Origin of the sequence: Nonomuraea fastidiosa, assembly GCF_042751225.1 — a bacterium.
GTDB lineage: Bacteria > Actinomycetota > Actinomycetes > Streptosporangiales > Streptosporangiaceae > Nonomuraea > Nonomuraea fastidiosa.
This window is the reverse complement of the sequence record NZ_CP170570.1, coordinates 5,853,789-5,910,457: the sequence shown is the minus strand read 5'-3', so window position 1 is coordinate 5,910,457 and position 56,669 is coordinate 5,853,789. Positions and strand designations below refer to the sequence as shown.

Sequence of the window (56,669 nt, the reverse complement as noted above, 5' to 3'; positions counted from 1 at the left end):
GGCACATGGAGGGGTGGGCGCTGTTCACGGCGGTGGCGGCGTTCATCGGCGGCTTCGTGGCGCTGGTGGTGCGCATGGGCGACGGGCCGCCCAACGACTCGGGCTGGGACGACGGCGCCCGCCTCTGAAGCCGGCCCGGGCCGGGACGACGGCGCCGCTTCCAGGCGGCGCCGACCCACTGGGGGTGCCGGCGTTTCGCGGGCGCGGGTCAGGACTTCTGCGTGCTCGTCTTGGGCACGAACGACTCCACCACGTCGGTGTACTGGTCGTCCGGGTCGACCGCGTGGCCGACCGCCCAGACCGTGCCCTTGTCCGCGACGTAGGTGACGGCCTGCAGGCGCACGCTGTCCCTGTCCTTCTGCGCGGCGCCCCTGATGATCGTGCAGGAGCCCTTCTCGCAGCGCAGCATGAACGGCACGTTGGCGTGCTCGGGGTCGTAGCCGGTCATCCAGTAGCGGCCCTTGCCGTCGCCGGTGACGCCGTAGAGCCGGGCCTCGGACGAGCCGGGCAGCCGCAGGCGGCTCCAGCGCTTGCCGTTCCAGATGAGGGCGAGCGGCGAGATGTCGCCGGGGCCGCGGTAGATGCCGCCCACGGCCACCGCCCGCTTGGGGCTGTCGACCTGGATGTCGCGCAGGTAGCCGCCGGGGATGGAGGGCAGCGTCATGGACTTCCACGAGCCGCCCGTGTAGTGGACGATCAGCGGCCTGGTGCCGGTGTCGCCGACCGCGAAGCCGCTGGAGACCGCGTAGAGCGCGCCCTTCTCCTTGGTCTGCTGCACGGTCCAGGTGCTGCCCTGGCCGGTGATGATGAGCCCGTTCTTCTCGCGGCTGCCGACCGCGACGACCCGCCCCGGCTTGGCGTCGATGCCGCCCAGCCAGTCGCCGGCGCGCAGCCCCGGCGGCCTGACCCTGTCGAACCCGTTGGTGTCGCCGTGGGCGAGGTACGGCAGCCCGTCGTGCCCGTCGCCGACCGCCCACACGTCGGATGCCGACGCGGCGGCCAGGCTGCGCAGGTTGCCCGCGGCCGTGGCGTCGCGGATGCCGATCTCGGACCACCTGCTGCCGTTCCAGTGGCGGATGGTGCCGCGGTTCTTCCAGACGTCCCAGATCTCCTGCTGGCCGACCGCCCACACGTCGTCGGGCGTGATCGCGAGCACGTCGGACAGCGAGCCGTCGGCCTGGAGGCGCACGCTGGTCGACTGCTGCCACGCTTCGGCGGCGGGCCGGGGATCGGCATGCGCGGCGGGCGTGACCTGCGTCAAGGCCACGGACGTCGCCAAGATCAGAGAGAGCGCACGCCGCTGAGAGCGACGGGTCATGTAGGAAATGCTACGGGCTTGCGCGCCGGTCTTGCCCGTTAGTGCCCAACTCTCAACTCCGCCACGACCGGGACATGGTCACTGGCCCGCACCGCGTCGGGGCCGGTCGCGGGCACGGCGCACGAGACGACCGGAGTGTCGCGCGCGGCGAACACCGCGTCGATCCGCAGGTGCGGGCCCCGCGCGGGGAAGGTGGGCCCGCCGCCCGCAGGGGCCTCGGCGTGGCAGTCGGCCAGCCGGGCGGCCAGGTGCCGCCAGGCCGGCTGGTGGTCCTGCTCGTTGAGGTCGCCGCCGAGCACGATGGAGGCGCCGTGGCGGGCGGCGACGTCCTCCATGAGCGCGGTGATCTCGGCGACGTGGCACGTCCTCGCCGTCTGGTCGAGGTCGAGGTGGAACGAGCCCACGGCCAGCCGCGCCCCGCCGCCGTCGCCCCGCACGGGCTCCACGACGGCCACGGCCAGCGCGCGCCGTTCCAGCCCGCGGAAGGCGCGCAGCGCGTGGTGCTCGGCGTGCAGCACGCGCACGCGCGGCCCGGTGAGCACGGCGACGCCGCCCACCCTGCCGTGGGTGGCGACGGTGAGCCCGGCCGAGGCCGCGAGCGCGGCCCTCCTGGCCCGCCAGCGGCCGAACCTCAGCGCCTCCTGCACGCACAGCACGTCGGCGCGCAGCGCGGCGATGACTCTGGTCAGCGCGGCCACGTCGTCGCGCAGCCCGTGCAGGTTGTACGTCGCGACCCGGATCGGGACCGTCACGGGACGGCCGGGGACCTCAGCGCCGCCTGGCCAGGTCGGCCGCGCCCACCACGCCCGCCGACGCGCCCAGCTCGGCGAGCCGGATCTCGGCGAGCGGCCGGTGTCCGCGCCCGGTGAGCCGCTCGGCGAACGCCTCCCTGGCCCTGTCCATGAACAGGTCGGCGGCCCTGGACACGCCGCCGCCGACGATGAAGCAGCCGGGGTCGAGGATGGCGGCGAGGTCGGCCATGCCCTGCCCGAGCCAGTCGGCCAGGCTGCGGAACGCCTCCAGCGAGACCTCGTCGCCGTGCCTGGCGGCCTCGGTGACCTCCTCGCCCTCGATCTTGCCCCCGGCCAGGCCGAGCAGCGTGGCGGCCCGCTCGGGGTGCTCCTCGGCCAGCTTCTTGGCCTCCTTGACCAGGGCGTTACCGCTGGCGTACTGCTCCCAGCAGCCGATGTTGCCGCAGCCGCACTCGCGCCCGCCCGGCTGCACCTGCATGTGGCCCAGCTCGGCGCCCATGCCCCAGCGGCCCCGGTAGAGCTTGCCGTCGAAGACGAGGCCGCCGCCGATGCCGGTGCCGAGCGTGATGCAGACCACGTGGGACTGGCCCCTGCCCGCGCCGAACCTGGTCTCGCCCCAGGCCATCGCGTTGGCGTCGTTCTCGACCACGACCGGCAGGCCGACCAGCCCGCTGATCTTCTTCTGCAGCGGCTCCTCGCGCCAGGCCAGGTTGGGCGCGAAGCGGATGACGGACCGGCTCTCGTCGACGAATCCGGCCGCGCCGACTCCCACCGCCTCGATGTCGCGGCCCTCGGACAGCTCGCGAACGACGTCGGCCACCGTCTCCGCCACCTTGTCGGGGCGGTCGGCGGCGGTGGGCCTGAGCGTGTGTTCGACGATCTCGCCGTTGTCGTCGACCACACCGGCGGCCACCTTCGTCCCGCCGATGTCGACACCGATCGTGAGCATTGCCGCGTGTCTCCCTATCCCAGATCTATATGTTGAACGTTGTCGCGATGACCGCGATCGTCGCGAGGCTCATCGCGCCGGTCACGTGGCCCGCGAGGCAGGCCTGCTCAGCGCGTCGAGCGCGCCGCGGAAGGCGGCGAACAGCTCACCGCCCGCGGCCACCAGGTGGCCGGCCACGTCGTTGCCCGACTCGCGCTGCGCCGCGATCGCCCGGCACACCGGGCAGGCCCGGCAGATGTACTCGTCGTGGGGCTCGGAGACGGCCTCCTCCCACACGTCGCGCTCCCTGCGGGACCGGCCGCCGACCGCGCCGCTCAGCGTGCCGGCGAAAGAGTCGAAGACGCTCTTGCCGACCTGGCGGGTGGCCCGCTCCTGAAGCGACTCGAACAGCTTGCGCGCCTCGTCGGCAACCGTACCGATGGGGTCCCGCTCTGCGCCGCCCCGGGTGTCCCTGCCGGTGTCACCGGCGGAGTCGCGGCCGGTGTCCCGATAAGGGTCTCTGCCGTTCCTGTCGCTGCTCTCGGTCATCCTGGTCCTCCAAGCTCGTGGGGTCGCTCATCCATTCAACTCATCAGGTCGCGGATTCGCTCCCTCGGCGGACCACGTGACGCGAAGCACACCGTCGCGCAGCGTCGCCCCGCTGATCTGCCTGCGGGCCAGCGCCGCCGGCAGCGCCAGGATCCTGCGGTACGGTCCCGCGGTGACGATCAGCTCGTCGCCCTTGCGGGCCAGGTCGACGTCGCCCCGGCCGGCGCCGGGCAGCGCGAGCTCCAGCTCGTCGGCGCTCATCCGCAGCGGCGGGCGTACGGAGTGGGGGGCGAAGGGGTCGGACGCGCCGTACATCGCGGCGCCCACCGCGGCGAGCGCGTCCTCGCCGACGGGCTCGGCGGGCAGGTAGGGCACGACGTGGATGGGCAGCGGCGCGAACGACTGCTCGGCCTCGGCCAGCAGCCGCGACTGCGCGGCCACCCAGCCGGTGCGCCACTCGTCGGCGTCCTCCCTGGGGAAGACCCGGTTGGCGATGGCGGCGTCGACGCGGTAGCCGTACAGGCTGAGCGAGGTCAGCGTGCGCCTGGCCTCGGCCAGCACCACCGACTCGGGGGTGAACACGAGCCGCACGGAGGCGTGGTCGCCGGTGAGCAGCTCGCGCACCTCCATCAGGCCGCGGTGGAAACGCTCGCCCGCGCTCATCACCTCGTCGTCCGGCGCGCTGACCCTGGCCACGCCGCGCACGAACGGCGCGGCCAGCCGCATCAGCCTGCGCCCGACCGGCATGAGGCGGTTGACGTGCCAGTCGAGCGCCTCGGGCAGCGCGAGCAGCCGCAGCGTCTCGGCCGTCGGCGCGCAGTCGACCACGATGACGTCCCAGCAGCCGTCGCGGGCGTGCCTGCGCAGCTCCAGCAGCGCGATCAGCTCCTCGGCGCCCGGCAGGACGGTGATCTCTTCGGAGGTGATCTCGTCGAGGCCCAGCTCGGCCAGCACGTTCCTGGCGTAGTCGCGCAGCTCGCCCCAGTGGCGTTCCATCGACTTCTGCGTGTCCACCTGGTGCAGGTGCAGGCCGGGCGCGATCTCGCCGGGCTCGGCCGCGAGCGCGTCGGCCAGCGAGTGCGCCGTGTCGGTGGAGACGATCAGCGTCTTCAGCCCGCGCCTGGCCGCCAGCGTGGCGGTCGCGGCCGCCGCCGTGGTCTTGCCGACGCCGCCCTTGCCGGTGAAGAGCAGAACCCGCGGATGCACCTCAGCGGCCTTCGACGCGCTTCTTCAGGCCCTTCAGCGCGGTGTCCACGATGACCTTCTCGGCCTTGCGCTTGATGAGCCCGATCATGGGAACGCTGAGGTCGACCGTCAGCTCGTACGTCACGTCGGTGCCACTGCCCGACTCGGAGAGCCGGTAACTTCCGCGCAGGTCGGAGACCATCTTCCCGGGCTCGACCACCTGCCAGCTCACGGCGTCGTCGCCCTGCCAGGTGTAGCCGAGGGTGTAGGTGTCGCTGATCGGCCCGGCGTCGAGCGTGAAGCGCACCGTGCTCGGGCGGCCGTCGTCGTCGCTGGTCAGGACCTCGGCGCTCTTGACCTGGCCGGCCCATTGGGGGTAGCTGGGGAAGTCGGCGATGACCGCCATGATGTCGGCGCGCGTCGCGCCGATCGTGGTGCTCGAAGTGGTCCGATCAGCCATGGCGACCACGTTAGTGCACAAACCACCGGTGACGGCGTAAGGCCGCAGATCACCATTCCAGGACGTACGGGACGCCCCGGCTGCGGAAGTGGCCGACGTTCACGCACTCGGTGCGGCCCACGCGGGCGCGCGCGTGAAGAGGATTGTGCACGTGGCCGAAGAGCGCGTAGCGCGGCTGCGTCCGCCTGATCGCCTCCAGCGTGGCCTCGCTGCCCCGCTCGAACCGCCGGGCCACCACGTCGTAGAGCAGCTCGGGCAGCGCGGGCGGGATGTGGCAGCACAGCACGTCCACCTCGCCGAGCGACTCGACCTTGGCGGCGTACTCCTCGTCGCTGATCTCGTACGGCGTGCGGTACTGCGTCTTCAGCCCGCCGCCGACGAACCCGAACCGCAGCCCGCCGATCTCCGCCACCTGCCCGTCGAGCACCTGGTGGCCGGGCCTGAGGTAGTCGGACCACAGGCGCGGCAGATCGACGTTGCCGTACGTGAGGTAGGCGGGGGTGGGCATGGCCTCGAAGAGCGCGGCGTACTGGGCGCGGACGTTGCGCTCGATGTGCTCGCGCGGGTCGCCGTCGAGCGTCGCCCACAGCCGCGCCGACATGGCCCTGGCCTCGTCGAACCGCTTGGCCGTGCGCAGCGCGATGAACTCCGCGGCCTTCTCGGCGCCGAACAGGTCGGCGAAGATGCCCTTGGCGTGGTCGTCGTAGTCGATGAACAGGATCAGGTCGCCCAGGCAGATGAGCGCGTCGGCCCCGTCACCCGCCCTGGCGAGCGCGTCCGCCCTGCCGTGGACGTCGCTGACGACGTGGACCCTCATGGGGAAGATCCTATGCGCGGGCACCGGCCGCCCGCCGCTCGCGCATCACCGCGGGACCGGCTCCGGCTTGCTAGCGTGTGTGAAAGACCCTTCATAACGCCTCAATGACAAAGCTACCGGCGCGTAACTTCAGACGGTAACGTCCAGGCGGAGCCCGAAGAGGAGTTGAGTTCGTGCGCGAGTACAGCGTCCCCGTCCTGGTCGATGTGCCTGTCGACGCCGGCCTGCCCGACACCGTCTTCCGGCGCGCCGAGCAGGAGCCGGGCGCCGTGGTCATGCGGCGCAAGACCGAGTCGGGCTGGCCCGCCGTCACCGCGGCCGAGTTCCGCGATCAGGTGGCCGAGCTGGCCAAGGGCCTCATCGCGGCGGGCATCGAGCACGGCGACCGGGTCGCGCTCATGTCGCGCACCCGCTACGAGTGGACGCTCATCGACTACGCCCTCTGGACGATCGGCGCGGTCACCGTACCGATCTACGAGACCTCCTCCGTCGAGCAGATCAGGTGGATCCTCGCCGACAGCGCGGCCAAGGCCGCGTTCGTCGAGCTCGACACGCACGAGCAGGCCGTCAAGGAGGCCGCGCCCGAGCTGAAGTCGCTGTGGCGGGTGGACGCCACGCTGGAGACCGGCGGCGTCACCGACGCCGACGTGACCGCGCGCAGGGAGCAGGTCACCTCCGCCGACCTGGCCACCGTCGTCTACACCTCCGGCACCACCGGGCGTCCCAAGGGCTGCCGGATCACTCACGACAACCTGCTGTTCACCGCGCGCAACGTGGTGCGCGGGCCGCTGGAGCCGCTGTTCGCGGGCAAGCAGCCGGCCGCGCTGCTGTTCCTGCCGCTCGCGCACATCTTCGCCCGCATCATCCAGGTGGCGCTCGTCGAGGCCGGCGCGATCATCGCCCACACGCCCAACATGAAGAACGTCGCCCCCGACCTGCAGAGCTTCCAGCCGACGTTTCTGCTGGGCGTGCCCCGGGTGTTCGAGAAGGTCTACAACGCCGCCGAGCAGAAGGCCATCACCGGCGGCAAGGGCAAGATCTTCGCCCGCGCCGCCGACGTCGCGGTGGCCTGGAGCAAGGCCGAGAGCTCGGGCGGCGCGCCGCTCGGGCTGCGGCTGCAGCGGGCGATCTTCGACAAGCTGGTGTACGGCAAGCTGCGCGCCGCCACCGGCGGCCGGCTCTCCGCGGCGATCAGCGGCGGCTCCGCGCTCGGCGACCGGCTCGGCCACTTCTTCCGCGGCGTCGGCATCGAGGTCTTCGAGGGGTACGGGCTCACCGAGACCACCGCGCCCGTCTCGGTCAACCTGCCGGGCGCCAACAAGATCGGCACCGTCGGCAAGCCGCTGCCCGGCGTCACCGTACGCATCGACGACAGCGGCGAGATCCTGGCCAAGGGCCGCAACGTCTTCCACGGCTACTGGAAGAACGAGGAGGCCACCGCCGAAGTGATCGACGCCGACGGCTGGTTCCACACCGGCGACGTGGGCGAGCTCGACGACGACGGCTACCTGCGCATCACCGGGCGGATGAAGGAGATCCTGGTGACGGCCGCCGGCAAGAACGTCGCCCCCGGGCCGCTCGAGGACGCGCTGCGCGCCCACCCGCTGATCTCGCAGGCCATGGTCATCGGCGACGGGCGGCCGTTCGTCGCCGCCCTCATCACCCTCGACCCCGAGGCCCTGCCGGACGGCGCCACCGTCTCCTCGCTGAAGTCCGACCCGGAGGTGCTGGCGCAGATCCAGGCGGCGGTGGACCGGGCGAACGCGCTGGTGTCGAAGGCCGAGCAGATCAAGAAGTTCGTCATCCTCGACGCGGACATCACGGAGGAGAGCGGCCACCTCACGCCCACACTCAAGGTCAAGCGGAACCTGGTGATGCGCGACTTCGCCAAGGAGATCGACGCCATCTACGACTCCCAGTCGTAGATGGCGCCCGGTGAGCGGGCCGTCGCCCGGCAACGCGCCTCGAGCCGGGAGCCCGGGGCCGCTCCGCGGAGCGATCGCAGTACCGGTGCATCGCCCTTCCACGGCCGGCTGGGCGCAGAGAGCCGCCCGCCCGAACGCCACCGCCGGCAACACGGCAGGTAGCGGGCGGCGGCGGATCTCGCAGCAGGCCGGATGGTCGATGGCGGGCGGCCGGAAGTGGTCAGCCGAGGGCTTCGCCGATGCCCTCCACGTCGCCGGGGCCGCCCTCGGGGCCGACCTCCTCGTGCTTGCCCGTCGCCGGGTCGTAGACGGTCACCGACTGCGGCGGAGTGTCCCTGGGGCGGCCGAAGACCAGTTCGGAGCCGTAGAAGGCGACCGGCCAGTCACCGCCGGGCAGGGTGGGCACGACCTGGTCGCCCGCGCCCCGCTCGTCGTCCGGAGACAGCACCGTCGCCGAGTCGCCCCAGGCCACCGCCAGGCGTCCGTCCGGGGAGACGGCCAGGGCCGACATCGGATGGCTGGACGCCGCGCAGGCCCGGCACCCGGTTTTCCTGATGGGGCCGGTCCGGTCGTTGATGTACGCCATGCCGCAGCGCGGCGCGGTGACCGCCCATCGGCCGCCGGGCAGGTGCGCCACTGCCGCGCCATACCCGCACTCCTCCGATTCTCCGTCGTACTTGACCGCGGCAAGCTTCTCCGCACGTACGTCGTCGATCACGGTGACGGCGCCCGTGCTCCGTGCGGACCTGAGCCGGCGCTGCCGCCCCGGGCCGTCCGCGCGCTCACGCGGCGCTCCCACGATCAGCCGCAGCCGCCCGTCCGGCAGCGGGCCGAGCGCCAGGGACTCGCCGAAGTTGTCGCCCTTCTCGCTGTTGCCCGGCACGCCGTCGGTGTCCTGGGTGATGCGGCGAGGAGCGGCCGCGCCGGAGAAGACGTACACGGCCCCGGCCTCGCCGGCGCCGTCGCGCTCCTTCTCCATGGGCGCTCCGACCGCGATCGTGCCGCCGTACGCGGCCACCGAGCTGCCGAACCTGGCGTTCTGCTGCGGCTCGGGCGAGACGATCTTGCGGTACGGGCGGGCGCCGCCGCCGTACAGGACGTAGACCGCGCCCGCGCCGCCCTTGCCGTCCACCTTCGTGTACGGGGCTCCGACGACGATGTCGGCGCAGCCGTCGGCGTCCACCCGGGTCAGCGTCACCGACGCTCCGATGGCGTCGGCCGCCTCGTCGGGGATGGCGAGCGGGACGAGCCTGCCCGCCGTCAGCAAGGAGACCTGGCCGCCCGTGAGCGCCCTGTTGCCGACGGCCACATCGTCCCGGCCGTCACCGTCGAAGTCCCGCGCCCCCGCCTTCGTACAGTCGGCCACTGAGCCGTCGGATCTCCCCTGGCCCGGAGTGGCTGCGGGCGCCGCGGAGCCGGGTGCGGCCGGCGTACATCCGGCCAAGCTGACAAGCACCGCCACTACCGCCGGAACCACCGGCACAGGTCGCCAGAGCATAGGCGGATTATTCACGACATCGCCGCCACACACCCGCCCGTCCCGCCACCGGGCGGCCACCGACCGCCCCAAGCGCACGCAGCCGTCACGCCGGCCGAGGGCTGGACGGGGCTCAGCCCGCACGCGGGTTCCACACCCGGCCGAGGGCTGGGCGGGGCCTGGTGCGCGGCGGCGGAGCGTGCTGTGATCGCAGCGGCCGTCGCGCCCCTGCCTCGGCGCGGCGAGTTTGAGCGTTTCGGAATTTGTCATGAAACCGTGCGTTGACAGTCCGAAATGTGGGCTTTTCGATGAAGGAAAGTGAGCGAACTCGGGGGAATCTGAAGGGTCCGGCAAGGAGGCACCCACATGGACCAACCGTCGCCGATCTCCCGTCGCAATCTTCTCTTAGGAGCCGCCGCCTTCGGCGTTCCCGCCGTCCTGACAGGCTGCGGCTCGGACGCCCCATCGCCCGGAGGAGGAGGCGGCGATCTGGGCACGGTCACGATCGGCTCGAACGCCTCCGACGAGATCCCCAAGAAGACGCTGGAAGCCGTGGTCAAGGGGTTCACCCAGGCCACGACCAGGATCAACACCGTCGATCACAACACCTTCCAGGAGAACATCAACCGCTACCTGCGCGGCACCCCGGAGGACGTGTTCACCTGGTTCGCGGGGTACCGGATGCAGTTCTTCGCCCAGCAGGGCCTCGCGGTGGACATCTCGGACGTGTGGCAGGAGATCGGCGCGGACTACACGCAGGCGTTCAAGGATCAGTCGACGGGCGTGGACGGCAAGCAGTACTTCGTCCCGTTCACGTACTATCCGTGGGCCGTCTTCTACCGCAAGAGCGTGTGGGAGGAGCGCGGTTACGAGCCGCCCGCGACGCTGGACGAGCTCACCGCGCTGTGCAGGAAGATGAAGTCCGACGGCCTGATCCCGATCGCGTTCGCCGACAAGGACGGCTGGCCGGCGATGGGCACGTTCGACATCCTCAACATGCGGATCAACGGCTACGACTTCCACATCTCGCTCATGGGCGGCAAGGAGTCGTGGACGGACCCCCGGGTGAAGCAGGTGTTCGACACGTGGCGGGGGCTGATGGAGTTCCACCAGCCGGCCGCGCTGGGACGTACCTGGCAGGAGGCCGGTCAGTCGCTGGCGCAGAAGAAGACCGGGATGTACCTGCTCGGGATGTTCGTCGCCCAGCAGTTCCCCGAGGCCGACCGGGACGACCTGGACTTCTTCACGTTCCCGGAGATCAACCCGGCGTACGGCACCGACTCGATCGACGCGCCCATCGACGGCTACATGATCTCCGCCAAGGCGAAGAACGTGGAGGGCGCCAAGGCCCTGCTCAAGCACTTCGCGCAGGCGTCCTCGCAGAACATCGCCACGAAGATGGACCCGGGCACGCTGGCCGCCAGCTCCAAGGCCGACACCTCCGGCTACAGCCCGCTGCAGAAGCGCGGCGCGGAGCTGGTGTCGAAGGCCAAGCACATCGCGCAGTTCCTCGACCGTGACACCCGGCCCGACTTCGCCTCGACCGTGATGATCCCGTCATTGCAGACGTTCATCGACAAACCCAACGAGATCGACTCCCTGCTGGCCGGCATCGAGCAGCAGAAGGCGAACATCTTCCGCTGATGGCCGTCAAGACCCGTCGCTACTCCGCCCGCGACGTGACCGTGCTGGTCATCGGGCTGGGGGTGGCCATCGCCGTCAACGTGGGCCTCATCTGGGGGCCCACGCTGGCCTCCATCGGGCTGTCCGGCACGAGCTGGAGCGGCATCGGGCCCATCGAGTGGGTGGGCGGGCGGAACTACCACGACCTGGCGGCGGAGTATCCGCCGTTCTGGTCGGCGGTCCGCAACAACGTGCTGTGGCTGGCCTTCCTCGGGCTGGTGGCGACGCCGTTCGGATTGTTCTGCGCGGTGCTGCTGGACCGGCGGCTGCGGCTGTCGCGGTTCTACCAGAGCGCGCTCTACATGCCGGTGGTGCTGTCGCTCGCGGTGGTGGGCTTCATCGCCCAGCTCGTCTACTCCTCCGACTACGGCGTGCTGAACGCGGTGACCGGGCTGAGCGTGGACTGGCTGGGCGACCGGTCGATCAACATCTGGGTGGTCATGGTGGCGGCGGCCTGGCGGCACGTCGGATACGTCATGATCATCTACCTGGCCGGGCTCAAGGCGGTCGATCCGGCGCTGAAGGAGGCCGCGGCCATCGACGGCGCGAACGAGCGGCAGGCGTTCTTCCGCGTGATCCTCCCCACACTGCGGCCGGTCAACGTGATCGTGCTGGTGATCACGGTGATCGAGGCGCTGCGGGCGTTCGACATCGTCTACGCGATCAACAAGGGCAGGAACGGCCTTGAGCTGCTGTCGGTGCTGGTCACGGAGAACATCGTGGGCGAGGCGAGCAGGATCGGGTTCGGCTCGGCGATCGCGGTGATCCTGCTGGTGATCTCGCTGGGGTTCATCGCCACGTACCTGTCGCAGCTGTTCAAGGAGGAGCGATGACGGTCACCGCCCCCGCGTCCGCTCCCCCGTCGCAGGCGGTCACGCCGCCGGCGCGCCGCCCGGTCCGGCCGCTGCGGGTGCTGCTGCACGCGTTCCTGGTGCTGGTGGCGCTGGGGTGGCTGCTGCCGCTGGCGCTCGCCGTGTACGCCTCGCTGCGCCCGTACGAGGAGACCGCCCGCCTGGGCTACTTCTCGCTGCCGGAGAGCCTGACGCTCGGCTACTACGCTCAGGCGTGGACGCAGGCCGAGCTGCCCCGCTACTACCTCAACACGCTGTACGTGGTGGTGCCGGGCGTGCTGGTGACGCTGCTGCTGGCCTCGTTCACGGCGTTCGCGATCGCCCGGCTGCGCATCCCGGGGCGCAAGACGCTGCTGATCGTGTTCACCGCGGGGAATCTGCTGCCGCCGCAGGTGCTCATCACGCCGCTCTACACGCTCTACACGATGGTGCCCCTGCCCGCGTGGCTGTCGGACTCGCAGTCGCTGTACGACTCCTACCTGGGGCTGATCCTCATCCACGTGGCGTTCCAGTTCGGCTTCTGCGTGTTCGTGCTGGCGAACTTCATGCGCACGATCCCGGAGGAGATCTCCGAGGCGGCACTGGTGGACGGCGCGGGGGTGTGGCGGCGGTACTGGACGCTGACGCTGCCGCTGTGCCGTCCGGCGCTGGCGGCGCTGGGCACGCTGCAGTTCACCTGGATGTACAACGACTTCCTGTGGGCGCTGGTGCTGATGTCGTCGGGCGACAAGCTGCCGGTCACCTCGGCGCTGAACAACCTGCGCGGCCAGTTCTTCACCGACTACAACCTGCTGGCCGCCGGGGCGATGCTGGTGGCGCTGCCGACGCTGATCGTCTTCCAGCTCCTGCACAAGCAGTTCGTGGCCGGTCTGACGCTGGGGTCGACGAAGGGGTGACGCTCGTCAGAGCAGGGCGCGGAAGCGGGCGGCCACCTGGTCCCACGACCACTCGGCGGCGATCCACTCGCGGCCGGCCTCGCCCATCTTGCGCGCCTTGTCGGGGTCGGTGAGCAGCTCGATCACCGCCTCGGCGATCTCGCGGGGGTCCTCGCCGTTCACGACCAGGCCGGTCTCGCCGGGACGTACGGCATCGGGCGCGCCGCCCGACCGGCCCGCGATGACCGGCAGCCCGGTCGCCGACGCCTCCAGGAACACGATGCCGAGCCCCTCCACGTCCACGCCGCGCAGGCGGGTGCGGCACGGCATCGCGAAGACGTCCGCAGCCGCGTAGTAGCCGGGCAGGTCGGCCGCCGGGACCGTGCCCGCGAATCTGATCGACTCGTGCCCGGCGGCCAGCCGTTCCAGCGTCCGCCGATACGAGCCGCCGCCCACCAGCAGCAGCACCGCGTCCGGCACCGAGCGCAGCACCCGCGGCCAGGCCCTGATGAGCCGGTCCTGGCCCTTGCGCGGCACCAGCCGCGACACGCACACCACCACCGGGCGGCCCGCGAGCCCCAGCCGGGCCTTGGCCGGCCGGTCGGCCGGGGCGGGGCGGAACTGCTCGACGTCCACGCCGGGCGCGAGCCGTACCAGCTTGTCCTGGGGGATGGCGGCGGCGAGCCTGGCGCGGGTGTAGTCGCCCAGGTACGTCACCACGTCCGCGTGCTCCCCGATCCTGCGCAGCACCGAGCGGAAGCCGGGCGCGCTCGCCCACGACGCCTCGTGGCCGTGGGTGAGCATCACCATCCGCTCGGCGCCCGCCCGGCGCAGGCGCGGGGCGAGCAGGCCGAGCGGCGCCGCCGCCCCGAACACCACGGTCCGCGCGCCGCACGCGGCGACCAGCCCGGCCGCCCTGCGGGCGACGGCCGGGGTGGGCAGCATGAGGCGCGTCGGGTGCCGCACCACACGGTACGGCTGGCGCCGGTCGAACTCGGCGCTGCCCGGCCAGGCGGGGGCGTAGACCGTCACGCCTGGCGTGCGCAGCGCCAGTCCGTGCACGAACGACTGGATCCCGCCCGTGCGGGGCGGGAAGTCGTTCGTGACGAAGAGCACGGGATGTGTCACGGCAGGGGTACGCCGTTCAGCCGCGCCCACGCGCGGGCCATGGCGATGCGCTCGGGACTTGACGGATGGGAGGCATAGAGCACATATTCCACCGCATTCGGCGTCAAGTCGGAAATGTTGGTTGTGGCCAGGCGCTTCTGCATGGCGATGAACGTGGCCGGATCCCGCGTCAGATCCAGCGCGTGCACGTCGGCCCTGGCCTCGATGTGGCGGCTGATGAGGTTCTGAGCCGGGCCCAGCAGGAACCCGCCGATCGTCATCAGCCCCATGAGCGCGCCGACCGCCCTCGGATCGGTGATCGACATGACCTTCGTACGCCGCCGCAGCGGGTCGAAGATCACGTACAGCAGGATCGCGCCGAAGGCCGAGCCGAGCGCGCCGATGAGCGTGCCGTGCAGCACGTCGTCGTACTTGGCGTGGCCCAGCTCGTGCGCCACGACCAGCTCCACCTCCTTCTGCGGGGCCTGGAGCAGCGTGTCGTAGACGACGATCCTGCGGGTGGCGCCGAAGCCCGACACGTACGCGTTGAGCGCCGTCGTCCTGCGCGAGGCGTCGGCCACCAGCACGTCCTTCACCGGCACGCCGTCGCGCGCGGCCATGTCGAGCAGGTTCGTCCGCAGCGTGCCCTGCGGCATCGAGGTGAAGTCGTTGAACAGCGGCTCGAACACCACCGGGTAGACGAACGACGCCGCCACCGTGAACGCGAACGCCCCGGCCGCCGCCGGGATCCACCAGCGCCGCACCTTGCGGGCCAGCGCCACCAGGACCAGCAGCATGAGACAGAGCAGGCCCGTCTCCACGCCCAGGCTCTTCAGCCGGTCGGCCGTCCAGCCCGCCCAGTCCTGCGTGGACAGGCCGTACTCGCGCAGGATCGTCTCGAACCACATGCCCAGGGGCCACCTGAGCGCCTCGACGATCGCCGTGATCACCACCGTGCCGAGGATCACCCGCAGCCACCACGGGCCCCTCAGCCAGGTCAGCACCTTCGCGCCGAACGGGGTGGCCACCAGCACCCCGGCGAAGATGAGCGTGAGCGCCAGCGACAGGTAGCTCGGCAGGCTGGTCGCCGCGTCGAACGCCTCTCCCCTGGCGATCTGGGCGGCGGTGAAGTCGCGGGCCGGGTCGGGCGGGCCTCCGGTCAGCACGTCCCAGGGCGTGGTGAACGCGGCCACGGCGATGATCACGATGCCGAGCAGCACCAGCGCCAGGGCCGCCTGGCGGCGCAGGGCCGGGGTGGTGGTTCCGCGTTCGTCCATGCCCGCACCCTTCCCGCTGCTCAGGGCCTGAACGTGCTCCTTTCCGCCGCCTCCGTCCGAGGCCGGCGTGTTCGTCTGTGTGCCGCTTCCTGCGGCCTCCGCGTCCTGGGCCCGCGTGCCGCTGCCCGCGGCCTCCGCGTCCTGGGCGCCGCTCGCGGCGGGCGCGCCCGGCGGGTGGGCGGCGCCCACCGTGGCCAGCGCCTCCTCCGCCGCGCGAGCGCCGTCCTTCGCCCCCTGGGTCTTCTCCTGGCGGTCCGTCTCCCGGTCGTCCGGGTCTTGTCGTTCGCTCATCTGCCTCCCCTTCACACGAGCTGATCCCGCACGTACGCGCGCCACCGCGCGGTCAGCGTCGCGACGGAGAGCCCGAGCGCGGCGAGTGCCCGATCGGTCCCGCGTACGCGGGCCGCACGGTAGAGCCTCACCAGGGTCCCCTCACCGAACCGGTCAGCGAGGAAGCGACACGCCAGCCAGGCCTCCTGGTACGCCCGCGCGAGCGCGGCAGGGTCGCCGCCGTTCGCCGCGAAAGCCGCAGGTCCGGGCAGAACGGTCGGGAGGCGGCCGGCCCGTACCTCGGCGGCCAGCTCGGCGGCGGCCGTCGTCACGGGCAGCCCGGCGTCGCGGTAGGCGACGTAGTCGGCGAAACCCTCGTACAGCCAGACGGGCAGGCCGCCGGTGCCGGCGACGACATGGGTGAGCTCGTGGGCGAGGACGACGTCCCTGCCCGTGGGGTTGAGCCTGGCGAACGACTCGGGCACGACGATCACCCGTTCGCCGTCGGCGACCGCTGCGAGCCCGTCCACGCCGCCCACCCGGGCCAGCGCGGCGGCCTCGCGGGCATCGGCCGGTACGACGATCAGGGGGCGTACGGGGCGGGCGAGCACCGCCGAGACCCTTCGGCTCGCCGTGTCGGCCCTGCGCGCCAGCTCGCCGAGCCCCGTGGCGTCGTGGCCCACGACCGTGGACCATGTGCCGCGGCGCACGATGTGCGGGCCCGGCCACAGGTCGCGTACCGGCTGGGGCAGGATCGGCGCGCCGGGCAGCGGGGCGGCGGCCGACGCGAGCGAGGCGGCGGCGAGCACCAGCCCGGCCGCCAGGGCACGTCGGCTCACCTGCTCAGGCACAGCCCCGATGGTAGGTGGTCCCCTGACACGCGAGAGCCCCGTCCGGATCGGGGAGGATCCGCACGGGGCTTCTTCACGCGCCGGGACGGACGGCGCCGACGAAGGACGCCTTACGCCATCCGCTCAGCTTGTCGATGCGTACCCGTTCACCCGTCCGAGGTGAATGGATCATTCTGCCTTTGCCGACGTACATGCCCACATGGCCGAGCCCGTTGAAGAACATCAGGTCACCAGGCTGCAGGTTGCGCCAGGAGACCTTCTTCCTGACGCGGGCGAACTGGCTGCTCGCCACGCGCGGGAGCTTGACGCCGGCCTTCCTCCAGGCGTACTGGACGAGACCGGAGCAGTCGAACGAACCAGGTCCGGTGGCTCCGTAACGGTACGGGTCACCGATCTGCTTCTTGGCCACGGCGACGGCCTTGCTGGCCCTCGCCCTCTGCAGGGCGGCTCTGGCGGCCCTCTTGCGGGCCTTGGCCGAGATGGCGGTGCGGGCGGTGGTGGCCGCCTTCACCGTCATTCCGGCCGCCGCACTGGCTTCGCGGGTCGTCGCCGCCTGAGCCTCGGGGGCATGGAGGACCATACCTCCGGCTGTCACAGTCAACGTGAGTGCGACACCACTCAGGGCAAGGCGGGACAGGCGGGGGTTCTGCAGGGATTCAGACAGGATTTCTCCTTGGGTCTTCCACGAACGCCTACCGGGTTAGCTGACGGATTCGGGCGTGGAAGTCGCCCTACGGCGCGATGGCGCGCCGATTCACCCCTGATCCCTTGGGGACGTGGGATCGCTGGGTCCCCGGCTCCGTGCCTCCTGTCTGCACGGATTCGGCAGGTCGCGCCCCGATCGATGAGTGCGATGGGGATGTCGGGGCCGACCGGCGGATATGTAGCTGTCTCACATCGGGAGGGACCGATGATCGGTTCGCGACGACATGGCTTGTCCGCCGCGACGCCAGAAGTTACGCCGAACGGTCACGAATCGGCAAAGCCCGAGTAATGCTGTAAAGATCAGATAGGGGTATTTGTCAGACTCAGAACCGCTGCTGGGACCCCAGGCCCCGTGACCAAAATGTGACCTCACTCACAATTCTTTTCCCGCTGCTGTGTAAGGTCCCATCCGCCACAACTGTCACCTTGGTCACAAACGTGAACATCGTTCCCGCGCGATCTCCGGCCTGCGCGAACGGTTGTTGTGACAGGCGTAACTTCCGAAATTTCCCCGATTTCCGACAGGCCCTAGCAGCAAGATCACGCCCGTGGCCACTGATCAAGTCCGTCGCCACCACGCTCCCTACGAAGTGGCGTAGTAGAAGGAGAGCGACGCGATTCACACATCGAAGAACGGCGACTAAAAGGAATAGCGGCTCCACATGGTGACCGATCGAAAACGGCCGGATGGCAGGCTTTCGGGCCGGTTCCCCGCCCCGCCGGACCGGCCTCGTCACCAAGCCCGAGATCCCCCTGCCACTCGGCTGGATCGCACCCCACCGGATCGGCCGAAGCCGGTTCACCACCCCACCGGACCGGCCGAAGCCGGTTCACCACCCCACCGGACCGGCCGAAGCCGGTTCACCACCCCACCGGACCGGCCGAACCCCGCAGACCGGCCGAAGCCGGTTCCCCGCCCCGCGGAGCGGCCGAATGGGCGGGCGATGGCCTTGGAGGAGCGCTGACAAAAGCGGCCGGCCCGCTCATAGAGGCTGCGCGCTACGTCGCAGACCTTCGTACGAGCGGGCAGGCCCTTGAGAAACGGGTGCAACCAGGCGGGTCACCCCGCCACGTCAGCCTTACGGGCGGATCGCGCCGACGAGGCGGCGGCCGTACGCGGAAAGCTTGACCACCTTGACGACGTCACCCGTCTGCGGCGCGTGGACGATTTGCCCGTTGCCCGCATAAATACTGACGTGCCCCAAACCCTCGCTGAAGATGAGGTCACCGGGCTGGAGGTCGTCGAGCGACACCCGCCGGTTCGCGCCCCACGCCCACTGCTGCCAGGTCGTCCGCGGTAGCCGCACGCCCGCGGCCGCCCACGCCGCCTGAGTGAGCCCCGAGCAGTCGTACCCGCCTGGACCGGTGCCGCCGAACACGTACGGCTTGCCGATCTGCGCGTACGCGAACCGCAGCACCGCCGCGGCGCTTCCCGAGGCGGGCCCGGTGTACTTGAGCCCGGTGCTGTTCGGGTTGCCCGGGTTGTAGGCGCCCAGCCTGTCGAGCAGCTTCTTCTGCTGCGCGATGAGCTTGAGCACCTCCGCGCGCTCCTTCTGGACGGCGTCGCGCTCCTTGTCGGCCTCCTTGAGCGCCTTCTGCGCCTTGTCACGCTCGATCTTCAGGCCCCGGTTCTCCCGGTCGAAGGCCGCCAGCTTCTGCAGCCGTTCCTGGGCGAGCTGCCCGGCCACGGCGAGGCCGGCCAACCTGCCCTGCGGGTCGTTGGAGCCGAAGATTCCAGGCCAGGACGTGAGGTCCTCGCCCAGCTTGTAACTGTCGACGGCCATGCCGACCACCTGAGTGCGGAGGTCGGCGACGGTGGCCAGCTTGCGCTTGTAGCTCGTGTCGAGCTTGGTGTAGGTGCTCTTGGCCTTCTTGTAGCGCTCGGTGGCGGTGTTGTAGCGGTCGACGACCTTGTCCGCCCTGTCGTTGAGCTTCTCCAGCTTGGCCTTCGCCTGGGCGATCGTGGGTTTGGGATCAGCGAGGGCCGCTCCCATCGGAGTCAGCATCAGTCCGAACGCGAGACCCGCGGCCATCGGCACCCGGCCACACCTCACTGTATCGCCTCCCAGGGATCTTAATCTGGGGCGAAATAGTACAGAAGTGGCGCGTGAGGTAAGGCTAAACGCACCAATTCGTAATTATGCGCGGCTAAGCCGGCGCAGCAGCAATCCCGACGGAACGGGTCTCGCACCCATCCGCCGTACGGAGTCGGCGACCTCCCGATCGGAGGAGACCACGGCGATGGCCCGGCCGGGCGGCTCGGCGCGTACGAGCTGGCGGATCAGGTCGTCGGCGATCTCCCCCGGCGCGCTGAACAGCACGCGCACCCCCCGCGGCGCCACCACCTGCACCGGCGCGTTGAGCTCGGCCCCGTCGAAGACCACCGTCACCTCGACCCTGGTCTGGGCGACGAGGCCGCCGAGCGCGTTCATCAGGCGGGTGCGCTGGTCGGCGAGGGTGAGGGTGCCGTAGCCGGTCTTGGTGACGTTGTAGCCGTCGATGATGAGGTGGATCTGCGGCAGCGCGAGGAGCTGGTCGAGCAGCTGCGGGTCGTCGTCGGCCAGGGCGCGCGCGGGCACGCCGCGCACGCTGGGGCGCTCGCCGGTGATCGCGGCGACCGAGTCGGCGGGCCGGCTGATCGTGGTCGGCAGCGCCAGCTCGCGGCGCAGCCCGGCGGAGGCGTCCTGGAGCGCGTCGAGCAGCACGCGAATGCGGGCGTCCTCGATGCTCCTGCCCTCGCGTGCGGCCCGGCGCGATGCTTCGAGCTGCTTCTCCACGTCGGCGAGGCGCTCGCGCAGCCGCCGCAGCTCGGCCTCGGCGCCGCTGCCGGCGTGGGAGGCAGCCGCTCTGGCCTCCTCGGCCGCCCGCTCCATCTCCTCGGCCCGCCGGGTGGCCGCCTTGGCGCGCTCGCGGGCGTCGTGGAGCTTGCGGCGCAGGTCGGAGTTCTCCGCGCGGGCCGCCTTGAGCTGCTCGCGCAGCCGGTCGGCCTCCTCCTTCGCGGCGCTCTTCTGCGCGGCGAGTTGCTCGCGCAGGCGGGCGACCGCCTCCTCGCGCTCGGAGTCCTCCGCCGCCACGGCCGAACGTTCGAGGTCGGCTCGGGCGATTTCGATCATTTCCGCCCAACCGGGCGGCCGGGTCAGGTAGGCTGCCGCCGCCACCAGGACGGGATCGGCCGCCGGTGGCACGTTGCCCTCGGCCAGCGCGGCGACGAGCTCCGGCCAGCCGGCGGCGACGGACTCGGCGACCAGCTCGCGGAACTTCTTGTCGTTTTCGAGCTGTGCCGCGATGGGCGCGCTGCCGAGTTTCGCGCGCTTACGGGGATCGAATTTGGCGATGCCACGCAGGGGTGGCGGGATGGCGGCAGGCGGCATCGAGCCGAGGACCTGAGAGGCCAGGTCCACGACGTTGAGCCTCACCTGCTCGGGAAGCGGGCGAGACAGGCCTTCACCCGCTGAACTCATCCCACTTGTCCCTTCGTGACATGCCCTTTCAGACAAGGGTACGGCCGTCGCGTACCTGACCGTAACGGCCGCCCCAAGGTGGACAAGCGCTCGCTAGGCGCTTTATGACCGTCATGGGCCCCGTGTCCGCCCGGGAGGTCCGTCGTCGCCGGGCGGCTTCGCACCTCCACCCGCGACCTGGCCGAACTGCGGGAACGCGCCAACGCCCGGCTCCCGAAGAAGGCCGGCGCGGACGCGCCGGTCTCGGAGCTCACCAGGCCGTCGGAGAACGGCCTGTCCAGCGAGACCCTTCTCTCCACCGCCGGTCGGGACGGCCGTGACACCCGCCGTGCGGCCCGCCTGGCACCTGCGCCGCAGGCGGTTCCGGGCTTTCCGGACGACGACCTGCGCACACGGTGCGGGCTGATGCGCCTGGTGCGCGAAAAAGCTGGGATCCCAGCACCACGGGCGCTCTGGTTCGAGCCGGATCCGGCGCCGCTGAGGGCGGCCCTGCACCGCACGGTCTTCACCCCCGGCGAGCCGGGCTTCATGCGCCGCGCCGGCGTCCGCCGCACCTGCCGCGAGCCCGCTACGAACCCGCGTCGTAGACGAGCAGCGCCACCTGGACGCGGTTGTTGAGGTCGAGCTTGGTGAGGATGCGTGAGACGTGCGCCTTGACCGTGGGCACGCTCATGTACAGCTCGCGCCCGATCTCGGCGTTCGACTTCCCCTGCCCGACGGCCCTGGCGACCTCCAGCTCGCGCTCGCTGAGCCGCGCGAGCAGCTTCCTGGCCCGCGCGGTGCGCTCGTCCGCCCCGCCGTCGGAGACGTGGCTGATGAGCTGGCGGGTCACCGCGGGCGACAGGATGGGCTCGCCCGCCGCGACCTTCCTGATGGCCGCCACCAGGTCGGCGGGCGCGATGTCCTTGAGCAGGAACCCGGATGCGCCCGCCCGCAGCGCCCGCAGCACCTGCGCGTCGGCGTGGAACGTGGTCAGCACCACCACCTCGGGCGGCGCGGACGTGCGGCGCAGCGCCTCGGTGGCGGTCAGCCCGTCGACGCCCGGCATGCGGATGTCCATCAGCACCACGCGCGGCCGGTGCTCGGCGACCAGCGGCGGCACCTCCGAGCCGTCGGCCGCCTCCCCCACCACCTTGATGTCGCCGGCGCCGCCGAGGATCATCGTCAGCCCGGCGCGCACCATCGGGTCGTCGTCGACGATGAGCACCGTGATGGGACCGCCGTCGGCGGGTGTGGTCATGAGGTCTCCTCCCTGGTCGCCTCCACCGGCCACGGCAGCCAGGCGCGTACCACGAACTCTCCTTCCGGCGTCGGACCGTGCTCGAGCCGGCCGCCCGCCAGCTCGGCACGCTCGGTCAGTCCGATGAGCCCGGCACCCGCGCCGGGCAGGCGGGCGCCGTGGCGCGCCGCCAGCGGGTTGCGCACCTCCGCCGTCAGCTCCTTGCCGCGCTCCCCGCCGACGGTGACGGTCACCGGGACGTCGCCCGCGTGCTTGCGCGCGTTGGTCAGCGCCTCCTGGACGATGCGGTAGAGGTTGCGGCCCTGCCCCTCGGGCACTCCGCCGGCCCGCAGGTCGAGCCGGACGTCCATGCCCGCCTGGCGGCACTCCTCGACCAGGGCCGGCAGGTCGGCCAGCGTGGGCTGCGGCCGGTCGGGCACCAGGTCGGCGTCGGGCTCGCCGTGCCGCAGCACGCCGATCACCTCGCGCAGGTCCTGCAGCGCCTGGTGGGCGCTGGTCCTGATGGCACCCGCCGCCCTGGCGATCTCCTCCGGCGGCGCGTCGGGACGGAACTCCAGCGCGCCCGCGTGCAGGCTGAGAATCGAGATGCGGTGGGCCAGCACGTCGTGCATCTCCCTGGCGATGCGCTCGCGTTCGAGCTGCTTGGCCTGCTGGGCGGCGCTCTCCGCGCGCTGCCTGAGCGACCAGACGAGCTGCCGCCGCGCCCTGACCACGACGCCCCACGCGAACACCATCAGCACGACCGTCACGCCCAGCGCCAGCGCCCAGGCCCGGTCGTCGTCGCTCTGCTGGCGCAGGACCACGTAGGGGGCCAGGGTGAGGAAGTTGATCAGCGCGATCGGCGCCGAGATCTTGAACGGCCGGTGCACCGCCACCGTGAACAGCGCCACCACGCACGCCCCGCCCACCAGCTCCAGGTAGGACGACAGCACCGCGAGCACCAGCGACAGCGCCACCGGCCAGCGGCGCCGCAGCCACACCGACGCGCAGGCCAGCGCCCCCGCCACCTGCTCCACCGCCATCAGCGGCTCGGACGTCGGCTGCTTCTCCAGCTCGCCAAGCGACACCAAGGTGATGAAGCAGGCGGCCAGGAACATGAGGATGTCGACGATCCAGTCGCGAGTGGAGCGCCGCACGCGCCCGCCGTCGCGGGCGTCGCCCAGCAGCACCGACGGCAGGGCCCACCGGTATGCGTGGACGGGCGCCTCGTCTCCCCGCAGTTCCGTCACGTTCATCGAGGTTAGGCCCTACCGGGGGTGCGCCGACAGCGACCAAAGTCGATACCTGACGAGACCTACGGCCGACGCGCCCGCCGCATCGGCCGGGCCAGGCTTGGCGGCATGCAAGCGGTGCTGACGGTGGCGGGCTGGCTGCTGCTCCTGCAAGGGGTCGCCGGCCTGGCCGACGCCGTGTGGGGCTGGTGGAAGTGGGCGGACGGCCTGCTCGTGGTCAACGTCCTGCCGGTGCTCAAGGGATATGAGGTGTTCGCGTCCATCGTGATCGGCGTGCTCGGGGTCGCGCTGCTGGCCACGGCCGGGTCGCTGCGGCGGGAAGAGGAGGACGGATGAGCGCGACCGGGCTGCGTCCGCCGCGCCACCAGGCCGACCCTCGGGCGGTCTCGTGGTGGACGGTGCAGTGGCTCATGCTGATGGCGCCACTGGCGGGCGCGGCGGTGGCGGCGTACGCGCTGTTCACCTCGCGGCCCGGCTGGCTGGGCGCGCTGGTGGCGGTCTTCGCGCTCGGGTGCCTGGCGCTGGCCGTGGTGGCGCCGCGCGTGTCCTACCGGGTGGAGCGGTGGGAGGTGACCGACGACGCCGTCTACACCCGTACGGGGTTGCTGACGCACCGGTGGCGGGTGGCGCCGATGTCCAGGATCCAGCGGGTCGACACCGCGCGTGGGCCGGTGCAGCGGCTGTTCGGGCTGGCCGACGTCACCGTCACCACCGCGTCGTCGGCGGGCGCGATCACCATCGGCGGGCTCGGCCACGAGCTGGCGGCCGACCTCGCCGACCACCTCACCGCCCGCACCCAGGCCACTCCGGGGGACGCGACGTGAACGGGCCTTCGACGCGGTGGCGGACGGTTTCGCGGCGGAGCCTGTGGGTGACCGGGGTCAAGTCGCTGGCGGTCGCGGCGGGGGCCGCGTTCGGCCTCGTACGGCTGCTCACCGGCCTTGACCTGCCGCCCGGCGGCGTCGTCGCGGCGTGCGCCGGGGCCGCGGTGCTGATCGTGGCGGCGGCGGTCGCGTACGACGTGCTCAGGCTGCGCACCACCCGCTGGCGGCTGACCCCCGAACGGCTGGAGCTGCGCTCCGGCATCACCACCCGGCGGCACCGCGCAATCCCCCGCGACCGCGTGCGCAGCGTCGATCTGCGCGCCGACCCCGTGCGCCGCGTCTTCGGGCTCACCGTGGTGAAAGTCGGCACCGGCGAGCACGCGGGCGACGAACCTGAGCTGGCGCTCGACCCGCTGACCCGGCACGACGCCGAGGTGCTGCGCCGCGCACTGCTGCACCAGGGCGAGACGGCCGAATCCTGCGACGGGCCGCTCGCCGAGCTGCGGTGGTCGTGGATCAGGTACGCGCCGCTGTCGGTGTGGACGTTCACCGGGACGGCGGCGCTGCTCGCGGCGCTGTTCAAGATGTTCGACTCGTTCGGGCTGAAGAATGTCACCACCCGGCTGGCGCGCGAGCTGTGGGAGTGGGTCGTGACGCAGCCGCTGCTCGCCATCCCGCTGCTGCTCGCTGTGCATGTGGTGGTGGGGGTGGCGGGCGCGATGCTGCTGTTCGCCGAGTCGTGGGGCCGCTACCGGCTCGACCGCGAGCCCGGCAGGATCCGGCTCCGGCGCGGCCTGCTCACCACCCGCTCGCTGACGTTGGAGGAACGCCGCCTGCGCGGGGTGGAGCTGCACGAGCCCCTCCTGCTGCGCCTGGCCGGGGCCGCCCGCGTCAAGACCATCGCCACGGGACTGGCCAAGACCGACGACGAGGACACCGAGGACACCGCCGCCCTGACCCCGCCACTCCCCCGCGCCACCGCCCTCCACATCGCCACCGCCGTCGCGACGCACAGCCCGCTCGCCTCTGTGCCCGCGCCCGAGGCGCTGGACCGGGCGTGGGCGCCCGTCCCCGTGTCTGGACGTCCAGGGCTCGCACCGGCGCCCGGCCTTCCACCCCGCATGCCCGCGCCCGACCGCCTCAGCGACGGGCCGCTGCCCGGGCATCAGGGGGTTGCGTCCGAAGGCGCGCATCCGGGCGGCCCCAAGCGGCCGGGCACCGCTGCTGCGCCGGGCTCGGCGGCAGTGGCGGCGGTGGCGGAGGAGAGCGACTTGGCTCGGGCCCTGGTGGCGCCCGTGCGGCATCCGGTCGCCGCGTTGCGCAGGCGCGTGGTACGGGCGCTGGCGGCGGCCGGGGCCGTGGCGATGCTGTCGGCGGGGCTGGTGGTGGCTGTGCGGGCGGGGGCCGTGCCGTGGGCCGAGGGCCTGATCGGCGCGGGTATGAGCGGCCAGAGCGGGGTCGGCGCAGGCTCAGTCGGCGGTAGCGGGATGGGCGACGATGCGATCGGCGGAAGCTGGGTCGGCGCAGGTGCGATCGGCGGGGACTGGATCGGCGCAGGTGCGATCGGCGGGGGCTGGATCGTGGCGGCGGTGGCCGTGCCGGTGGCGGTGCTGGCGTACGGGCTGTGGCTGGCCGTGGCGGGTGCCGCGAACCTCGGTCACGCGCTGAGCCCTCGCCACCTGATCACCAGGAGGGGTGCGGTGGTGCGGCGCACGGTCGCGCTCGACCGGCGCGGTGTCGCGGGCTGGACGTTCACCGAGACGTTCTTCCAGCGCCGCTCCGGCCTGCTCACGGTCTCGGCCACGACGGCGGCGGGACGCGGCCACTACGAGGTGGTGGACGTGGGCCGCTCGGACGGCCTCGACCTGGCCGCCGCCACCGTCCCCGGCCTGCTCGACCCGTTCCTCGTCCGCGAGGCTCCGAGCGACCGCCGCACCTCCGTGCGTCCGAGGGTCCCGCCCGGTCCACGAAGTTCACCCGACACGATCGAGGGCCTCACCCTGGACCCGCCGTAGGGACCCACCCGGGGTCCGTAGAGACCCGCCAAGCTCCGTAAGCCGCTGAAGGTCCGGCCGAGACGCCGTGAGCAGGCGCGGGAAAGCAGACGAGCCGCGCGATCCCCCAGCGTTTGCCCATGCCCCTGTACTGGGCAAACGCGATCGCGCGGCTCAGGCGCCTGCCCTGATAACGCTATTTGTCCGACTTGCAACCGGGTTGCAGCCCCTTTAACCGTTGACGGGGTTCGTTCCGCCAGAGGATGATCCGCGCGTGACGACTGGAGGACCGGCGCTCGCGTGTCGCGCCCTCGCCTGCCGCGCCGACGGCCGCACGATCATCTCCGATTTCACGCTGGAGCTCTTCCCCGGCGAACGCGTCGCGCTCATGGGCCCGTCGGGCTCGGGCAAGACGACGCTGCTGACCACGCTGTCCGGGCTGCTCCCGCCCGCGGCGGGCCGGGTGCTGGTGCACGGGGTGCCGCTGGACGCGCAGCCGGAGCTGCGGGCCGAGCTGGCCCTGGTGTTCCAGTCGTACGGGCTGCTGAGCCTGCTCACGGCGGCCGAGAACGTCGAGGTCGCGCTGCGCGCCGCGGGCATCCCGCCACCGGAGGCGATGCGGCTGGCGGCGGAGGCACTGGAGCGATTACGGGTGGCGAAGTTCGCCGACCACCTGGTGGAGGAGCTGTCCGGCGGGCAGCAGCAGCGGGTGGCGGTGGCCAGGGCGCTGGCGCTGCGGCCCCGGGTGCTGCTGGCCGACGAGCCGACGGCCGAGCAGGACCCCGACCATCGCGAGATCGTCCTGGACGAGCTGCTGGCGGCGGCCGGGCAGGGCACCACGCTGGTGATCGCGACCCACGACCCCGAGGTGGCCGAGCGCTGCGACCGCGTCGTCAACCTGCGCGCCGGCGCGCCGCCCCGTGCCGGGAAGGGCAGTTCATGAGCCTGGTGAGATGCGACGGGATCGTGCAGATCTACAAGGCGCGCGATGTGGAGGTCGTGGCGCTGCGCGATGTGGATCTGGTGATAAACGAGGGCGAGACGGTCGCCCTGCTGGGCCCGTCGGGGGCGGGCAAGTCGACGCTGCTGTGGCTGCTGGCGGGGCTGCTGCGGCCGAGCGCGGGCCGGTTGTGGCTGGACGGCATCGACATGGGCCGCCTCGACCAGCGCAGGCTGGACCGGCTGCGGGCGTCCAGGATCGGCATGGTGCTGCAGAACCCGGCGCGCAACCTCATCGGCTACCTGAACGCCGCTCAGAACGTCGCCTTCGCCCAGCGTGCGGTCAAGCGGGACCGGCGGCGGGCCCGCGAGCTGCTGCGCCTGGTCGGGCTGGACGGCGCCGGCGACCGGCCGGCGGGGCGCATGTCGGGCGGCGAGCAGCAGCGGCTCGCGCTGGCGGTCGCCCTCGCCAACCGGCCCAGGCTGCTGCTGGCCGACGAGCCGACCAGCCAGCTCGACGAGGAGTCCGGAACGCGGGTGGTCGAGCTGATCAAGCGGGCGGCGGCGGCCGAGGGCACGACGGCGGTGGTCGTCACGCACGACACGGCGGTGAGCGCGGCGCTGAGCCGTACGGTGACGATCAGGGACGGCCGGGTCGGCGCCGAGGGCCGCCGCGGCGAGGACTTCGTGGTGGTGGGCAGGGAAGGCGGGGTCCAGGTGCCGCCCGAGTACCACCATCTGCTGCCCCCTGGCTCGATGGCGCGGATCGAGGAGCTGCCTGACGGCATCGCGCTCAGGAGGGCCGAGCCGTGATCCTGCGGGGTCTGTGGGAGCGCCGCACGCTCTCGCTGGTCGTGCTGCTCATCGCGGTGGTGCCGATCGCGTCGGCGGCCGCCGGCCCCGTCTACTCGGCCGCGGCGCGCACGGCGATCGCCAGGAACGCGCTGACCACGGCGCCGCTCGAAGGCCGGGGCTGGCGCTACACCACCAAGACGGGCGACATCGAGGGGAAGCTGGCGGCGTTCACGGCGGGCGCCGGCTTCACCGCACCGCCGATCCTGGGCATGGAGACGACCAGCGGCCGGGTGAACGACGAGGCCGTCTACACGCTGATCTGGCAGGACGGCCAGTGCGAGCACCTGACGCTGGCGAAGGGCCGCTGCCCGAGCGCGGGCAGGGAGGTGATGGCGAGCCAGGCGTCCGGCTTCACGGTGGGGCAGCGGCTGCGCCTCAGCTCGATCGTCGAGATGGAGCAGAGTGCGAACCGGCGGGTGCCCGCGCCGCTCACGGTCGTCGGGTTGTACCGTCCAGGCTCGCCGACGGACCCGTTCTGGTTCGGCCGCACGCTGTTCTCCACGACGGGCGACCCGGGCGACGGCAAGGCGGACGCGCTGTTCACGGTGCCGGAGACCCGGCTGCAGACGTACGCGCTGGGCGGCGGCACCGACGCCTCGGGCCGGCCGAACGGCTGGACCGACTACGGCATCGTCTATGTGGATCCCTCCCGCGTCGAGGGCGACGACGTGCCGAAGCTGGCCGCCATGCAGGCGAGCGCGGAGCAGGCGGGCCGGGAGAGCGAGGCGATCGTGTACTCGCGGATCGCCGAGACGCTCAAGCGGCTGACCGCCGGCACCGGCTCGCTCGGCGTCCCGACGCTGCTCGTGGTGGCCCAGCTCGTCGGGCTCGGCTGGATGCTGCTGTTCCAGACGGTGGGCGACCTGGTCAGGGCGAGGAGCGCGGAGCTGGCCCTTGCCCGGCTGCGCGGGCACGGCAGGGCGCGGGTGTGGCGGTATGCGCTCACCGAGCCGGCGCTGCTGCTGGCGGTCGCGGTGCCGCTCGGCCTGCTGCTCGGCCGGGTGGCCGCTGAGGCGATGGCGAGGGTGCTGCTGCCGCCGGGCATCCCGGTCACGTTCCCGCCGGAGGCGGCGGCCGGGGTGGCGGCCATGCTGGGCGGGGTGCTGGCGGCGGCGCTGGCCGCCTGGCGCACCGCGACCCGCCCGGTGACGGAGGAGTGGCGGCGCACGCCGCGCAGGTCGGCGCGGGGCTGGGTGCTGGACGTCGCGGTGCTCTCGATCACCGCGCTCGGCCTGGTCGAGCTGCTGGCCACGGGCGTCATCACCGACGTGTCAGGGCAGAGCTCGGGCGCGCTCGCGGTGCCCGGCCTGATCGCGCTGGGCACGGCGCTGCTGGCCAGCCGGGCGGTTCCGGTGCTGGCGGGGCGGCTGTTCGGGGTGACCAGGCGGCGCGGCGGGCTGGGCCCGTTCCTCGCGCTGCGGCAGGTCGCGCGCGGCCCGGTGACGGCGGGCAGCGTGATCGTGCTGGGGACGGCGTTCGGGCTGGCGACGTTCGCGGTGTCGGCGTGGAGCGCGACGTCAGGCGACTACGAGGAGGCGGCCAGGTTCCACAACGGCGCGCCGACCGCCATCACGGTACGCCCGGTCGAGCCGAGCCGGCTGATGGCCGCTGTGGCCGCCGCCGACCCGTCGGGCACCATGGCCGCGCCGGTGATCAAGATGCCGGGGCCGCCGCAGCTCATCGCCACCGACCCGGACCGGCTCGCCGCCGTCGGCCACTGGCGTCCCGAGCTGGCGGGCGGCCGATCGCTGGCCGACGCGCTGTCCGGACTGAAGGGCCCCCAAACGCCGCGCGTGTGGCTGAAGGGCGAGCGCTTCCGCGTGACGGTCGCCCACGACCTGCCGCCCGAGGGCTGGACGATCCGGCTGTCGGCGCTGCTGCGCGTACCCGACCGGCGCACTCCCACGCTGATCCCGCTCGGCGAGCTGCGCGGGCGCTCCGGCGTGCACGCGTGGAACCTGCCGCCGATCTGCCGGGAGTCGCCCTGCGAGCTGCGCGCCTTCCAGGGCGAGCCGATCTCCCCCGCCCAGTACGCGGAGTCTGCGTTCGTACGGGTGCGCGTCACCGCCATGTCCGTACGCGACCAGGGCCGCTGGAAGGCCCTCGACCTGCCGCCCTGGCGGGTGGACCAGAACCCGCGCGAGCGCGGCGGCACGTTCGGCATCACCCCGGTCGGCAACCAGACGCTGCGCCCCGACACCTACCGGCCCCAGCCGGCCGCCCTGGTGGTCGGGGTCGTCGGCAGCCGCGCGCTGCCCGGCCTGGACAACGGCTACGCCGCACCCGCCCACGCCGTCGCGACTTCGTCCGCCGCGCCCGGCCTGACCGACGCGGGCGCGATCGTGGACCTGGAGCAGGCCGACAGGATGGCGTACGGCGTGCACGAGCAGGCCCAGTTCCAGGTGTGGACGCGGACGGCCGACGTGGCCGCGCTGGAGCGGGCGCTGACCGAGCAGGGGCTGACGGTGGTGAGCCGGCGGCACGCGAGCGAGCTGGCCGCCTCGTTCGCGGCGCGCGGGCCGGGCCTTGCGCTGTTGCTGCTGCTGGTGTCGGCGCTGGCCGCAGCGGCGCTCGCGCTCGGACGTACGGTGCTGGCGCTGCGCACGGCGGCCCGGCGGCGGGCGTACGAGCTGGCCGCGCTGGAGGCGGCGGGCGCCCGGGTGTCGGCGCTGCGGGTCGCGCTGCTGCTCGAACAGCTCATCACGGTCACGGCGGGCACGCTGGCCGGGCTGCTCGCCGGGCTGGCGGCGGCGAGCGCGGCGCTGCGGCGCATCCCGCAGTTCACCGAGCCGCCGGTCACGCCGCCGCTGCCGCACGACATCGCGGCGGCGCCCGTCGCGCTCGTCGTGGGCGCCGCCCTGCTGCTCAGCCTGCTGGCCGCGGCGGCGGTGTCGGAGCTGCTGCTGCGCGGCATCCGCGTGGAACGCCTCCGCGACACCCCGGCCTGACGCGCCGGACCGTCACCCCCGCCTGACGTGCCGGACCGTCACCCCTCGGACCGACGTGCCGGACCGTCAGCCCTCCGGCGGCTGACGTGCCGGACCGTCAGCCCTCCGGCGGCTGACGTGCTGGATCGTCAGCCGCCGGAGGACAGCGTGGCCAGGTACGCCTTGGCCAGGGTCAGCGCGCTCTCGAAGCCCTCCTTCTCCGACATCATCTCGACGTTGGGCGCGTTCATCTCCGCCTTCTCCGGCCGCTGGTGCCCCGAGTAGTCCACGCTGATCACCATCGAGCCCTTGCGGATGACGTACGAGCCGCTGGAGGCCGCCACATCGCCGCCCCTGTGCTGGACGTACTGCTTGAACGCCTCGTCGCCGAGCCCCTTGATGTCGGTCAGCTTGCCCCAGGTGATGAAGCCGATCGTGGACTCCGCGGTGCCCTTGGCCCGGCCGCGGTCGGTGGCGTAGAAGTCCTTGGCGGCGCCCACGTCCTCGGCCCCCGCCCGGTTGGTGAACCGGTGAACCGTGATGAGCGCGCTGCGGATCTTGATCTTGCCCTCGCCGGCCGGAAGGTTCCTGTTGAGCCAGCGGCACTCGGTCTGGTTGTCGTCGCCGACCTGGGTACCGCGCGCCCGCGTCTCCGCGTCGGGCACCAGCTTGAGCGCGGTGTCGGTGACGGCCGCGCATTCGGCGGGGAACGAGGCCAGCACCGTCGGCGACGGCGTCGGAGTGGCGGTCGGCGCCGGGGTGGACGGGGTGGTCGCCGTGGGCGTCGGGTCCGCCTGCGCCAGCACGTCAGGGTGCTTGCGCTGCCACTCGGCCACGCCCTTGGCGAAGTGCACGATCAGGCCGCTCACCTCGCGGATCGCGTTCTCCTCCGTGACCGCCTGCGCGGTCTCGTTCGACAGGATGGCCGCGTCCTTACGCTGCTGGCCGGCCTGGTACTTGACCTCGATCGTCATGTCGCCGACCCGCGCGTACGCGGTGCCGTAGGCGTACCACAGGAGCTTGCCCGAGCGGCGCCAGGTGTACTGGGCGAACGCGCCGTCGCCGACGTTCGGGATGTCCTTGACCGGCGAGATGTACTCCTTCTCGTCCGGATCGAGCTCGGGCTTGGCCGTCTCGCGGTACTTGCCGCCGCGATAGTCGGCCTCGTACGAGTTCTGCGCCATCGCGCGGCCCGTCTTGGTGCCCTCGCCCTTGTGCTGGTTGATCTTGACGTCGATCTCCCGGCTGCGCCAGTACTCGCCGTACGAGATGCGGTTGTTCAGCCAGTTGCAGGAGAAGTTGATCGTGTAGTCGTCCTCCCGGGACCGCTTCTCCACGGTCGCGCCCGGCACCAGGCGGTCGGCCTCGTCCTTGGGCAGCATCGAGCACACATCGACGGACACGCCGGTCGCGCTCGGACTCGCGGTGCCCTCGCCCGACGTACGGGCGACCGGCGGGTTGCCGCCTCCGCCGCTGTCCTCCGGGCCCCACAGCAGGAACGCGCCCACCCCCGCCGCGGCCACCAGCACGACGAGCGCGGCGGCGAGCGTGGGCATCATCCACGCCGGGCGCTTGGAGCCGCCGTCCGGCGTGAGCACCGGAGGGTTGGTTGGCGGCAGCGTGGGCGGCATGGCCGCCTGGTCCTGCGGCATCTGCGGCGACAGGGTCGGGGGCAGTGTGGGCGGCAGGTACGCGGTCCCACCCGGCGCCCGATCCTGTGGCCCGCTCGGCGGCCCACCCTGAGGACTGCTCGGGTATCCGCCCTGCGGCCACCCCGAAGGGCCACTGCCGGCCTCGTCCTGCGGGCCACTCGGGAACCCACCCTGTGACCAGCCCGAAGAGCCACTGCCGGCCCCGTCCTGCGGGCCACTCGGCGGCCCGCCCTGGGGGCCGCTCGGATACGCGCTCGGCGACCAACCCGCAGGAGCGCTCCCATCGTGAGGTCCGCTCGGCGGTCCACCCTGCGGCCACCCCGAAGGCCCGCTGCCCGCCCCGTCCTGGGGACCACCCGGCAGGGCACCCTCCGGCGGCCAGCCCGCAGAAGCGCTTCCCGGCCCGTCCTGCGCACCGCTCGGCGGCCCGCCCTGGGGGCCGCTCGGATACGCGCTCGGCGACCAACCCGCAGGAGCGCTCCCATCGTGAGGTCCGCTCGGCGGGCCTCCCTGGGGGCCGTTCGGGTATCCGCCCTGCGGCCAGCCCGAAGGACCGCTCCCCGGGGGCGGGTAGGCGCCCGGCGGGGCGGGGTGGGGGCCGTTCGGCGGCATGTGCGGGGGCCCGCCATAGGGCCCGGGGAACCCGCCCGGGGGCGGCGGAGGCTGCTGCTGCTCGTCCGGAGGCCAGACCTGATACCCGCCAGGAGGACCGCCCGGATGCCCCGGAGGGCCGTCCTGCGGAGGGGTCGGTCCGTCGGGAGGACCGCCTGCCGCTCCGTCCTGCGGCGGGTGTGGTGGCTGGGGTTGCCCGCCCGGGACCTGATAGGGGTTCGGCGGCCCGTAATCACTACCGGGATTCACTGCGACTCCTGAGGTTGCCCTGGCTTGCGGGGAAACATGCTAGCCACACCCCTTGCGAGGCGCTTGCGACACGATCGTCGGATTATTCCGGTAGTGCCGCGACGACCAGGCGGGCGGCGTCGATCGCGGTCTTCTCGTCGTTGGCCTCCGTCTTGCCGTTGACATCCTCCCGATGCCAGATGACCTCGCCCAGCAGGTTACTTGTACGGAAGAGCAACCGGCTGTCCGATGAACCTTCTGTGCCGGAGTTGAGATACCTCTTCCAGCCGTTCTGCAGGATCGCCTGCTCCCCGATGCCCTCGACGTCGCGGACGCTCCCCCACAGCTGCCGCTGGGAGGTGCCCTCGGCCGCGGCCCGCGTCCGCCGCTCGCTGGCCAACCGGCGCTCTGCCACCTGCGGCCCGCTGACGTCCTTCGTGGGCTGCTCGGCCCGGACCCGCACGGTGAGGATGTACTGGGTGGTGTCGTCCTTCCACTGGCACTCCCCCGTCATGGAGGGCAACACGCGGACCTGGTCGGCCTTCATGAGCTTGGTGACCTGCTCGGTGGTCAGCAGCTTGCAGGGGTCGGGCGCGGTGGCGTACCGGCCGGCGGGGGCCGTGGACGTGCCGAGCGCGCTGACCGCGTACCAGCCGCCCGCGCCCAGCACCGCGACGGCGGCGAGCGCCACGGGCAGCACCCACCGGCGGCGCCGGGCGGGCCGGGGCGCGGTGGAGGTGCCCGATGGGGTCGTCATGGTGGTCACCGCGGACAGCACCTGGCGTACGTGCGCCGCCGGCGGCCGCGCCGCCGGGTCCTTGGCGAGCATGGCCATCAGCAGGTCGCCCAGGGGGCGGCCGGCCCTGGCCGGATACGGCGGCTCGTGCAGCAGCACCGCGGCGGCGATCGCGGCGGGCATCCCGCGGTCGAACGGCGCGCGCCCCTCGACCGCGGTGTAGAGGCTCGCGCCGAGCGACCACAGGTCGGACGCGGGGCCCGAGGGCTGCTCGTTGAGCCGTTCTGGAGCCATGTAGCCGGGCGAGCCCGCGTGGCCGAAGGGACCGCCCTGACCGCTCATCGGCGTGGCGATGCCGAAGTCGGTGAGCATCGCCGTGCCGTCGGCGTCGAGCAGGATGTTGGCCGGCTTGACGTCGTGGTGCAGCATGCCGTGGGCGTGCGCGACCTCCAGCGCCGACAGCACGCGCAGCCCGATCGCGGCGACGTACCCCGGGGGCAGCGGACCGCTCTCCTTGATCACCTTGTCGAGCGAGCGGCCGCTGACCAGGTCCATGATGATCCACGGCTGCGCGCCCTCGATGACGACGTCGTGGACGAGCACGATGGCCGGGTCGCGCAGCCGTCCCGCGGACCTGGCCTCGTGGATGGCGCGGTCGATGAACTCGGCGTGCTCGCGCTGGGACATGCCCTCGGGCACGCGTACCTGCTTGACGGCGACCTGCCGGTCGAGCACCTCGTCGATGGCCCGCCACACCGTGCCGGCGCCGCCCTGGCCGAGCCGCTCGATGAGCCGGTAGCGGCCCGCCAGGAGATAGAGCTCAGCCACCATCGCGCAACGTCCGTATGCTCGCCTGCGCGGCTCTCAGAGCCCGCTGCCTGATGTCTTCGTCGGTCGGCCCGTCGGCGAGCGTGGTGTACATGACGGCCACCACGAGGTTGGCAACCCGGTAGATGATGTACGAGGTGTGCATCTGGCCGGTGGGGCCCGCCAGCTCGAAGCCGAACGCCTCGTCGCCGAGCTCAGGGATGTCGCGCAACGGGGTGCGGGCGGCCTTGGTGCTCTCTTTCTGGCCGATCTCGGGCCAGGTCCAGTCGAGCGAGTCGTACCTGCTCCACCAGCGCTTCTGGCTCTGGTACAGCTTGCGCGCCGACGCCTCGGTCATCGACCAGGGATCGACCGTGTCGGAGTCCTTCTGCACCTGGATGCTCACGCCGGTCCCGGCCTGAGGAAGCGTCCAGGCGCACTCCGGGCCCGCCTCGTCGGCGTCCGGCTGGTCCTCGGGCAGGTTCCTGGTACGCAGGATGCCGCTCAGCTCCTGCTTGCTGATCATCGTGCAGACGTCCATGGGCGTGGTGAACCCGGCCGCCGCGGCGCCGTCGCGGTCGCGCAGCCACAGGAACACGGTGGTGGCCGCCGCGGCCAGCGCCACCACCACGACCGCCGCGACCAGCACGGCCATCCGGCCGTGACCTCCCGTCCCGCTCGGCTGGGTGGGCACTTCGGGGACCGGCAGCGCGGGCGCCGGGCCGCCCGCGGCGACCTGTCTGAGCGCCTGCACGACCAGCCGGGACTCGGGGCGTGCGGCGGGGTTCTGCGCCATCATCGCGGCCACGATGGGCCCGAGCGGACCCGGCGCGACCGGCACCGGCTGGGTGAGCGTGGCGCGTACGCGCTCGGCCACCGACCCGACGTAGGCGGGCGTGCCGGTCAGCGCGGCGTAGAGCGTGGCGCCGAGCGACCACATGTCGCTGGCGGGACCCCCGGGGTGGCCCTCCAGCCGCTCGGGCGCGATGAATCCGGGCGAGCCGACCATCAGGCCCTGCTGGGTGAGCGTGGCCTGGCCCTCCTGCCTGGCGATGCCGAAGTCGGTCAGCACCACCCGGCCGCTCTCGGTCAGGAACACGTTGCCCGGCTTGACGTCGCGGTGCTGCAGCCCCTGGGCGTGGGCGGCCATCAGCGCCTCGAGGACGTCGGCGCCCACCCTGGCCGCGTAGTCGGCGGGCATCGGGCCGAAGTCGCGTATGGTGTCGCCCAGCGTACGGCCGCGCAGCAGCTCCATGACCAGCCACGGACGGTCCTGCTCGACCACCACGTCGTGCAGGGCCACGATGCCGGGATGGCGCAGCCGCGCCATGGCCTGCGCCTCGCGCACCGCCCGCGTCACCGCCTCGGCGCGCTCCTTCTCCGACATGCCCTCGGGCAGCGTGAGCTCCTTGACCGCGACATCGCGCTCGAGCATCTCGTCCCTGGCCTGCCACACCTTCCCCATGCCGCCCGCGCCCAGAGGGCGCAGAAGGAGGTAGCGACCGGCAAGTCTTCCCGCGGACATAAAGGGAAGGGTAACTAAGGATCAAGGGGGGTGCTTACTCGTTCCTGTCGGTCCGTCCTTCTATGGTCTTGGAACGTGGACCCGGTTCAAGGCACCCTCGACGAGCTCGGCACGCCGCTGAGCGACGTCACGTTCGTCGTGTTCGACCTCGAGACGACCGGCGGCGCGCCCGCCGAGGACGCGATCACCGAGATCGGCGCGGTCAAAGTGCGGGCCGGCGAGGTGCTCGGCGAGTTCTCCACGCTGGTCGATCCCGGGGGGCCGATCCCGCCGTTCATCTCGGTGCTGACGGGCATCACCGACGCCATGGTCATGGCCGCACCGAAGATCGAGTCGGTGCTGCCGAGCTTCCTCGAGTTCATCAGGGGCGCCACGCTGGTGGCGCACAACGCCGGGTTCGACACCCGCTTCATCAAGGCGGCCTGCGCCGCGCTCGGCTATCCCCCGCCGGCCAATCCCGTGCTCGACACCGTCGATCTCGCCCGGCGCGTGCTGACCCGCGACGAGATCCCCAACGCCAAGCTGTCCACGCTGGCCAGGTTCTTCCGCAGCCCCGTCGAGCCGTGCCACCGCGCGCTGCAGGACGCCCGCGCCACCGTCGACGTGCTCCACGGGCTGATCGAGCGGGCCGGGTCCTTCCAGGTCCACACGCTCGAAGAGCTCAAGTCGTTCGTCCGCGCGCCCACGCCCGAGCAGCAGCGCAAGCGCCACCTCGCCGAGTCCGTGCCCCATGCGCCCGGCGTCTACATGTTCGAGGACGCGCGCGGCGAGATCCTCTACATCGGCAAGAGCACCAACCTGCGCAACCGCGTACGCTCCTACTTCACCGCGGGCGAGACCCGGCCGCGCATCCGCGAGATGATCGGCATCGCCGAGCGGGTGCGCCACATCGTCTGCGCCACCGCGCTGGAGGCCGAGGTCAGGGAGCTGCGCCTGATCGGCGGGGCCAAGCCGCGCTACAACCGCCGTTCCCGCTTCCCCGAGAAGATGCTGTGGCTGAAGCTGACCAGCGAGGTCTTCCCGCGCCTGTCGATCGTGCGCGATCTCAAAGACGACGGCGCCACCTATCTCGGGCCGTTCAGCAGCGCCCGGCTGGCCGATGACGCCCGCATCGCCCTCCACGAGGCCGTCCCGCTGCGGCAGTGCACGCAGCCGGTGACCCTGCGCACCCGGCGCTCGGCGTGCGTGCTGCACGAGATGGGCCGCTGCGGCGCGCCCTGCGAAGGACGCGAGAGCCCCGAGGAGTACGCCGTCCACGTCGAGAACGCGCGCCGCGCCATGACCCAGGACGCCACCCCCGTCTTCACCGCCGTGACCGCCCGCATGGAGCGGCTCTCGGTCGAGCAGCGCTACGAGGAGGCGTCCGTCGATCGCGACCGGCTCGCCTCCTTCGTCCGTACGGCGGCCCGCATGCAGCGGCTGAGCGCCATCACCCGCATCCCCGAGTTAGTGGCCGCGAGCCCGGCCTTCGGCGGCGGCTGGGACATCCACGTCATCCGGTACGGCCGTCTGGCCGCCGCCGGGGTCATGCCCAAGGGCACCCACCCGACTCCCTTCGTGACCGCGCTCAAGGCCGGCGCCGAGTCGGTGCAACCCGGTCCCGGGCCGGTCCACGCGGCCAGCGCCGAGGAGACCGAGTGCATCCTGCGCTGGCTGGAGTCGCCGGGGGTGCGGCTGGTGGAGGTCGACGGCGAGTGGAGCCTGCCCGCGTGGGGTGCGGCGCGACATAAGGCGCGCATTGACCTCGCGTACCGGCATCTTGATCAACGCCGTCCTCGGGAGGGGCGACCTTTGAGGTGAAACGATAGAGTTGTGGCATGGTCACGGCTATCGTCCACATCAATGCAGAGGTAGACCGGATCCCGGAGGTCGCCCAGACGATCGCCGAGATCGAAGGGGTCAGCGAGGTCTACTCCATCACCGGCGAGTACGACCTGCTGGCCATGGTGAGGGTCGCCGCCTACGAGGAGATCGCCGAGGTCGTCCCGGGGCGGATCAACAAGGTGCCCGGAGTGCTCAACACGGAGACGCACATCGCCTTCCGCGCCTACTCCCGCCACGACCTCGACGCCGCCTTCTCCATCGGCTTCCCCGAAGCCGACTGACTCGGCCACCGACCACACCTCGCAAACCGGCGCGGCCCGCACCTGTCGGGCCGCGCCCCCTTCAATCCGACCGCGCCCTGGCGTCCCCCGCCGACCCGGTCGGCCACTCAGTGCTGCCCATCGGCCGGTCCCTCTGGGCCTGTGCGAGCAGATAGTGCGCTCCACGCGTCCCACCCCGAACGCCCACCGAGCCGACCGGCCGCCACCCCCACCCGCGCACGCCCTGAGCAGGTCAGCCGCTCTTCCCTGCCCGCTTGCGCGCCCCCGTGCAGGAATGCGCGCGCCCGCGTGCACGAAGGCGCCTCTGCGCGAACCGTTCTCGCGGGTGCGCCTTCCCGACGCCCTGGCCGGACTCGGTCGCGGCCCGCAGGCGCACGCACGCCGCCGGCCCGCTCCCGCACCGACCGGACAGCACTCGCGGAGCCGCGCTGACGTAAGCGGCGCACCCCCGGCGCCCTCACGGCCCGCTGAAAGGCCCTGGGGCGAGCAAGCGAACACACGGCGCGCCCGGTCGCCGCTGACGGGCAGGCGGGCACGGACCGCCGCGCCCCGGCCGACGTAGCGCGTGCCACCCGCGCAGACGCCCTCACGACGCAGCCGGCCCGGCACAGCTCCGTGCCGCGAACGATCGGAGGTCAGCGCCTCGCCCGTGGCGTGAGCGACACCCTGGTGGCGCGGCGACGCTCCCACGCGCCGTCCGCCCGCCGGGCGTCGAGACGTGCGTGAACGGCGTGTCGCCTTCCGCACGAACGTAAACGGGCGTGTCACCTTCAGCAGGAACGCAGTGCGGCGCGCGAGACGTGTCCGGCGCGTTCCCCAGCCCCTCGCGAAACGGCGCGTTTTCCGGCCCCGCAGGCCCCCGCGAAATTCCTCAGGAAACACCGACGGACCCGGTCGAGCGAGGTGCTCGGCCGGGCCCGTGCGGTTGTGGCGTCAGGGATCAGCGGGTGATGCTGTGCTGCTCGTCGCTCGCGCCGGCACCGGCGCCGACGGCGGCGTGCTCCTCCCCGTGCTCGTCGTGCTCGTCGTGGCCGTGCCCGTGCGGGTCCTCCAGCGGGATCTTCTCCCCGCCGTAGGCACGGGACATGCGTCCACGCAGCTTGCCGAGCGGCCCGCGCATGCCCTTCGGCGGGATGCCCGAGTTGTCCTCGTCCACCGGAAGCATCGGCACGGGCTCCTTGCCGCGCATGTGCGCCTCCATGTCCTCCGACGGAGGCGTGTGGACCTCGATGAACTCACCGTGCGGCAGCCGCTTGATCACGCCGGACTCCACGCCGTGCGAGATGATCGCCTGGTCGGCGCGCTGGAGGCCGAGGCACATCCGGTACGTGATCAGGTAGGCCAGGGCCGGGGCGACGAAGATCAGCACTCGACCGGCGTAGGTGGTCCAGTTGAGGCTGATGTGGAAGTTGGCCGCGATCTCGTCGTTGGCGCCGAGCAGCCACAGCACCCCGTAGAACGTGATGGCGGAGACGCCGATCGAGGTGCGGTGGGGGTTGTTGCGCGGACGGTCGGCGATGTGGTGCTCGCGGTTGTCGCCCGTGATCCACCGTTCGAGGAACGGATAGAGCGCGAGGCCCGTCATGATGATGCCCATCGGCACCAGGGCCGGGATGATGACGCTCAGCGGCAGCGTGCCGGCGTGGGCGGTGCCGAAGAGGTTGATCTCCCACGGCGGCATGATGCGCAGCGCGCCTTCGAGGAAGCCCATGTAGAAGTCGGGCTGCGAACCGGCGGAGACGTCGGCCGGGGTGTAGGGGCCGAACAGCCAGATCGGGTTGATCTGGGTGAACGTCGCCAGACCGGTGATCACGCCGAGCGTGAACAGGAAGAACGCGCCCGCCTTCGCCATGAAGGCCGGGTAGAACGGCGCGCCGACCACGTTCTTGTTCGTCCGGCCCTTGCCCGGCATCTGGGTGTGCTTCTGCACCCACATGAGCACCATGTGGGCGGAGACCAGAGCCAGGATGATGCCCGGGATGAGCAGGATGTGCAGCGAGTAGAACCGGGAGATGACATCCTCACCCGGGTATTCGCCGCCGAACAGGAAGAACGTGATGTACGTGCCGACCAGCGGCAGCGAGATCGCCACACCCTCGGTGATCCGCAGACCGGCGCCGGAGAGCAGGTCGTCGGGGAGGGAGTAGCCGGTCAGGCCCTCGGCGAGCGCCAGCGTCAGCAGCAGCACGCCGATGAGCCAGTTGATCTCGCGCGGCTTGCGGTACGCGCCGGTGAAGAAGACACGCAGCGCGTGGACCATCATGCCGGCCACGAAGAGCAAGGCCGCCCAGTGGTGCATCTGCCGGATGAGCAGACCACCGCGGACGTCGAAGCTGATCTCCAGCGCCGACGCGTAGGCCTCGGACATCATGACGCCCTTGAGCGGCGCGTACGAGCCGTCGTAGGCGACCTCCATCATGCTGGGCTTGAACCAGAGCGTCAGGAACGTACCGGTCAGCAGCAGGACGATGAAGGAGTAGAGCGCGATCTCACCCAGGAGGAACGACCAGTGGTCCGGGAAGATCTTGCGCATGTTGCGCTTGAGGAAACTGGCACCGCCGAGACGCTCGTCGAGCCAGTTCGACGGGCCTGCGATGGCCTTGGGCGCGGACTTGAGCTCGGTGCTCATGCCTGGCCTCCCTTCGACCTGGCCTCGGCCTCCGCGTCACCGCGTTCCCAGTAGCTGGGTCCGACAGGCACCGCGAAGTCGCCCTTGGCGATGAGGTAGCCCTCGGAGTCGACGGTGATGGGCAGCTGCGGCAGCGGCCGGGCGGCCGGGCCGAAGATGACCTTCGCGCCGTCGGCGGCGTCGAACGTCGACTGGTGGCACGGGCAGAGGATGTGGTGGGTGTTCTGCTCGTACAGGGCCGCGGGGCAGCCCACGTGGGTGCAGATCTTGGAGTACGCGACGATGCCGTCGTGCGTCCAGTTCTTGTTGGTGCCGTCCTTGAGCTCTTCGGGACGGAACTTGATCAGGATCAGCGTGGCCTTGGCGAGGGCGTTGAGGTCGTGCTCGTAGCCCTCGGGCACGACCGACAGGATGCCGCCGGGCGAGTTGAAGTCGGCCGCCCTGATGGGCTGGCCGGTGCCCTCGACGACGAGCCTGAGCGGCTTGCCCTCCTTGTTGGTGGTGCCCCAGACGGTGTGCCGCAGCGTCTTGTTGAACTTGGCGCCCGGCATCTTGCTGTTGTCCAGGTCGCGCAGCATGACCAGGGGGACCAGGCCGAGCGGCGCGGCGGCCAGCAGCAGGGTGCGGCGGAGCAGCTTGCGCTTGACGAAGCCGCTCTCGTTGGCGCCCTGCACGAACGTCTCGCTCACGACCTCGCGGTCGTCCTCGTCGGAGGCCATCGTGTGGCGCTCCTGCACCAGCGAGTACTTCGGCATGATCTGGCGGACCCAGATCACGATGCCGATCGCCAGGGCGAGGATCGCGACCGTGAGCGAGGAGCCCAGCGCGAGGTTGGAGGTGCCCGTGGCCTCGGGACTGCCGACCTGGAACACCACGTAGGAGATGATGAACGCGATGGCGGCCAGGAAGGTGATCGTGAAGCAGAGCGCCACGATCTTCTCGGCCTTGCGCGCCTTGGCCTCGTCCTGCAGCGTCACGCCGGGGACGTCGCGTTCGGCCTTGTCGGCCTCCTCGGTGCCGAGCATCGAGGTGCCCGGTGCGGGGGTGCCGATGACGCGCTTGGGGACGCGTTCGTCCGGCTGCTCGATCTCGTGCTCGTTGTCTGTCATGACTTCTGTCGCTTCTTCGCGGTGATCCAGATGGCGGCGAGTGCGAGGGCGCTCAGGCCCACCACCCACGCTACGAGACCTTCGGTGACCGGGCCGATGCGGCCGAGACCGAAGCCGCCCGGGTCCCTCTGCTCGCGAACCTGGGTGATGTAGGCGATCATGCTCCGCTTCTCCTCGGGCGTGATCGTCGTGTCGTTGAAGACCGGCATCGCCTGCGGGCCGGTGATCATCGCCTCGTAGATCTGCGTGGGCGTCGCCTCGTTGAGGTTGGGCGCGTACTTGCCCTGCGTCAGCGCGCCGCCCGCGCCCACCCAGTTGTGACACTGGATGCAGTTCGCGCGGAACAGCTCACCACCCTTGCCGGCGTCACCGAGCTTCGGGTCGACCTGCTCGTGGCCGGGCACCTGCGGCCCGCCGCCGAGCGACTGGACGTAGGCGGCGATCTGGCGGGTCGTGGTCTCGTTGACCCAGTTCGCCGGCGGCTTGCGCGGCGCCTGCGGGCCGGGCGCGCCCGCCGGCATGCGGCCGGTGCTCATCTGGAAGTCGACGGCCGCGGCGCCGACACCGATGAGCGTGGGCGCCGAGCTGGTGCCCTCCGCGTTCATGCCGTGGCAGCTGGAGCAGTGCTGTACGAACAGGCTCCTGCCCTCGGCCACGTCGTCGACCTTGCCGGCCGCCAGCGCCGCGTCGGCAGGCTTACCCGCCTGGACAAAGGCGGCGTATACCATCCCGACCAGCGCCAACGCCAAAATCAGGACGGCGTATCTCGCGAGGGGATGCCGCCGCCAAGCGGTGATCCTAGTCACAGAGATCCCGTTCCTTAACGAATGATGTAGATGGTCGCGAAAAGACCGATCCAGACGACGTCTACGAAGTGCCAGTAATAGGACACGACGATCGCGCTGGTGGCCTGCTCATGCGTGAAGCGCTTCGCGGCGTACGTGCGTCCCAGCATGAAGAGGAACGCGATCAGGCCACCGGTCACGTGCAGGCCGTGGAAGCCCGTCGTCAGGTAGAACACCGAGGTGTAAGCGTTAGCGGACAAGGTCGCGCCCTCTGACGCCAGCTCGCCGTACTCGTACAGCTGCCCGGCGATGAAGATCGCGCCCATGAGGAAGCTGACGACGTACCAGAAGCGGAGCTTTCCGACCTGCCCCTTCTCTGCGGCCCACACGCCCAGCTGGCACGTCACACTCGACAGGACCAGGATGATCGTGTTGACCGTCGCGAACGGGATGTTCAGATGAGCGACGTCGCCTGCCTCTGCGCCCGCAGGGAGCAGCGCCGGACCCCACTCGAGGCCCTTCCCGACGCTCACCGACCGGATGGTGAAGTACATCGCGAACAGCGCCGCGAAGAACATGAGCTCAGAGGACAGCCACACGATCGTGCCCACGCTGACCAGGTTGGGTCTGCGGTACGACTGTGCTGTCGTCGTCGAAGTTATTGCGGATGCTGTCGCCACGGGCAGCATTATTGCGGCTCCGGTGGTCGGTCCGGCGCACGACCCCCCGTTAGCAGGTACGAACCACCGACCAACCTGGGATAATCGCCATAAAACACCCGCCAGGCATGGTGGCCTGGGTACGCATGCCCACGCACCGGTACGATCCCAGGTGACCATACCTCTTCGACTGATAGTGAGCGCGACCGATGTCCAGTGGGAGCACCGACGAGAAGATGAAAGTCCTCGTCTACAGCGACGACGCCGCCACCAGGGCCGAGGTGATCCAGGCCATCGGCAGGCGTCCCGCGGCCGACGTACCCCTCGTGGAGATCGTGGAGTGCGCCACCGAGCCCAAGGTGCACCAGTGGCTGGGCTCCGGTGAGATCGACGTCGCCGTGCTCGACGGCGAGACCCAGCCCGCCGGCGGCATGGGCGTCTCGCGGCAGGCCAAGGACGAGGTCTACGACTGCCCGCCCATCTGCCTGATCATCGCCAGGCGCGACGACCGCTGGCTGGCCGAGTGGTCCAAGGCCGACGCCGTCGTCTCGCAGCCGCTCGAGCCGCTGGTGCTCGCCGACACCGTGGCCGACCTCATGCGCCGCCGCTCCGCCACCCGTCTCAACGCTAAGTAGGTGACCATGGACTCCCGGACGACCTGGCCAACCCTGCTCAACGCTCTCCTGTCGGGAGAGAACCTCACCTCCGACGAGTCGGCCTGGGCGATGCGGGAGATCATGTCCGGCGCCGCGACGCCGTCCCAGATCGCCGCCTTCGTGGTCGCGTTGCGGGCCAAGGGCGAGACCGTGGCCGAGGTGGTGGGCCTGGCCCGCACCATGCTGGAGCTGGCCACGCCGCTGAAGGTCGAGGGCCCGGTGGTCGACATCGTCGGCACCGGCGGCGACCGCGCCCACACGGTCAACGTCTCGACGATGGCCGCCATCGTGGCCGCCGCCGCGGGCGCCAGGGTGGTCAAGCACGGCAACCGCGCGGCGTCGTCCTCGTGCGGCGCTGCCGACGTCCTGGAGCACCTCGGCATCCGGCTCGATCTCACGCCCGAGCAGACGGCGCAGGTGGCGCGCGAGGCGGGCATCGCCTTCTGCTTCGCGCCGGTCTACCACCCGGCGCTGCGCTTCGCCGGTCCGACGCGCAAGGAGATCGGCGTTCCGACGATCTTCAACTTCCTCGGCCCGCTGACCAACCCGGCCCGCCCGTCGGCGCAGGCCATCGGCGTCTACGACGCCCGCATGCTGCCGGTGCTGGCCGGCGTCTTCGCCGAGCGCGGCGTCTCCGCCCTGGTCTTCCGCGGCGACGACGGCCTCGACGAGCTGACCATCGCCGCCACCTCCACCGTCTGGGTGGTCAAGGACGGCACGGCGACGCAGACCACGTTCGACCCGGCGGTGCTCGGCATCCCGCGGGCCGACGTGGGCGCGCTGCGCGGCGGCGACGTCGCGTTCAACGCCCAGGCCGTGCACGACCTGCTGGAGGGCAAGACGGGGCCGGTGCGCGACGCGGTGCTGCTCAACGCGGCCGCGGCGCTCGTGGCGCTCGACGGGCCCGGCGACGACCTCGACTCCGCGATGATCGACGGTTACGCCCGCGCGGCGCAGGCCGTCGACTCCGGCGCCGCCAAGGCCACGCTGGAGCGCTGGATCGAGGTCAGCAGCGCCTTCCCGCGCTCCTGACCCCTGGCCTTCTCGCGTCCCGGCTCCCCCACGGGAGCGCCACCGCCGAGACGGCTCTGAGAGGACTCTGACCTGGCGCGACGGCGCCGCCCCTCACCAGGAGTGGCGGCGCCGTTTTCATGCCGTGAGCGTCCTTCTCAGCGCCTCGGAACGGGATCCCGCCCGTCAGCGCCGCAAGAGCGCGCGTCGCGCCGGAGGCGACGAGGTACGCGCGGTCAGGACAGTGCGATGGTGGGACCGGCCTTGAGCGAGCTCCACTTGAGCCACTGCTTCCAGTCCTCCTGCCAGTGCCCCCAGCCGTTGGTGGGCTCCAGCTTGCGCGGCGAGCCGGTGATGATGATGGGGTCGCCGATCAGCGTGTTCTTGAGGAACCAGATCGCGTTGGCCGGGCTGATGTTCACGCAGCCGTGGCTGACGTTGGCGCGGCCCTGCGAGCCGACCGACCAGGGCGCGCTGTGCACGTACTCACCGCTGTTGGAGATGCGGACGGTGTTGTAGACGGTCATCTGGTAGTAGCCGGGCTGGCCGGGCCCGATGCCGGGCGAGGTCATGATCGTGACGGGCTCGCGGGACATCGCCAGGTGGATGCCCGAGGTCGTGTGGTACTTCCACTGGCCGCCCTGGCCTGCGCTCATCGGCATCGTACGGATCTTCTTGCCGTCCCGCCTGACCACGAGCACGTGCTCGTTGACGCTGCCCTTGGTGATCTGCTGGCGGCCGATCTTGAAGTCGAGTCGTACGTCGCGCTTGCCGTACATGCCGGGCCCGCCGCGCACGCCCGCCAGCTTGGCCTCCACCCGCACCTTGGTCCTGGCCGGCCAGTACTTCTTCGGCCGGAAGTCCACGTGCTGGTCGTCGAACCAGTGCCAGGCCCCCTCCACCGGCTTGGAGCTGCGGATGATGAGGTTGCGCTCGACGGCCACCCGGTCCTGGATGGGCTGGTCGAAGGCGATCATCACCGGCATGCCGACCCCGACGGTCAGGCCGGTGACCTCCTTGTTCGGGGTGATGCTCTCGATGTCGAACGTCTTGGTGGCCTTGACCGTGCTGAACTTGCTGGTGGTCTCGTGCTCCTTGCCCGTGGCGTCCACGGAGACCGCGGTCACCGTGTACGAGGCGCCGGGCCTGGCGGTGCCGAGGCTGCGCCAGCGCGTACGGTCGGCGCTCAGCACGCCCTTCAGCGGCCCCGACTTGCCGCCGTCCACCCGGACGCTCTTGAGCGTGCCGCCCTGGGCGGAGACGACCACGGGCCGGTCGGTGGGGACGTTCGACGACTTGTCCGCCGGAGTGACGCCCACGGGGGCGCTGTAGGCCTTGCCCGCCATGGCGACGCCCTTCTTGGGGTCGTCGGCCGGCTCGCCCGCCGAGCACGCCGCCAGCAGCGCCATGGCCAGCAGGCCGCATCCATACGTACCGCGCCCCACGAGTACTCCCTCGTCCCTTATCGAACCGCTTCCGCCTCCTTATTACCCTGAGTGATCGAATCACCACATCCGTACACCGTTAAAGAACACCAAAAAGCGGGCGTCCTCCCCCAAGGGAGGCCGCCCGCTTCAGGTGTGCGGCTCAGTGGCTCAGTGCGAGAAGTGGCCCCGGTAGTACTGGAACACGAACCCGATCATGGCCATGATCACGAGGAAGACCCCGATCAGGAACATCCAGAAGCCGATCACGAACCCGGCGAAGGCGAACGCCGCCGCCAGGCACAGGAACAGCGGCCACCAGCTGCTCGGGCTGAAGAACCCGAGCTCGCCCGCACCCTCGCTGATCTCGGCCTGCTTGTTGTCCTCCGGCTGGGCGCCGATGCGCTTCGCGGTGAACATCAGGTAGTAGCCCACCATGAAGGCGAACCCGACCGAGATGGCCATCGCGGTGGTGCCGACCGGCTCACCCTGACCGGTGGCGGCCTTGGTCCAGAACCAGTACGCGATGTCGACGCCGGCGAAGAAGACCCCGCACAGCAGGAACAGCCAACCTTGGACCTTCATCAGGCCTCAACCTCCTCGGTGGACTTGCTCGAGGTGCGCGGGTAGTGCAGGTCGAACGCGGGGCGCTCGGACCGGATGCGCGGCAGCGAGGTGAAGTTGTGCCGCGGCGGCGGGCAGGAGGTCGCCCACTCGAGCGAACCGCCGTAACCCCACGGGTCGTCGACGGTGACCTTGGGCGCGCTGCGCCAGGTCTTCCAGACGTTGTAGAAGAACGGCAGCGTGGAGGCGCCGAGGATGAACGCGCCCACCGACGACAGCAGGTTGAGGTCGGTGAAGCCGTCGGCCGCGCTGTAGTCGGCGTAGCGGCGCGGGAAGCCGAGCATGCCGAGCCAGTGCTGGACGAGGAACGTCGTGTGGAAGCCGATGAACAGCAGCCAGAAGTGCAGCTTGCCGAGCTTGTCGTTGAGCATCTTGCCGGTGAACTTCGGCCACCAGAAGTAGAACCCGGCGAACATCGCGAACACGACGGTGCCGAAGACCACGTAGTGGAAGTGGGCCACGACGAAGTAGGTGTCGCTGATGTGGAAGTCGAGCGGCGGCGAGGCCAGGATGACACCGGTCAGACCGCCGAGCAGGAACGTGACGAGGAAGCCGATCGAGAACAGCATCGGCGACTCGAACGTCAGGTGCCCGCGCCACATCGTGCCGATCCAGTTGAAGAACTTCACGCCGGTCGGCACCGCGATGAGGAACGTCATGAACGAGAAGAACGGCAGCAGCACCTGCCCGGTCGGGAACATGTGGTGCGCCCAGACCGTGATGGACAGACCGGCGATCGAGATCGTCGCGCCGATGAGGCTGATGTAACCGAAGATCGGCTTGCGGCTGAAGACCGGCAGGATCTCCGTCACGATGCCGAAGAACGGCAGCGCGATGATGTACACCTCGGGGTGGCCGAAGAACCAGAACAGGTGCTGCCACAGCAGCGCGCCGCCGAACTCGGAGTCGAAGATGTGGGTGCCGAGCTTGCGGTCGGCCTCGAGCGCCAGCAGCGCGGCGGCCAGCACCGGGAAGGCCATCAGCACGAGCATGCTGGTCAGCAGGACGTTCCAGGTGAAGATCGGCATCCGGAACATCGTCATGCCGGGCGCGCGCATGCAGATGATCGTGGTGATGAAGTTCACCGCACCGAGGATGGTGCCGAGACCCGACAGCGCCAGACCCATGATCCACAGGTCACCGCCGATGCCCGGCGAGTTGATCGCGTTGGACAGCGGCGTGTAGGCGAACCAGCCGAACGAGGCGGCACCGCCCGGGGTGAAGAAGCCGGAGACGGCGATGATGCTGCCGAACAGGTAGAGCCAGTAGCTGACCATGTTCAGGCGCGGGAACGCCACGTCGGGGGCGCCGATCTGCAGCGGCATCAGCTCGTTCGCGAAGCCGGCGAACAGCGGCGTCGCGAACATCAGCAGCATGATCGTGCCGTGCATGGTGAACAGCTGGTTGAACTGCTCGTTGGTGGTGAACTGCAGCCCCGGCTGCGCCAGCTCGGCCCGCATGACCAGCGCCATCACGCCGCCGATGAGGAAGAAGGCGAACGACGTGATCAAGTACATGTGCCCGATGATCTTGTGATCGGTCGAGCTCATCCACTTCGCGATGATCTGGCCCTTGGTGCTGGGCCGGACCCGCGGCGTCGTCGTCAGTGGTTCTTGGATGGCGGTCACTGGGCACTCCCAGCCTGGTGGGTCGCGATGTACTGTTCGAACTCGGTCTGGTCCACGAGCTTGACCGAGAAGAGCATCCGGCTGTGGTCGACACCGCAGAGCTCGGCGCAGCGGCCGGCGAAGGTGCCGGTCTTGTCGAGCGTGGTGATCTCGAACTTACGGCCGGGGTTGTCCTCGGGGATGCCGGGGATGACGTCACGCTTGAAGAGGAACTCCGGCACCCAGAACGAGTGGATGACATCGTCGGTCGACAGGTCGAACTCGACCTTCGTCTTCTTCGGCAGGACCAGCTGAGGGCCCTGGTTGTAGTCGCTGACCGGCACGCCCGCGACCGGTTCGATCGTCTTGCCCTTGTAGGTCGTGGTGAAGCGCCAGCTCCACTGGAACGCCTCGACCTTGACCTTGACCGGCGCGTCGCCGCTCACCTTGGTGAGCGTCTCGCTGTCGCGCGCGGTGAAGAAGAAGAACACCGAGACCATCACCAGCGGAATGACCGTGTAGAGGATCTCGATGGGCAGGTTGTAACGCACCTGCGGCGGAAGGTCGGCCTTGGCCCTGCGCTTGCGGTGGAAGATCGACGCCCACAAGATTAGAACGATGACGACGGCGCCCGTGGCGAGAGCGGCGATCCAAGCCCCGTTCCACAGGCTCTGGACGACCCCGCCCTGCTCGGTGACGTGATCGGGAAGAAGGCCGCGAGACCATTTGGCCTCGGGGACGTCATTAGCACACGCCGTAGCAGTGGCCAGCAGCAACGCCAAAGCGGCGGCGCGTGGCACCCTGCGCCGGGCCAACGAACGCCGCGTCGTACGGCGAGTCGGACTCACGGATCGCCTACCCCACAGATGAAGCCCAAGAGTCTTTCCCCTGGGCGCTCGTATTTCCTGATGCACAGCTTGATTGCAGACACATTAGCGTGCAGGTGCCTCGCCCCACCGCGCGACCCCTCCATGGCGCCGGAAGTGGGACGATGAGTCTCGTGGCGTACTTCGATGCGGCATCAACCGAACCGCTGCACCCCCAGGCGCGTGAGGCGCTGCTGGCGGCGCTGGACGCCGGCTGGGCCGACCCCGCGAGACTATACGGCGCTGCCCGCCGTGCGCACCTGCTGCTGGAGCAGGCCCGCACGGAGGTGGCCGAGGTGCTCGGCGCGCGACCCGACGAGGTGTCGTTCACCTCGTCCGGCACACAGGCCGTGCATCTCGGTGTGCTCGGAACCCTACACGGCAGGCGCAGGGCCGGGCGCCACCTGGTCACCAGTGCCGTGGAGCATTCGAGCGTCCTGCACGCCGGTGAAGTGCACGAACGCGACGGCGGGACGGTCGAGACGGTCGGCGTGGACATCACCGGCAAAGCCGACGCCGCCGCCTTCGCCGAGGCGGTCGCGCGGCCGGGCACGGCGCTCGCGTGCCTGCAGACGGCCAACCACGAGGTCGGCACGCTCCAGCCGGTCGCCGAGGTGGCCGCCGCCTGCCGGGAGCACGGCGTGCCGCTGCTGGTGGACGCGGCGCAGACGGCCGGGCGGCTGCCGATCCCGCCGGGCTGGTCGGTGCTGACGGCCAGCGCGCACAAGTGGGGCGGCCCTGCCGGGGTCGGCGTGCTCGCCGTGCGCAAGGGCACGCGCTTCCGCTCTCCCCTGCCGCTGGACGAGCGCGAGCGCCGGCGAGTGCCGGGCTTCGAGAACGTGCCCGCCGTGGTCGCGGCGGCGGCCGCGCTGCGTGCGATGGCCGCCGAGGCGGAGGCGGAGCAGGCCCGGCTGTCGGCGCTGGTCGACCGGATCAGGGAGCGGGTCCCGCAGCTCGTGCCGGACGTGGAGGTCATCGGCGACCCGGTCGAGCGGGCGCCGCACATCGTGACCTTCTCGTGCCTGTACGTCGACGGCGAGGCGCTGCTCACCGAACTGGACAAGGCGGGCTTCGCGGTATCCTCCGGAAGTTCGTGCACCGCTAGTACGCTTCGTCCATCGCACGTTCTTGAAGCGATGGGCGTGCTGACGCATGGCAATGTCCGGGTGTCGCTGCCCAGGGGCACGTCAGCGGCCGAGGTCGACGCGTTCCTCGCCGTGCTGCCCGAGCTGGTGCACCGCATCCGCCAGGACGCAGGAGTCGCATGACCGAGGTTACCCAGCCGGCGTTGACGATCGACGCGCTCGGGAAGAAGTGCCCGATCCCGATCATCATGCTCGCCGAGCAGATCAACCACGTCCCGCTGAACGCGGTGGTGGCCGTGCTGGCCGACGATCCCGCGGCGTACAACGACGTGCCGGCGTGGTGCAGGCTGAAGTCGCATCGCCATGTCGGCTCGTACGAGCTGCCCGAGGGCGGCTGGGCCATCCACGTCCGCCGCAATTACTAGGGGTCCGATTTGTCCCTGTATGGGGGGTAGGGGACTTCCGAAGGAAGTCGCCGACACCAGGGGAAAGCCATGATCAGCTCACAGTCGCACAACTGCGCACGCGACGTCATGAGCACGGGCGCCGAGTGCATCAGCACGCACGAAACCCTCGACAGGGCCGCGCAGCTCATGCGCGAGCACGAAGTGGGGGCACTGCCCGTGTGCGGGCCCGACGACCGGGTGACGGGCATCATCACCGACCGCGACATCGTGATCAAGTGCATCGCCGCGGGGCACGACCCGGCCAAGACGACGGCGGGCGAGCTGGCCACCGGACTGGTCTGGGTAGCGCCGGACGCCACGGTGGAGGAGGCGCTCTCACGCATGGAGGAGCACCAGATCAAGCGGCTGCCGGTGATGGACGGCGGCCGGCTGGTCGGCATGATCAGCGAGGCGGACCTGGCCGCGCACCTGAGCGACGACCAGCTCGCCGAGTTCGTGCACCGCGTCTACGCGCGGCACTGAGCGCCCGCACGCCGCGCAGAGCACGCCGCTTTGCGCAGCCGCGCGCCGCTCAGAGCACGCCGCTTTGCGCGCCCGCGCGCCACGCGGGACGCCCGGCCGAGCGCCCGTCGCACCACGCTGAGCGCCTGGGCGGGGCCGTACCGGGCGCATGTCAGAAAGGGCCGGACCGCCGGTGAGCGGCCCGGCCTGGCGCGTGAAAGGGGCCTTTCGCGTGCGGAAAAGGCCCTGGATCGGTCAGGGGTGGTAGCAGCGGACGTGCTGGGCGATCTCCGCGGCCGCGTCGGCGCCGTACGCGGCTCCGAAGCGCTCCAGGAACTCCTTCTGCCCCAGTTCGTACTCCTGACCGCCCACGCGCTCGAGCACGTGCGTGGCGGTGAGGTTGCCGATCTGCCCGCACCGCTCCAGCGACAGGCCCCAGGCCAGGCCGGCGAGGAAGCCCGCCCTGAAGGCGTCGCCCACGCCGGTCGGGTCGGCCTTGCCGCGCTCGGGGGCGGGGGCGACCTGGATGGACGGCTCGCCCTTGCGGTCGATGACCGCGCCCTTGGGGCCGAGCGTGGTGATCCGGACGCCGACGCGGTCGAGGATCTCCGCGTCGGACCAGCCGGTCTTCTGCTCGATGAGGCCCTTTTCGTAGTCGTTGGAGAACAGGTAGGCGGCGCCGTCGACGAGCTGGCGGATCTGCTCGTCCTCCATGCGCGCGAGCTGCTGGGAGATGTCGGCGGCGAACGGGATGCCGCGCTGGCGGCACTCGTCGGTGTGGCGCAGCATCGCGTCGGGGTCGTTGGGGCTGATCAGGACCAGGTCGAGCCCGCCCACACGGTCGGCGACCGGCTTGAGCTCGATGAGCCGCGCCTCGGCCATGGCCCCGGTGTAGAAGGAGGCGATCTGGTTGTGGTGCTCGTCGGTGGTGCACAGGAAGCGCGCGGTGTGCTGGGTCTCGGAGACGTGCACGGAGTCGCAGTCGACGCCGTGGCGCTCCAGCCAGGAGCGGTAGTCGGCGAAGTCGTTGCCGACGGCGCCCACGAGGATCGGCCGCAGGCCGAGACAGGCCATTCCGAAGGCGATGTTCGCCGCGCATCCCCCGCGACGGATCTGCAGATCGTCGACCAGGAAGGAGAGCGACACTCGGTCGAGCTGCTCGGCGATCAGCTGGTCGCCGAAGCTGCCGGGGAACGTCATCAGGTGGTCTGTCGCGATGGAGCCGGTTACGGCGATGCGCACGGGATTCTTCTTCCTCGTTGTCAGCAGGCCAAATGAGCCCCACGAGAATACGCGAAGGTCCCGCCCGCTCAAAGGCGGACGGGACCTTGCGGTGGTTGCGGACGACCCGCTCTTAGTTGAACGAGTCACCACAGGCGCACGAGCCCGTGGCGTTGGGGTTGTCGATCGTGAAGCCCTGCTTCTCGATGGTGTCGACGAAGTCGATGGTCGCGCCCATGAGGTAGGGAGCGCTCATCCGGTCGGTGACCACGTTCACACCACCGAACTCGGACACGACGTCACCGTCCATCGAACGGTCGTCGAAGAAGAGCTGGTAGCGCAGGCCGGAGCACCCGCCCGGCTGCACGGCGACCCGCAGCTGCAGACCCTCTTCACCCTGCTGCTCCAGCAGGCTCTTGACCTTGGCGGCGGCCGCGTCAGTCAGGATCAGGCCCTGTGCCGTGGTCTCGCTGCTCTCAACCGTCATCTGCTGACTCCCTAACCCGGCTGTCTGTTTTCGACGTCCTACAGATGACGCTACCAACACCTGCGAGTGTCCACACATTCCCGAGTACCGGACATCCCGGAATAAACCGTTTCGGCGGTATGTCATCATGAGTATCGTCAAACCGACGATAAGGGGGTATGGCGATGGCCACCCAGACCGGACTGCCGCTTTTCGTCCTCGGCAGGGGAGCCGATCCGCACAGTGAGAAGGGGGTCGACTGCCCCGGCGAGCTGCCTCCCGCCTCCGACCCCGCGCTGGTGGAACGCGCCCGGAAGGCCAAGGAGGCGCTCGGCGACCGCCTGTTCGTGCTCGGCCACCACTACCAGCGCGACGAGGTCATCCAGTTCGCCGATGTGACGGGCGACTCGTTCAAGCTCGCCCAGCAGGCGGCGGCGCGCCCCGAGGCGGAGTACATCGTCTTCTGTGGCGTGCACTTCATGGCCGAGTCCGCCGACATCCTGACCGGCGACGGCCAGAAGGTGATCCTGCCCGACATGGCGGCGGGCTGCTCCATGGCCGACATGGCGACCTACGACCAGGTCGAGGAGTGCTGGGAGGAGCTGGAGGACGCGGAGCTCGCCGACGTGGTGGTACCGGTCACGTACATGAACTCCAGCGCCGACATCAAGGCGTTCTGCGGGCGCAACGGCGGCGCGGTGTGCACCTCGTCCAACGCCCGCCGCGCCCTGGACTGGGCGTTCGAGCAGGGCGAGAAGGTGCTGTTCCTGCCCGACCAGCACCTGGGCCGCAACACGGCCGTGCTGGAGATGGGCATGTCGCTCGACGACTGCGTGGTGTGGAACCCGCACCGCCCGAACGGCGGCCTGACCCGCGAGGAGCTGGAGCGGGCGAAGATGATCCTGTGGCGCGGCCACTGCTCGGTGCACGGCCGCTTCACCGCCGAGTCCGTGGACGACGTGCGCGCCCGCATCCCCGGCGTCAACGTGCTCGTGCACCCCGAGTGCCGCCACGAGGTCGTGACCAAGGCCGACTACATCGGCTCGACCGAGTACATCATCAAGACGCTGCAAGCCGCGCCCGCCGGTTCGAGCTGGGCCGTCGGCACCGAGCTGAACCTGGTCAAGCGGCTCGCCCAGACCTTCCCCGACAAGAACATCTCGTTCCTCGACAGGACGGTCTGCTACTGCTCCACGATGAACCGCATCGACCTGCCGCACCTGGTGTGGGCGCTGGAGTCGCTGGTGCTCGGCGAGGTCGTCAACCAGATCACAGTGGACGACGACACCGCCCACTGGGCCAAGGTCGCGCTCGACCGCATGCTGGCGCTGCCGTAACCCGGTGCCGGGTCGCGCGAAGTGACCCGGTGAGGGTCACGCGAAGCCGTGCCCGCGCAAGGGTCACGCGAAGCCGTACCCGCGCAAGGGTCAGGCGAAGACGTATCCGACCTCCACGTAGACCGTGACCTGCCGCGTGCCGGGGCTGATCGAGGCCCCGGCCTCGGCCGCCAGCGCCGCCGCCCGCATCGGCTGCGGCGGGGCCTGGCGCAGCTCGCTCACCGACACCACGCGGCCGAGCGGCCGGCCCGCCAGCGCGGCGTACTGGACGGCCTTGGCGGCGGCGTCCCTGAACGCCCGCTCCCTGGCCTCGGCCAGCGCCCTCGCGGGGTCGGACAGCTCGAACGCCACGCCGTTGAGCCTGACCTCCTCGCCCACGCCCGCCACCGTGTCGATGACGTGGTCGGCCCTGCTCACGTCGCGGACGACGGCCTCCACGCCCTGCGCCGCCCGGTAGGCCGACACCTTGGGGTACGCCTCGTACTCGGGGCCCAGGGACAGCTCGACCGTCGTCACGTCGCGGGCGGTCACTCCCGCCCGTTCCAGCGCCTCGGCGAGCCGCGTCGCGGCGGCGCGGGCGGCGGAGAACGCTTCGGCGGCGGAGGCCCTGCGGACCTCCACGCCCGCGTGCAGCCGCAGGATGTCGGGCGCGGCCAGGACCGAGCCCTCGCCGATCACGGTGATGTCCACGGGCAACCCCCTCAGGTGGGTCCAGGCCCCGATCCTAGATCGGGTACGCGCTACGCGGTGGGCCTGGCGAAGCGGAAACCCATCGCTTCGAACTGCGCCTTGTCGGGAGCCTTCGCCAGCACCCTGCCGACCTGACCCTTGAGGTCCACCACGACCGCCTCGTAGCCGTTACCCGCCCGCCGCCACACCGCCAGGTGGTCGTCGTCCCACCAGCCGATGAGCCGTTCGGCGGCGATCGGCACGGTGACCGGGTCACCGCCCGCCGTCGGGCGCACGCACAGCGCGGTGCCCGCAGGCGTACAGTGCGCCAGGAACCGGCCGCCGGACGGCGAGACGTCGTCGCCCTCCACCCACACCGGCGAGCCGACGTCCTTGAGCGTGCGCAGCACCTTGCCGTCCAGGCCGTAGAACGTCATCGCGCCGCCCGCCCACGTGCCCACCGCGCGGCCGCCCGCGTCCCAGAAGAAGCGCCACTCCCCCGCGCCCTTCTCCCGCACCTCGAACACCTCGCCCCGGCCCGCGGCGACGTCGATGACGCCGAAGCCGTACGTCTGCACGGCGTCGCCCTCGCCCTTGTAGAGGGTGACCAGGCCCCGCTCACCGTCCGGCGACCAGCGGGGCGTGGTCGGGAAGACCGGCTTCGGGCTGAGCTTGACCACGCGCTTGGTGCCGGTGCGGTGATCGACGATCGAGACGGTGGAGAACAGGTCCGTGCTGTAGTCCACGTCGGTGGCCAGGGCGAGGTTCGTCCTGGGGTCGAGGGCGTACTCGAAGTAGCGCTCCTCTGGGGCGAACTCGTTCGCGTCGTGCTTGCGCACGTAGAGGCGCTTGCCGCCGTCCAGCGTGTAGGAGACCAGCTTGACGGGGTCGGCGTCGCTCTCCCGGACCTCCACGGAGGTGCCCGGCAGCGTGAACGTACGGAGCTCGGGCGTGGCGGTGGTCCCCGCCGTCGTGATGGCCGCCGCCGACGGGGTCGGGCTGACGGTGGGCGACGCAGGCGTGCTCAGCCGTACGGCGACCAGCGTGACCGCAGCGGCCAGCCCCAGCACCCCGGCCGTGGCTCCGGCCACCACCAACCTGGCCCTTCGCCGCCGAGCCGCCCTCTCAGGCCCGTCACCTGGGGCGGCCGGCGCGACCTGACCGCGCGGCCCGGCCGGCGTGGCCGCACCGCCCGCCCCAGGCGACGGCACCGGCTCGGCAGGCCCGCGCAATGGGGCCTGGCCACCTGACGTGGGCGACGGGGTCTGAGCGGGTGATGCCGTCTGACCATGCGGCGCGACCGCACCTGGCGGTGTGACGTGACTGGGCGGTGTGACGTGACTGGGCGGCGTGACCTGGCCGCCTGGCTTGGACGATGCGGCCGGGCCGCTCGGTCCGGGCGGCGTCCGGGCACCCGGACCGGGCTGTGCGGCGGCCTGGGCCGGC

The 56,669-nt window shown here is 71.2% G+C and carries 50 protein-coding genes and 1 riboswitch (2 of these 51 cut by a window edge); of the genes, 19 read left to right on the top strand and 31 right to left on the bottom strand.

Annotation, left to right across the window (positions count from 1 at the left end; genetic code table 11):
* Positions 1-128: the 3' portion of a hypothetical protein gene (locus tag ACFMQL_RS27275; protein WP_378787686.1), read on the top strand. 364 nt of this gene lie to the left of the window's left edge; the window shows 128 of its 492 coding nt (coding positions 365-492); its start codon lies off the left edge, out of view; its stop codon occupies positions 126-128.
* An 80-nt stretch (positions 129-208) separates the two neighbouring features.
* Here the strand turns inward: ACFMQL_RS27275 and ACFMQL_RS27270 are convergent, their stop codons facing one another.
* The 7 genes from ACFMQL_RS27270 to ACFMQL_RS27240 all read right to left on the bottom strand — a co-directional run bounded on the left by ACFMQL_RS27270 (position 209) and on the right by ACFMQL_RS27240 (position 6,009).
* Complete coding sequence (locus tag ACFMQL_RS27270) at positions 209-1,318, bottom strand: hypothetical protein (protein WP_364055146.1); 1,110 nt, start codon at positions 1,316-1,318, stop codon at positions 209-211.
* A 38-nt stretch (positions 1,319-1,356) separates the two neighbouring features.
* Positions 1,357-2,070, bottom strand: a complete 714-nt coding sequence (locus ACFMQL_RS27265; RefSeq protein ID WP_364055149.1) for an endonuclease/exonuclease/phosphatase family protein — start codon at positions 2,068-2,070, stop codon at positions 1,357-1,359.
* A 16-nt stretch (positions 2,071-2,086) separates the two neighbouring features.
* Positions 2,087-3,019: an ROK family glucokinase gene (locus tag ACFMQL_RS27260; protein ID WP_364055152.1), complete on the bottom strand. Its 933-nt coding sequence runs from the start codon at positions 3,017-3,019 to the stop codon at positions 2,087-2,089.
* Positions 3,020-3,100: 81 nt separating this feature from the next.
* Positions 3,101-3,547, bottom strand: a complete 447-nt coding sequence (locus tag ACFMQL_RS27255) for a hypothetical protein (protein ID WP_378787683.1) — start codon at positions 3,545-3,547, stop codon at positions 3,101-3,103.
* 27 nt (positions 3,548-3,574) lie between these two features.
* Positions 3,575-4,753, bottom strand: coding sequence for an ArsA family ATPase (locus ACFMQL_RS27250; RefSeq protein ID WP_378787681.1), 1,179 nt, complete (start codon positions 4,751-4,753; stop codon positions 3,575-3,577).
* Position 4,754: 1 nt separating this feature from the next.
* Positions 4,755-5,192, bottom strand: coding sequence for an SRPBCC family protein (locus ACFMQL_RS27245; protein WP_364055161.1), 438 nt, complete (start codon positions 5,190-5,192; stop codon positions 4,755-4,757).
* A gap of 49 nt (positions 5,193-5,241) precedes the next feature.
* Positions 5,242-6,009: a metallophosphoesterase gene (locus ACFMQL_RS27240; RefSeq protein ID WP_364055164.1), complete on the bottom strand. Its 768-nt coding sequence runs from the start codon at positions 6,007-6,009 to the stop codon at positions 5,242-5,244.
* 173 nt (positions 6,010-6,182) lie between these two features.
* On the opposite strand from ACFMQL_RS27240, the gene ACFMQL_RS27235 reads away from it, so the two are divergent.
* Positions 6,183-7,934 carry an AMP-dependent synthetase/ligase gene (locus ACFMQL_RS27235; protein WP_364055167.1) on the top strand — a complete coding sequence of 584 codons (1,752 nt, stop codon included), beginning with the start codon at positions 6,183-6,185 and terminating at the stop codon, positions 7,932-7,934.
* A 220-nt stretch (positions 7,935-8,154) separates the two neighbouring features.
* On the opposite strand, the gene ACFMQL_RS27230 is transcribed toward ACFMQL_RS27235, so the two are convergent.
* Positions 8,155-9,300: a hypothetical protein gene (locus ACFMQL_RS27230; RefSeq protein WP_378787678.1), complete on the bottom strand. Its 1,146-nt coding sequence runs from the start codon at positions 9,298-9,300 to the stop codon at positions 8,155-8,157.
* 477 nt (positions 9,301-9,777) lie between these two features.
* Between ACFMQL_RS27230 and ACFMQL_RS27225 the strand changes: the two genes are divergently transcribed.
* From ACFMQL_RS27225 to ACFMQL_RS27215, 3 genes are read left to right on the top strand one after another with little or no spacing between them, the layout of a single operon-like run.
* Positions 9,778-11,055, top strand: coding sequence for an ABC transporter substrate-binding protein (locus ACFMQL_RS27225; protein WP_378787676.1), 1,278 nt, complete (start codon positions 9,778-9,780; stop codon positions 11,053-11,055).
* Complete coding sequence (locus ACFMQL_RS27220) at positions 11,055-11,927, top strand: sugar ABC transporter permease (RefSeq protein WP_364055176.1); 873 nt, start codon at positions 11,055-11,057, stop codon at positions 11,925-11,927. Before ACFMQL_RS27225 ends, ACFMQL_RS27220 begins: the two co-directional genes overlap by 1 nt.
* Entirely contained in the window at positions 11,924-12,841 is a 918-nt protein-coding gene (locus tag ACFMQL_RS27215) for a carbohydrate ABC transporter permease (RefSeq protein ID WP_378787674.1), read from the top strand. Before ACFMQL_RS27220 ends, ACFMQL_RS27215 begins: the two co-directional genes overlap by 4 nt.
* A 6-nt stretch (positions 12,842-12,847) precedes the next feature.
* Here ACFMQL_RS27215 and ACFMQL_RS27210 read toward each other — a convergent pair whose 3' ends face one another.
* The 8 genes from ACFMQL_RS27210 to ACFMQL_RS27175 form a co-directional block, all read right to left on the bottom strand.
* Entirely contained in the window at positions 12,848-13,936 is a 1,089-nt protein-coding gene (locus tag ACFMQL_RS27210) for a glycosyltransferase family 4 protein (protein WP_378787672.1), read from the bottom strand.
* An 8-nt stretch (positions 13,937-13,944) separates the two neighbouring features.
* A complete protein-coding gene (locus ACFMQL_RS27205; RefSeq protein WP_378787670.1) occupies positions 13,945-15,495 on the bottom strand; it encodes a M48 family metallopeptidase in 1,551 nt (516 codons plus the stop codon).
* An 11-nt stretch (positions 15,496-15,506) separates the two neighbouring features.
* Positions 15,507-16,325: a hypothetical protein gene (locus tag ACFMQL_RS27200; RefSeq protein ID WP_378787668.1), complete on the bottom strand. Its 819-nt coding sequence runs from the start codon at positions 16,323-16,325 to the stop codon at positions 15,507-15,509.
* 73 nt (positions 16,326-16,398) lie between these two features.
* Entirely contained in the window at positions 16,399-16,842 is a 444-nt protein-coding gene (locus tag ACFMQL_RS27195; RefSeq protein ID WP_364055191.1) for a C40 family peptidase, read from the bottom strand.
* Between the two features lie 157 nt (positions 16,843-16,999).
* A riboswitch (cyclic di-AMP (ydaO/yuaA leader) is annotated at positions 17,000-17,163 on the bottom strand.
* 946 nt (positions 17,164-18,109) lie between these two features.
* Positions 18,110-19,024 carry an NlpC/P60 family protein gene (locus ACFMQL_RS27190; RefSeq protein ID WP_364055194.1) on the bottom strand — a complete coding sequence of 305 codons (915 nt, stop codon included), beginning with the start codon at positions 19,022-19,024 and terminating at the stop codon, positions 18,110-18,112.
* Positions 19,025-19,168: 144 nt separating this feature from the next.
* Complete coding sequence (locus tag ACFMQL_RS27185) at positions 19,169-20,491, bottom strand: NYN domain-containing protein (protein WP_378787666.1); 1,323 nt, start codon at positions 20,489-20,491, stop codon at positions 19,169-19,171.
* 568 nt (positions 20,492-21,059) lie between these two features.
* Entirely contained in the window at positions 21,060-21,731 is a 672-nt protein-coding gene (locus ACFMQL_RS27180; protein WP_378787665.1) for a response regulator, read from the bottom strand.
* Complete coding sequence (locus tag ACFMQL_RS27175) at positions 21,728-22,960, bottom strand: sensor histidine kinase (protein WP_378787663.1); 1,233 nt, start codon at positions 22,958-22,960, stop codon at positions 21,728-21,730. The genes ACFMQL_RS27180 and ACFMQL_RS27175 overlap by 4 nt, the downstream gene beginning before the upstream one ends.
* Positions 22,961-23,071: 111 nt before the next feature.
* Between ACFMQL_RS27175 and ACFMQL_RS27170 the strand changes: the two genes are divergently transcribed.
* The 6 genes from ACFMQL_RS27170 to ACFMQL_RS27145 all read left to right on the top strand — a co-directional run bounded on the left by ACFMQL_RS27170 (position 23,072) and on the right by ACFMQL_RS27145 (position 30,523).
* Positions 23,072-23,299: a hypothetical protein gene (locus ACFMQL_RS27170; protein WP_364055204.1), complete on the top strand. Its 228-nt coding sequence runs from the start codon at positions 23,072-23,074 to the stop codon at positions 23,297-23,299.
* Positions 23,296-23,787, top strand: a complete 492-nt coding sequence (locus tag ACFMQL_RS27165) for a PH domain-containing protein (RefSeq protein WP_364055207.1) — start codon at positions 23,296-23,298, stop codon at positions 23,785-23,787. Before ACFMQL_RS27170 ends, ACFMQL_RS27165 begins: the two co-directional genes overlap by 4 nt.
* Positions 23,788-23,834: 47 nt before the next feature.
* A complete protein-coding gene (locus ACFMQL_RS27160; RefSeq protein ID WP_378787660.1) occupies positions 23,835-25,802 on the top strand; it encodes a PH domain-containing protein in 1,968 nt (655 codons plus the stop codon).
* 253 nt (positions 25,803-26,055) lie between these two features.
* The gene (locus tag ACFMQL_RS27155; RefSeq protein WP_378787659.1) at positions 26,056-26,724 is read left to right on the top strand and encodes an ATP-binding cassette domain-containing protein; all 669 of its coding nucleotides are present in this window, start codon (positions 26,056-26,058) and stop codon (positions 26,722-26,724) included.
* Entirely contained in the window at positions 26,721-27,533 is an 813-nt protein-coding gene (locus tag ACFMQL_RS27150; RefSeq protein WP_364055216.1) for an ATP-binding cassette domain-containing protein, read from the top strand. The genes ACFMQL_RS27155 and ACFMQL_RS27150 overlap by 4 nt, the downstream gene beginning before the upstream one ends.
* Positions 27,530-30,523: an FtsX-like permease family protein gene (locus tag ACFMQL_RS27145; RefSeq protein WP_378787657.1), complete on the top strand. Its 2,994-nt coding sequence runs from the start codon at positions 27,530-27,532 to the stop codon at positions 30,521-30,523. Before ACFMQL_RS27150 ends, ACFMQL_RS27145 begins: the two co-directional genes overlap by 4 nt.
* Before the next feature lie 128 nt (positions 30,524-30,651).
* Here ACFMQL_RS27145 and ACFMQL_RS27140 read toward each other — a convergent pair whose 3' ends face one another.
* The 3 genes from ACFMQL_RS27140 to ACFMQL_RS27130 form a co-directional block, all read right to left on the bottom strand.
* Positions 30,652-32,154: a hypothetical protein gene (locus tag ACFMQL_RS27140; RefSeq protein WP_378787655.1), complete on the bottom strand. Its 1,503-nt coding sequence runs from the start codon at positions 32,152-32,154 to the stop codon at positions 30,652-30,654.
* A gap of 943 nt (positions 32,155-33,097) precedes the next feature.
* Positions 33,098-34,561: a serine/threonine-protein kinase gene (locus ACFMQL_RS27135; RefSeq protein WP_364055225.1), complete on the bottom strand. Its 1,464-nt coding sequence runs from the start codon at positions 34,559-34,561 to the stop codon at positions 33,098-33,100.
* A complete protein-coding gene (locus ACFMQL_RS27130) occupies positions 34,551-36,062 on the bottom strand; it encodes a serine/threonine-protein kinase (RefSeq protein WP_378787653.1) in 1,512 nt (503 codons plus the stop codon). The genes ACFMQL_RS27135 and ACFMQL_RS27130 overlap by 11 nt, the downstream gene beginning before the upstream one ends.
* A 75-nt stretch (positions 36,063-36,137) precedes the next feature.
* Between ACFMQL_RS27130 and ACFMQL_RS27125 the strand changes: the two genes are divergently transcribed.
* The gene (locus ACFMQL_RS27125) at positions 36,138-37,862 is read left to right on the top strand and encodes a DEDD exonuclease domain-containing protein (RefSeq protein ID WP_364055231.1); all 1,725 of its coding nucleotides are present in this window, start codon (positions 36,138-36,140) and stop codon (positions 37,860-37,862) included.
* A gap of 17 nt (positions 37,863-37,879) precedes the next feature.
* A complete protein-coding gene (locus ACFMQL_RS27120) occupies positions 37,880-38,167 on the top strand; it encodes an Lrp/AsnC ligand binding domain-containing protein (protein WP_364055234.1) in 288 nt (95 codons plus the stop codon).
* A gap of 940 nt (positions 38,168-39,107) precedes the next feature.
* Here the strand turns inward: ACFMQL_RS27120 and ACFMQL_RS27115 are convergent.
* Genes ACFMQL_RS27115 through ACFMQL_RS27100 form a run of 4 tightly spaced genes read right to left on the bottom strand, consistent with a single transcriptional unit; the run spans position 39,108 to position 43,379 of the window.
* Complete coding sequence (locus ACFMQL_RS27115) at positions 39,108-40,796, bottom strand: ubiquinol-cytochrome c reductase cytochrome b subunit (RefSeq protein ID WP_364055237.1); 1,689 nt, start codon at positions 40,794-40,796, stop codon at positions 39,108-39,110.
* Entirely contained in the window at positions 40,793-41,905 is a 1,113-nt protein-coding gene (locus ACFMQL_RS27110; protein WP_364055240.1) for a Rieske 2Fe-2S domain-containing protein, read from the bottom strand. The genes ACFMQL_RS27115 and ACFMQL_RS27110 overlap by 4 nt, the downstream gene beginning before the upstream one ends.
* Positions 41,902-42,711, bottom strand: coding sequence for a c-type cytochrome (locus tag ACFMQL_RS27105; RefSeq protein ID WP_364055243.1), 810 nt, complete (start codon positions 42,709-42,711; stop codon positions 41,902-41,904). Before ACFMQL_RS27105 ends, ACFMQL_RS27110 begins: the two co-directional genes overlap by 4 nt.
* 14 nt (positions 42,712-42,725) lie before the next feature.
* Positions 42,726-43,379 carry a heme-copper oxidase subunit III gene (locus tag ACFMQL_RS27100; RefSeq protein ID WP_364055246.1) on the bottom strand — a complete coding sequence of 218 codons (654 nt, stop codon included), beginning with the start codon at positions 43,377-43,379 and terminating at the stop codon, positions 42,726-42,728.
* A gap of 179 nt (positions 43,380-43,558) precedes the next feature.
* Between ACFMQL_RS27100 and ACFMQL_RS27095 the strand changes: the two genes are divergently transcribed.
* Together ACFMQL_RS27095 and trpD are read left to right on the top strand one after the other, a co-directional pair.
* Positions 43,559-43,984, top strand: coding sequence for a hypothetical protein (locus tag ACFMQL_RS27095; RefSeq protein WP_364055249.1), 426 nt, complete (start codon positions 43,559-43,561; stop codon positions 43,982-43,984).
* Between the two features lie 6 nt (positions 43,985-43,990).
* A complete protein-coding gene (gene trpD, locus ACFMQL_RS27090) occupies positions 43,991-45,037 on the top strand; it encodes an anthranilate phosphoribosyltransferase (protein ID WP_364055252.1) in 1,047 nt (348 codons plus the stop codon).
* A gap of 215 nt (positions 45,038-45,252) precedes the next feature.
* On the opposite strand, the gene ACFMQL_RS27085 is transcribed toward trpD, so the two are convergent.
* From ACFMQL_RS27085 to ACFMQL_RS27070, 4 genes are all read right to left on the bottom strand, one after another.
* The gene (locus ACFMQL_RS27085; protein WP_364055255.1) at positions 45,253-46,461 is read right to left on the bottom strand and encodes an Ig-like domain-containing protein; all 1,209 of its coding nucleotides are present in this window, start codon (positions 46,459-46,461) and stop codon (positions 45,253-45,255) included.
* A gap of 150 nt (positions 46,462-46,611) precedes the next feature.
* Positions 46,612-47,025: a cytochrome c oxidase subunit 4 gene (locus ACFMQL_RS27080; protein WP_364055258.1), complete on the bottom strand. Its 414-nt coding sequence runs from the start codon at positions 47,023-47,025 to the stop codon at positions 46,612-46,614.
* Positions 47,025-48,692: a cytochrome c oxidase subunit I gene (ctaD, locus tag ACFMQL_RS27075; RefSeq protein WP_364055261.1), complete on the bottom strand. Its 1,668-nt coding sequence runs from the start codon at positions 48,690-48,692 to the stop codon at positions 47,025-47,027. The genes ACFMQL_RS27080 and ctaD overlap by 1 nt, the downstream gene beginning before the upstream one ends.
* Positions 48,689-49,279, bottom strand: a complete 591-nt coding sequence (locus ACFMQL_RS27070; protein WP_364055264.1) for a cytochrome c oxidase subunit II — start codon at positions 49,277-49,279, stop codon at positions 48,689-48,691. Before ACFMQL_RS27070 ends, ctaD begins: the two co-directional genes overlap by 4 nt.
* Before the next feature lie 383 nt (positions 49,280-49,662).
* On the opposite strand from ACFMQL_RS27070, the gene ACFMQL_RS27065 reads away from it, so the two are divergent.
* The 3 genes from ACFMQL_RS27065 (at position 49,663) to ACFMQL_RS27055 (ending at position 51,551) form a co-directional block, all read left to right on the top strand.
* On the top strand, positions 49,663-50,805 hold the full coding sequence (locus ACFMQL_RS27065; protein WP_364055267.1) for an aminotransferase class V-fold PLP-dependent enzyme: 1,143 nt from the start codon (positions 49,663-49,665) through the stop codon (positions 50,803-50,805).
* The gene (locus ACFMQL_RS27060; RefSeq protein WP_364055270.1) at positions 50,802-51,047 is read left to right on the top strand and encodes a sulfurtransferase TusA family protein; all 246 of its coding nucleotides are present in this window, start codon (positions 50,802-50,804) and stop codon (positions 51,045-51,047) included. Before ACFMQL_RS27065 ends, ACFMQL_RS27060 begins: the two co-directional genes overlap by 4 nt.
* Positions 51,048-51,116: 69 nt before the next feature.
* Positions 51,117-51,551, top strand: coding sequence for a CBS domain-containing protein (locus ACFMQL_RS27055; RefSeq protein WP_364055273.1), 435 nt, complete (start codon positions 51,117-51,119; stop codon positions 51,549-51,551).
* Positions 51,552-51,785: 234 nt separating this feature from the next.
* On the opposite strand, the gene ACFMQL_RS27050 is transcribed toward ACFMQL_RS27055, so the two are convergent.
* Positions 51,786-52,772: a carbohydrate kinase family protein gene (locus tag ACFMQL_RS27050; protein WP_364055276.1), complete on the bottom strand. Its 987-nt coding sequence runs from the start codon at positions 52,770-52,772 to the stop codon at positions 51,786-51,788.
* 112 nt (positions 52,773-52,884) lie between these two features.
* Positions 52,885-53,238 (bottom strand): iron-sulfur cluster insertion protein ErpA, encoded by a 354-nt coding sequence (erpA, locus tag ACFMQL_RS27045; RefSeq protein WP_364055279.1) that lies wholly within the window; start codon positions 53,236-53,238, stop codon positions 52,885-52,887.
* Positions 53,239-53,396: 158 nt separating this feature from the next.
* Between erpA and nadA the strand changes: the two genes are divergently transcribed.
* Complete coding sequence (gene nadA, locus ACFMQL_RS27040) at positions 53,397-54,554, top strand: quinolinate synthase NadA (RefSeq protein ID WP_378787645.1); 1,158 nt, start codon at positions 53,397-53,399, stop codon at positions 54,552-54,554.
* 90 nt (positions 54,555-54,644) lie between these two features.
* Here nadA and ACFMQL_RS27035 read toward each other — a convergent pair whose 3' ends face one another.
* Together ACFMQL_RS27035 and ACFMQL_RS27030 are read right to left on the bottom strand one after the other, a co-directional pair.
* Positions 54,645-55,244, bottom strand: coding sequence for an SIMPL domain-containing protein (locus ACFMQL_RS27035; protein WP_378787642.1), 600 nt, complete (start codon positions 55,242-55,244; stop codon positions 54,645-54,647).
* Positions 55,245-55,294: 50 nt separating this feature from the next.
* Positions 55,295-56,669 carry the 3' portion of a protein kinase gene (locus ACFMQL_RS27030; RefSeq protein WP_378787640.1) on the bottom strand. 1,325 nt of this gene lie beyond the right edge of the window, so the window shows 1,375 of its 2,700 coding nt (coding positions 1,326-2,700); its start codon lies off the right edge, out of view; it ends in the stop codon at positions 55,295-55,297.

What these genes read in the sequence shown, in the direction of transcription:
- ACFMQL_RS27270 (WP_364055146.1), bottom strand. Translation starts at nt 1,318, where the DNA reads ATGACCCGTCGCTCTCAGCGGCGTGCGCTCTCTCTGATCTTGGCGACG.
- ACFMQL_RS27260 (WP_364055152.1), bottom strand. Translation starts at nt 3,019, where the DNA reads ATGCTCACGATCGGTGTCGACATCGGCGGGACGAAGGTGGCCGCCGGT.
- ACFMQL_RS27255 (WP_378787683.1), bottom strand. Translation starts at nt 3,547, where the DNA reads ATGACCGAGAGCAGCGACAGGAACGGCAGAGACCCTTATCGGGACACC.
- ACFMQL_RS27245 (WP_364055161.1), bottom strand. Translation starts at nt 5,192, where the DNA reads ATGGCTGATCGGACCACTTCGAGCACCACGATCGGCGCGACGCGCGCC.
- ACFMQL_RS27240 (WP_364055164.1), bottom strand. Translation starts at nt 6,009, where the DNA reads ATGAGGGTCCACGTCGTCAGCGACGTCCACGGCAGGGCGGACGCGCTC.
- ACFMQL_RS27225 (WP_378787676.1), top strand. Translation starts at nt 9,778, where the DNA reads ATGGACCAACCGTCGCCGATCTCCCGTCGCAATCTTCTCTTAGGAGCC.
- ACFMQL_RS27220 (WP_364055176.1), top strand. Translation starts at nt 11,055, where the DNA reads ATGGCCGTCAAGACCCGTCGCTACTCCGCCCGCGACGTGACCGTGCTG.
- ACFMQL_RS27215 (WP_378787674.1), top strand. Translation starts at nt 11,924, where the DNA reads ATGACGGTCACCGCCCCCGCGTCCGCTCCCCCGTCGCAGGCGGTCACG.
- ACFMQL_RS27205 (WP_378787670.1), bottom strand. Translation starts at nt 15,495, where the DNA reads ATGAGCGAACGACAAGACCCGGACGACCGGGAGACGGACCGCCAGGAG.
- ACFMQL_RS27195 (WP_364055191.1), bottom strand. Translation starts at nt 16,842, where the DNA reads ATGACGGTGAAGGCGGCCACCACCGCCCGCACCGCCATCTCGGCCAAG.
- ACFMQL_RS27190 (WP_364055194.1), bottom strand. Translation starts at nt 19,024, where the DNA reads ATGGGAGCGGCCCTCGCTGATCCCAAACCCACGATCGCCCAGGCGAAG.
- ACFMQL_RS27185 (WP_378787666.1), bottom strand. Translation starts at nt 20,491, where the DNA reads ATGAGTTCAGCGGGTGAAGGCCTGTCTCGCCCGCTTCCCGAGCAGGTG.
- ACFMQL_RS27180 (WP_378787665.1), bottom strand. Translation starts at nt 21,731, where the DNA reads ATGACCACACCCGCCGACGGCGGTCCCATCACGGTGCTCATCGTCGAC.
- ACFMQL_RS27170 (WP_364055204.1), top strand. Translation starts at nt 23,072, where the DNA reads ATGCAAGCGGTGCTGACGGTGGCGGGCTGGCTGCTGCTCCTGCAAGGG.
- ACFMQL_RS27165 (WP_364055207.1), top strand. Translation starts at nt 23,296, where the DNA reads ATGAGCGCGACCGGGCTGCGTCCGCCGCGCCACCAGGCCGACCCTCGG.
- ACFMQL_RS27150 (WP_364055216.1), top strand. Translation starts at nt 26,721, where the DNA reads ATGAGCCTGGTGAGATGCGACGGGATCGTGCAGATCTACAAGGCGCGC.
- ACFMQL_RS27140 (WP_378787655.1), bottom strand. Translation starts at nt 32,154, where the DNA reads ATGCCGCAGGACCAGGCGGCCATGCCGCCCACGCTGCCGCCAACCAAC.
- ACFMQL_RS27135 (WP_364055225.1), bottom strand. Translation starts at nt 34,561, where the DNA reads ATGGTGGCTGAGCTCTATCTCCTGGCGGGCCGCTACCGGCTCATCGAG.
- ACFMQL_RS27130 (WP_378787653.1), bottom strand. Translation starts at nt 36,062, where the DNA reads ATGTCCGCGGGAAGACTTGCCGGTCGCTACCTCCTTCTGCGCCCTCTG.
- ACFMQL_RS27120 (WP_364055234.1), top strand. Translation starts at nt 37,880, where the DNA reads ATGGTCACGGCTATCGTCCACATCAATGCAGAGGTAGACCGGATCCCG.
- ACFMQL_RS27115 (WP_364055237.1), bottom strand. Translation starts at nt 40,796, where the DNA reads ATGAGCACCGAGCTCAAGTCCGCGCCCAAGGCCATCGCAGGCCCGTCG.
- ACFMQL_RS27110 (WP_364055240.1), bottom strand. Translation starts at nt 41,905, where the DNA reads ATGACAGACAACGAGCACGAGATCGAGCAGCCGGACGAACGCGTCCCC.
- ACFMQL_RS27100 (WP_364055246.1), bottom strand. Translation starts at nt 43,379, where the DNA reads ATGCTGCCCGTGGCGACAGCATCCGCAATAACTTCGACGACGACAGCA.
- ACFMQL_RS27095 (WP_364055249.1), top strand. Translation starts at nt 43,559, where the DNA reads ATGTCCAGTGGGAGCACCGACGAGAAGATGAAAGTCCTCGTCTACAGC.
- trpD (WP_364055252.1), top strand. Translation starts at nt 43,991, where the DNA reads ATGGACTCCCGGACGACCTGGCCAACCCTGCTCAACGCTCTCCTGTCG.
- ACFMQL_RS27080 (WP_364055258.1), bottom strand. Translation starts at nt 47,025, where the DNA reads ATGAAGGTCCAAGGTTGGCTGTTCCTGCTGTGCGGGGTCTTCTTCGCC.
- ACFMQL_RS27065 (WP_364055267.1), top strand. Translation starts at nt 49,663, where the DNA reads ATGAGTCTCGTGGCGTACTTCGATGCGGCATCAACCGAACCGCTGCAC.
- ACFMQL_RS27060 (WP_364055270.1), top strand. Translation starts at nt 50,802, where the DNA reads ATGACCGAGGTTACCCAGCCGGCGTTGACGATCGACGCGCTCGGGAAG.
- ACFMQL_RS27055 (WP_364055273.1), top strand. Translation starts at nt 51,117, where the DNA reads ATGATCAGCTCACAGTCGCACAACTGCGCACGCGACGTCATGAGCACG.
- erpA (WP_364055279.1), bottom strand. Translation starts at nt 53,238, where the DNA reads ATGACGGTTGAGAGCAGCGAGACCACGGCACAGGGCCTGATCCTGACT.
- nadA (WP_378787645.1), top strand. Translation starts at nt 53,397, where the DNA reads ATGGCGATGGCCACCCAGACCGGACTGCCGCTTTTCGTCCTCGGCAGG.